This is a genomic window from uncultured Microbacterium sp. (assembly GCF_913776565.1).
Classification (GTDB): Bacteria; Actinomycetota; Actinomycetes; order Actinomycetales; family Microbacteriaceae; genus Microbacterium.
In genome coordinates this window covers 1-57671 of sequence record NZ_CAJYPF010000191.1, presented here as the reverse complement: position 1 = coordinate 57671, position 57671 = coordinate 1, and the positions used below count along the sequence as shown (strand labels likewise).

The window sequence follows — 57671 nt, the reverse complement described above, 5'->3', positions numbered from 1 at the left end:
TGGTTGAACTTCTCGACGCGGCCGGCCGAGTCCATGATGCGCTGCTTGCCCGTGTAGAACGGGTGCGAGGCCGACGAGATCTCCACGTCGATGACGGGGTACTCCACGCCGTCGAGCTCGATCGTCTTGTCGCTCGAGACGGTCGAACGGGTGAGGAAGGTGTCGCCCGAACCGAGGTCGCGGAACACGACGGCCTTGTACGTGGGGTGAATGTCAGTCTGCATGGAAGGTCCTTTGAGAAGTGGTGCCCTGGATTCTGCCAGGACGTCAAAGTCTGCGGCGCCGGAGGCACCAACGGGAGATTCTACCAGGCCCGTCGCCCGTCCCGCACGGGACGACATCCCCCGTCCGGATGTCCGCGTCGGACCGTGTCGACCCGGACGGCCGAGCGGTCCCGCGTCAGACCGCGCGGGCCGCGTACCGTCCCGCTTCGCGCGTGAGGGTGATCTCGAGCCCGAACGTCGTCGAGAGGTTCTCCGCTGTGAGGGCGTCGTCGAGGGGACCGGATGCCACGACCTCGCCGTCGCGCAGCAGCAGAACGTGCGTGAACCCCACGGGGATCTCTTCGACGTGGTGCGTCACCATCACCATCGCCGGCGTCGTGGGAGCCTGCGCGTAGCCCGACAGCAGCGCGAGCAGTTCTTCTCGCGCACCGAGGTCGAGGCTCGCCGTCGGCTCGTCGAGGAGCAGCAGCTCCGGGTCGGTCATCACCGCGCGGGCGATCTGGACGCGCTTCTGCTCGCCGTCGCTGAGCGTTCCGAACGTCCGGTCGGCGAGGTGGTCGAGCTTCCACTCGGCCAGCACGCGCAGCGCGCGACGCTCGTCGATGTCGTCGTAGTCCTCGCGCCAGCGCCCGACGACCGAGAACGCGGCGGTCAGCACGACATCCAGCACCGTCTCTTCGGGCGGCACGCGACGCGCCATCGCCGACGACGCGAACCCGATCCGCGGACGCAGCTCGAACACGTCGGTGCGTCCCAGGCGCTCACCGAGGATCGTCACCGCGCCCGAGGTCGGGTGCAGCAGCGTGTCCGCCAGCTGCAGCACCGTGGTCTTGCCGGCGCCGTTGGGGCCGAGCACGACCCACCGCTGGTCGTCGCTCACGGTCCAGTCCACGTGGGACACGATGTCCCGAGCGTTCCGGCGGACGACGACGTCGGAGAATTCGAGCACCTGGGGCATGCCCCCAGCCTAACGGCCGCGTGCTCGCTCGCCCGTCAGCCGGGGCCCGCGTCGCGCGGGGCCGCACGCGCCCGCATGTCCCCCGCGACCTCCAGGACCGTCCCCGCTTTCCACGCCGGGCCGGGCGGATCGCACCGACGTTCCCGCGACCACGGCGGGCCGGACGAGCCGCGCCTACCTCCCCGCGACCTCCGCGTACAGCGCGGCCGTCTGCTCGGCGATCGCCGCCCAGCTGAAGTCGTCGACCGCGCGCTGGCGTCCGGCCTCGCCGTACGCGCGGGCGCGGTCGGCATCCGTCACCACCTCGGTGAGCACGCGGGCCAGGTCGTCGACGAACCGGTCGGGATCCACGGGCGTTCCGGTGCCGTCCTGCACCTGTTCGATCGGGACGAGTCGGCCCGTCACGCCATCGACGACGACCTCGGGGATGCCACCGGTCGCGGTGCCGACGACGGCGGCGCCGCACGCCATGGCCTCGAGGTTGACGATGCCCAGCGGCTCGTACACCGACGGGCAGACGAAGGTCGTCGCGGCGGTCAGGATCGTGCACAGCTCCTCGCGCGGGAGGAGCCGTTCGATCCACACGACGCCGTCGCGCGTGGCCTGCAGACCGCGGACGAGCTCCTGCACCTCCGCCATGATCTGCGGGGTGTCCGGGGCACCGGCGCACAGCACGAGTTGCACCTCGGGCGGCAGCTGCTCCGCCGCGCGCAGCAGGTACGGCAGACCCTTCTGCCGCGTGATCCGCCCGACGAAGACGACCGACGGCCGCCCCGGGTCGATCCCGACCGAGGCGAGGAAGTCGTCGTCGACCACGGGATGCCACGACTGGGTGTCGATGCCGTTGTAGATCACGCGCACCGCGTCGGGGTCGAGCGACGGGTAGCTGCGCAGGATGTCCTGCCGCATGCCCTCGCTCACCGCGACGACCGCGGCGGCCCCCTCGTAGGCGGTCTTCTCGATGAAGCTCGACACCGCGTACCCGCCGCCGAGCTGCTCGGCCTTCCACGGACGCAGCGGCTCGAGGCTGTGGGCCGTGACGATGTGCGGGATGCCGTGCAGCAGCGACGCGAGATGCCCGGCGAAGTTCGCGTACCAGGTGTGCGAGTGCACGACGTCGGCGCCGGCCACGTCCGAGACGATCTCGAGGTCGGTACCGAGCGTCTGGATCGCCCCGTTCGCCCCGGCGAGCTCGGCCGGGACCCCGTAGGACGTCGTGTCGGGCGCATCGCGGTCGGCGCCGAACGCGCGCACCTGGACCTCGGTGCCGGCGGCGCGCAGCGCCGCGACCAGCTCGGTGGCGTGGACTCCGGCTCCCCCGTAGATCTCCGGCGGGTACTCCTTGGTCACGATGTCGACGCGCATGAGACGAACCGTAGTACAGCGCGAGGCGCGCCGTGGAGTTGTTCCCGCATCCGTTCGCGACCCCTAGTGTTGTGCCATGCCTGCAGCGCCGAAGGTCTTCGGAATCATCCTCGCCGGCGGCGAGGGAAAGCGACTCATGCCCCTGACGGCGGACCGCGCCAAACCCGCCGTCCCCTTCGGCGGCCAGTACCGCCTGATCGACTTCGCGATCTCGAATCTCATCAATTCGGGCCTGCGACAGCTCGTCGTGCTCACCCAGTACAAGTCGCACAGCCTCGACCGCCACATCTCTCAGACGTGGCGCATGTCGCCCATGCTCGGCTCCTACGTGGCATCCGTCCCCGCTCAGCAGCGCCTCGGCAAGCGGTGGTTCTCCGGGTCGGCGGACGCGATCCTGCAGTCGATGAACCTCATCCGCGACGAGAAGCCCGACATCGTCGTCGTCATCGGCGCCGACCACGTGTACCGCATGGACTTCAAGCAGATGCTCGACGCGCACATCGCCTCGGACGCACGGGCGACGATCGCCGGCATCCGTCAGCCGATCGCGCTCGCGAACCAGTTCGGCGTGATCGACACCGATCCCGACGACCCGACGAAGATCCGCGAATTCCTCGAGAAGCCGCAGAATCCCGCGGGCCTCGCCGACTCGCCGCACGAGGTGCTCGCCTCGATGGGCAACTACATCTTCGACGCCGACGCCCTGGTCGACGCCGTGACCCACGACGGCGAACTGCCGACCTCGGCGCACGACATGGGCGGCGACATCGTCCCCTACTTCGTCAACCGCGGCGAGGCGGCCGTCTACGACTTCCAGCGCAACGACGTCCCCGGTTCGACACCGCGCGACCGCTCCTACTGGCGCGACGTCGGCACGATCGAGTCGTTCTACGACGCGCACATGGATCTGATCTCGACGCTGCCGATCTTCAACCTCTACAACGACGACTGGCCGATCTTCTCGCAGACGTTCAACGCCCCTCCGGCGAAGTTCGTGCGCGACTCGGTCGGCCGCATCGGCAACGCGATCGACTCGATCGTGTCGCTCGGTTCGGTGCTGTCCGGGACGCACCTCGAGCGCAGCGTCGTCGGCCCGTGGGCCCTCGCCGGAGGGGGTTCGACCATCACCGACTCCGTCCTCTTCGACAGCGTGCAGGTCGGTGCGGGTGCGCGCATCCACCGCGCGATCCTCGACAAGAACGTCGTCCTCGAGCCGGGTGCGACCATCGGCGTCGACCGCGAGCGCGACATTGCGCGCGGCTTCACGGTGACCGAGACGGGCATCACCGTCGTCGGCAAGGACGTGCACGTCCACGCCTAGAACACGACGAGGGCTCCGGATGCCGCGAGCCCCGCGTACCCGACGGGGCGGTGACCGTGATGGTCGCCGCCCCGTCGGCATCCGGGGCCGAGGTCAGACGCCCACGCGCGCGAACGCGTCGCGGGAGATCCCCTTCTCGAGGACGACCTTCGACCACTCGCGCGCGCTGTGCAGGCTGTGATCGCGGTAGTTTCCGCAGCTGAAGGCGTCCACGCCGGGCACGTCGTCCCAGGACACGTCCTCGGCGATCGCGCGCAGCGAGTCGGTGATCGCGTCGACCAGGGCGGCGACCTCGGGCTCGCCCCACATGATGACGTGGAAGCCGGTGCGGCAGCCGAACGGCGAGATGTCGATCAGGCCGTCGATGCGGTCGCGCACGAGGCTCGCGAGCAGGTGTTCGATCGTGTGCAGGCCCGCCGTGGGGATCTCGCCCTCGTTGGGCTGGACCAGACGCAGGTCGAAGTTCGAGATGACGTCGCCGCGCGGGCCCGACTCGGTGCCGATGAGGCGCACGTACGGCGCGAGGACGGCGGTGTGATCGAGGGTGAAGCTTTCGACGTCGGCCATGGGTGAGTCCTTTTCTCGGGAGACGGCGGTACTCCGAAAGCCTACGGCGAGGCACCGACACGGGGTCCGCGGGTGACGTCGTGAGACGGGTGTCACCGCCCGGCGGGAGCGGCCGTGCGACGAGTGTCGCGCGACCGGATGATCCGCCGCGGGCGGTGCACTCGGGACCGGGCATCCGGCCCTTCTCGCCGCACCCGCTAGGGTCGAGGCCGTGCCCGCTCGCTTCCTCGTCGTCCTCGACGCCGATTCGACCCTGATCCGCAACGAGGTCATCGAACTCCTCGCCGACGAAGCCGGACGCGGCGCCGAGGTCGCCGCCGCGACCGAGGCCGCGATGCGCGGCGAGGTCGACTTCGCCACCAGCCTGCGCTCGCGCGTCGACGCGCTCGCCGGCGTCCCCGTCGAGGCGTTCGACCGTGCGATCGCGAGGATCGAACCCACCCCGGGCGTCCGCGACCTCATCGCCGCCGTCCACGAACGCGGCGGCCTCGTCGGCGTCGTCTCGGGCGGGTTCCACGAAGTGCTCGACGTCATCGCCCCCGACCTCGGCGTGGACGTCTGGCGCGCGAATCGTCTCTCGGTCGCGGACGGCGCCCTGACGGGCACCGTCGACGGCGAGATCGTGGATGCCAGGGCCAAAGCCGACACGCTGCGGCGATGGGCCGACGACAACGGCGTCCCCCTGTCGCGCACCTTCGCCATCGGCGACGGAGCCAACGACCTCGAGATGATGGCGGTGGCCGGGCTCGGGCTCGCGTTCAACGCCAAGCCGGCCGTGCGCGGGCGCGCCGATCTCGTGATCGGCGATGTCGACCTGGCCCAGGTCATCGCTCTGCTGCCGCGCTGAGCGGACGTCGGGTCCGGCCCGGTACGCGTCGAGGCGGTTCCTCGCTGCTGCGGCAGGCGTCGTCGTCGCGCGCGGGTCGGCCGCTGGTACCGAGACCTCGAGTGACGTCCGCGGTGGGCGTGGGCGGGTCGTGGCGGGTGGAATCCGCCCGGGGCTCGCGGGAAACCTGGCCGATGTCGGAGGGGCGTTCTACGCTCCCGACATGGACGTCATCCTCGTACCCGGTCTCTGGCTCGACGCGTCGTCGTGGGACGCGGTCCTGCCCGCCCTCACCGCCGCCGGGCATCACCCGCACCCTCTGACCCTCCCGGGGCCCGCCGTCGGCGACCTCGTCATCGACGACTGGGTCGACGCGGTCGTCGTCGAGATCGATCGGATCGACGCGCCGGTCGTCCTCGTGGGGCACTCCGGCGGGGGCAACGTCGTGTGGGGTGCCGCCGACCGACGCCCCGGCCGGGTCTCCCGCGTGGTGCTGGTCGACACCGCCGTCCCCCCGCCCGGGGCGATGATCTCGGAGTTCCCCGTCGAAGACGGCGTCGTCCCCTTCCCGGGATGGGACTTCTTCGACCACGACGACGTGTCCGACCTCGACGACGACACGCGCCGGCGCACCGCCGCGCGCGTGGTCGACGTGCCGGGGCGCGTCCCCACCTCGGCGCTGACCCTCGCCGATGAGCGGCGATACGGCATCCCGGTGACGATCCTGTCGGGACGCCTCGACGCCGACGGCTTCACGCGGATGCTCGCCGTGTGGCCGCCCTTCGCGCGCGAGGTCGAGCGACTGCGCGACGTGCGGGTCGTGCACCTGGACTCGGGTCACTGGCCGCAGTTCTCACAGCCCGAACGCTTCGCCGAGCGGTTGGTCGCGGCGGTCGGCGAGGCAGGCGGGTGAGCGAGGGCCCGGGGTGCGGGCACCCGCGTGATCGTGAGATCCAGGGACCGCGGAGTGAGCCGGGACTCCCTCCGGTTCGCGGAGAGCGCCGGGGATCGCAGCCCGGGCCGGGGCTGTCACGAGGACACGGAGGGCGTCGCCGCCCGCGGGTGCGCGTGCTGTCCGGGGTCAGTGCCCCATGCCCAGGCCGCCGTCGACCGGGATGACCGCACCCGAGATGTAGGCCGCGTCGTCCCCCGCCAGCCACGTGACGACGCCCGCGACCTCGTCGGCCGAGGCGAAGCGCCCGGCCGGGATGTTCTTCTTGTACTCGGCCTGGGTGTCGGCGGGCAGTTCCGCCGTCATGTCGGTCTCGATGAAGCCCGGAGCGACGACGTTCGCCGTGATCCCGCGGCCGCCCAGCTCGCGCGTGAGCGACCGGGCGAATCCGACGAGGGCGCTCTTCGACGCCGCGTAGTTGATCTGGCCCGCCGAGCCGTAGAGCCCCACGACGCTGGAGATGAGGATGACGCGGCCCCAGCGCGCCTTGAGCATTCCCTTCGACGCGCGCTTGACCACCCGGAACGCCCCGCCGAGGTTGGTGTTCACGACGCTGTCGAAGTCGTCCTCGCTCATCCGCAGCAGCAGGGTGTCCTTCGTGACGCCGGCGTTCGCGACGACCACCGCGATCGGGCCGAGCTCGGCCTCGACCTGCGAGAAGGCGGCGTCGACGGTGGCGGCGTCGGTGACGTCGGCGCGGACCGTGAGCGTGCCCTCGGGACCCTCGCCGGAACGCGCGGTGACGGCGACCTTCCATCCCTCGGCCACGAAACGCTCGGCGATGGCGCGACCGATCCCCCGGTTTCCTCCGGTGACGACGACGACGCGGTCCTGGGACATGGTGAGACTCCTGTGCGGGCGGGGACGGAACCGCCCCAGCCTACCGACGGCGCGGCGACGAGACCGCGAAACCGCACGCGACGGGGTTTGACACAGGCCGAGCGGCGCTGGAACGCTGGAAGAATCCGCGACGAAAGGGATACCGTGAGCGACGACCGCACGACCGACCCGAACCAGCCCGCGCACGACTCCGGCGCGTCGGGGACGGGGTCCGAGCCGACGGCGTCGCCCACCGGCTCCCCCGCGGTGCCGTCCGCCCCCGCGTCAGGAGATGCGGCATCCCCCTCCCCCTCGCACGGAGCGCCGTCCTCCGACGCGCCGCCGTACGACGCACCGTCGTCCGGCGCGCCGACGTACGGAGCACCGTCGCCCGGGGCGCCGACGTACGGATCCGCCGCGCCCACCTCGGGCTCCGCGGACTCGACCTCCGGAACCCCCGCCTACGGTGCCGACGCCCACGGAGCCCCCGCCTACGCAGCCCCCGGCTATGGAGCCCCCGCCTACGGCGCCGCGTCCTACGGTGCGGCCGCGCCCACCGCCTACGGCCAGGGCGACGCCGCCTACGCGTCCGGCGGTTACGGCTACGCGATGCCCGCGCGCACGAACACCCTCGCGATCGTGTCGCTGATCGCCTCGATCGTCGGCGTGTTCGTCCTGCCGGTCATCGGTCAGATCGTGGGCATCGTCACCGGGCACATGTCGCTCTCGCAGATCAAGGCGCGCGCGGAGAAGGGTCGCGGCCTCGCGATCGCCGGCCTCATCGTGGGCTACGTCACCCTGGTCCTCGGAGTACTGCTGCTGATCTTCTTCATCATCCTCATCCAGGCGGCGATCGGCGAGACCAGCTCCGGCTACGGCGTCTGACGCGAGCGGCACCGTCGAGTCGGGTTCCTCTCGGGCGGCTCCGCGCGAGCGGCCCCCATCGAATCGGGGACCCGAACACCCCCCGGGGCACTCGCCGGGGACCGGCACGCGCGGCCCGTCCCGCCCCGCGCCGACGCGGCCGCCCGAGACTCGTTCTCACGACGTCGAGAAGTCGTTGCGCCACCCGACCCTGCGCTCACGCTGCGGGCGTACCCTGAAACCACTGTGAAGACAAACCGCGCCCAGTCTGCGACGTCGCTCCCGAAAGCACCCCGGGAGGACGCCGACAACCGTTTCGCCAAGTACATGGTGATGATGGGGATTCGCATCGCGTGCTTCATCGCCATGGCCGTCGTGCAGCCGTACGGCTGGTACACCTTCGTCTTCGCCGCCGGTGCGATCTTCCTGCCCTACCTCGCGGTGATCGTCGCCAATGTCGGGCAGGACGCCGCCGAGACCACCGCGATCAACCCCGAGCGCGCGATCGAAGCGCCCCGCCCGGCGCAGACGGTCGCGGCATCCGACGAGCCCCTGGTCATCCGCATCGCCGAGACCCCGCGCCTGGACGTCCCGCGCGATCCGCGTCCGTGACCGACGACACCCCCGCCGACTGTTCGCGGGCCGGATGCCGTGATGCCGCCGTCTGGAGGATCACCTGGCGCAACCCGCGCATCCACGCCGCCGATCGCCGCAAGGTCTGGGTCGCCTGCGACGAGCACGTGGGGTATCTACGGGAGTTCCTGCGCGCGCGGGACTTCCCCGTCGAGGTCGGAGCTCTGACGGGCGGGCGCGCGTGAGAGCGACGGGTGGGACACCCGCCGGGAGCGACGTACCCTTGAGAGCGTGGCCCGGGAAGACGACGTGAACGTGCGCGATGCGCGGCCCGCCGCCCCTGTCCGCTCCGCACCCCGTCGCGAGATGCCCACCGCAGGCCGCTGGGCGATCTACGTCGGCGTCGCGATCCTGTTCGCCATCGCGTGCGGGTTCCTGTCGCACTGGCAGTTCTCACGCAACGCCGAACGCAGCGAGCAGCTGCAGCTCGTCGCCGACAACTACGACGCGGCCCCCGTGGCCCTGGGCGACCTGCTCGCCCCGGGCGCCGAGCTCGCCCCCCAGGACGAGTGGCGCCCCGTGCGCATGGAAGGCAGCTACCTGGCCGACGAGCAACTGCTCGTCCGCAACCGTGCGCACGGGGGGACCGCTGCCTACGAGCAGCTCGTGCCGTTCCGGCTCGACGACGGCAGGGTCCTCCTCGTCGATCGCGGATGGCTCCCGCCGGGCAATCAGCAGGCCGCTCCCGACGACATCCCCGCTCCCCCCTCCGGCGACGTCGTCGTCGAGGTGCGTCTGCGCCCGGGCGAGGCGGCCCCCTCGTCGGGTCGCAGCGCCGAGCCCGGGCAGGTGCCGACCATCAACCTGGGCCTGGTCGCCGAGCAGACGGGTCCGATCGAGCCCGGCGCGTACGGGCTGATCATGTCCGAGACGCCGGCGCCGGCATCCGCGCCCTTCACCGTCGACCCGCCCAGCGACGATCCGGGTCCCTACCTGTCGTACGCGGTGCAGTGGATCCTGTTCGCCGTGATGGGCTTCGGCTTCATCGGGTACGTGATCGTCAACGAGCGCAAGCTCCGCCGCGAGGACGCGGAAGACGACGACGACCTCGACATCGTTCCGGTTCCGGCCCCCGCGGAGACGGTGGACACCGGCCGGCGTCGCGTCGATCCGGTCGCCCTGCACCGCACCCGCAAGCGCCCCCGCGATCGCGACGCCGACGATGAGGACGCACTGCTCGACGCGCACTGACCGGGGCTGTGAGAGACGCCGGGGTCGGGATCTCGTTCCCGCGCGGGGCGGCGATGCGGGTGCCCCACGTGGGCGGCCGGGTCTCGGCTGCGCGTTCACCTCGCGAGCACGTGCAGCGTCACGCTCGGCGACAGCTGCGACTGCTCGAGCCGCGAGGGACTCCAGTTGTTCATCTTGGCCGGGTCGGCCCGGCCGATCGACACCCACCGGTCACCGTCGATCTGCGCCGTGGCGTCCCGATCGCCGCAGTCGACGCTCGCGACGCCGCTGCCGCGTTCCGAACCGTAGACCACGGCCAGGCAGAGCTCGCCCTCCTCGCGGCGTCCGAGGTACACCGAGGCGTCGTCGATGGTCGCGATGAAGCGGACGGATGCCGCCTCCAGACCGATCCACGTGCGCCCGTCCGACAGGATGGACGACGACAGGTCCTCCTCGGTCTGCGCGAATCCTTCTTCCGGCAGCGGCTCGCCGCCACTGCCCGCGTCCGTGGCGCGGCCCACGGCGAGACCCGCGACGAACGCCCCGGCGACGATCACCGCGGCCGCCCCGACCAGCCCGGGGCGGAGACGTCGCCGTCGGGACGCGGGCGTCGGCAGGGGCGAGGCGGCATCCGGTGCCGACCGCGATTCCGGCTGCTCACCGGACGCGGGCGTCGGCGCAGGTGGCCCGGCATCCGGTGCCGACCGCGATTCCCGCTGCTCACCGGACGCGGACGTCGGCGCAGGTGCCCCGCGCGATTCCCGCTGCACATCGGACGCCGGCGTCGGCGCAGGTGCCCCGGCATCCGGTCCGAACCGCTCATCGGACGCGCGGCGGCCGACCTCCCGTTCGGGGGCGGGGACGACGCGCCCCGAGGCCCGATCCTCGAGCGTCCGCAGCCGGCGCACCGTCACGTCGTCGACGGGCAACCCCCCGGCGCCGTAGACCCGCGCCTGCAGCGACGCCAGTTCCGCGCGCTCCACCTCCGTCAGCGCGGGGCGGTCTCGACGATCCATCATCCGATGAGGATGCCACGGACCCCGCGTCGGGCACGGGGCGACGCGAACGATCGGCGACACGGGAGCGTCGAGACGCAGCCCACCCTCGCCCGCGACCCCGCGCGAACACGCCGGCGTGACCAGGTCGGAGTGATGAGGCCGACGCGATCAGGTCGGCAGGACAGGGCCGGCGTGACCAGCCCGGGGCGATCAGGCCGGCGTGATCAGGCCAGGGTGATCAGGTCGGCGTAGTCGCGGCCCCAGATGTCCTCGACACCGTCGGGGAGGATCAGCACGCGCTCGGGGTTGAGCGCCTCGACGGCGCCCTCGTCGTGCGACACCAGCACCACGGCGCCCTCGTAGTGCGCGAGGGCGCCGAGGATCTCCTCGCGCGAGGCGGGGTCGAGGTTGTTCGTCGGCTCGTCGAGCAGCAGCATGTTCGCCGACGACACCACCAGAGTCGCGAGCGACAGACGCGTCTTCTCGCCACCCGAGAGCACCCCGGCGGGCTTGAGCACGTCGTCGCCGACGAACAGGAACGAACCGAGCACCTTGCGCGCCTCGGTGGCCGTGATGTGCGGCGCCGACGACATCATGTTCTCGAGGACCGACCGGTTCACGTCGAGGTTCTCGTGCTCCTGCGCGTAGTAGCCGATCTTGAGGCCGTGACCGGGCTCGAGCTGACCGGTGTCGGGCTGGTCGACGCCCGCGAGGATGCGCAGCAGCGTCGTCTTGCCGGCACCGTTGAGGCCCAGGATGACGACGCGCGACCCGCGGTCGATCGCCAGGTCGACGTCGGTAAAGATCTCGAGCGACCCGTACGACTTCGACAGACCGGATGCCATGAGCGGCGTTTTGCCGCACGGCGCGGGCTTCGGGAACCGGAGCTTGGCGACGCGCTCGTCCTGACGCACGTCGTCGAGGCCCGACAGCATCTTCTCGGCGCGCGCGACCATCTGGTGCGCGGCGGCGGCCTTCGACGCCTTGGCGCCGAAGCGCGCGGCCTGCAGCTGCAGCGCCGTGGCTTTCTTCTCGACGTTGGCGCGCTCCTTCTTGCGACGCTCCTCGTCGGCCACCCGCTGGCGCAGGTAGTTCTTCCAGTTCATGTTGTAGACGTCGATGACCTGGCGATTGGCATCCAGGTAGAAGACCCGGTTCACCGTCTCACCGACGAGCTCGACGTCGTGCGAGATCACGATGAGGCCGCCCTTGTACCCCTTCAGGAACTCGCGCAGCCACACCACGCTGTCGGCATCGAGGTGGTTGGTCGGCTCGTCGAGGATCATCGTCTGCGCGTCCGAGAAGAGGATGCGCGCGAGTTCGATGCGGCGACGCTGACCACCGGAGAGGGTCTTGAGGGGCTGATCGAGGATGCGATCGGGCAGCGAGAGGTTGTGGGCGATGGATGCCGCCTCGGCCTCGGCCGCATAACCACCCGCCGCTTCGAACTGCTCGGTGAGGCGGGCGTACTTCTTCATGGCCTTGGCCGCGACCGCGGCGTCGTCGTCGCCCATCGCCATCGACGCCTCGTGCATGCCGAGGGCGAGGGAGCCCAGACCGCGGGCGTCGAGGATGCGTGTGCGCGCGAGCATCTCGGGGTCGCCGGAACGCGGGTCCTGGGGCAGATAGCCCAGTTCGCCGGAACGGTCGACCCCGCCGTTCGAGGGCAGCAGATCACCGGCGAGCACCTTGGTGAGAGTGGTCTTGCCGGCGCCGTTGCGCCCGACGAGACCGATCTTGTCGCCGTCGGAGACGCGGAATGCCACGTCGGACATGAGCACGCGGGCACCCACGCGGATCTCGAGGTCGTGCACGGCGAGCACAGCGAACGTCCGTTCAGTCGGGGAAGGGTGGGAGGCCGAAGACTGGCCAGCCACCCAGTATAAGCCGCACCCCTGCGAGCCCGCCGACAGCCCGCGGCGGTCCCCTCACGCCGACGACACCGACCGATCCGATCCGACACCGGGATGCCGCGGGCGAACACCACGAACGACCCGACCTCCGGGTGTCTCGGCGTCGAGACGAACCGGCGGGCTCGAGGCGTCCGGGTTTGCGTTCTCACCCGTCGACCCACCTAAACTAAGCCTATCCTTACCTAACACGCAGGAGGCTCTTCGTGTCCCGATACCGCGCTCTGACGGCCCTCGCCGTCGGCTCCGCCCTCGTCCTGACCGGCTGCGCCGGCACCTCGGCCGCCCCCGGCGACCAGGAGGCCGCGTCCGGCGACGCCGGTTTCCCGGTCACGATCGAGCACGCCCTGGGCGAGACCACCATCCCCGCCGCGCCGAAGCGCGTCGTCACCGTCAGCTGGGGCAACCAGGAGGCCGCTCTCGCCCTCGGCGTCGTCCCCGTCGCGATGCCCAAGGTCACCTGGGGCGACGAGGACGGCGACGGCATGCTGCCCTGGGTCAAGGACAAGCTCGACGAGCTCGGCGCCGAGACCCCCGTGCTGATGGACGAGACCAACGGCTTCGACTACGAGGCCATCGCCGACGCGAAGCCCGACGTCATCCTCGGCGCCTACTCGGGCATGACGCAGGAGCAGTACGACACCCTCAGCAAGATCGCGCCCGTCGTGGCCTACCCCGAGATCGCCTGGGGCACCACGTGGCAGCAGATGACGCTGACGGATGCCAAGGCCCTCGGTCTCGAAGAACAGGCCGAGGCCCTGATCGCCGACCTCGAGAAGCACGTCACCGACACCGCCGCGCAGTACACCGCCCTCGCCGGCAAGAAGTCGCTCTTCACCTACATCGACCCGACCGACCTCAGCACCGTCGGTTACTACTCCACCAAGGACCCCCGCGCGACCTACCTGAACGAGCTGGGTCTCACGCCCTCGTCGGCGGTCGAGACCTCGAGCGCCTCGGGCGACACGTTCTGGTTCACCGAGAGCACCGAGAACATCGAGAACTTCTCGGACGTGCAGGTCCTCACCGGCTACGGCACCGACTCCACCCTGGCGCAGCTGCAGGCCGACCCGCTGTGGTCCCGCATCCCGGCGATCGCGAACGGCGCGGTGGCATTCCTGCCCGACAACACCACGATGGCCGCTGCCGGCAACCCCAGCCCGCTGTCGATCGGCACGACCTGGGGCGACGAGTACATCGCCCTGGTGGGAGCAGCCGCCGAGAAGGCCGCGTCCTGATGAACGCCCTCGACGCGTCGGCGCGATGACCGCTCTCGCTCCGGCATCCACCGTCCCCGGCGACGCCCGCGTGCGCCGCTGGGGACGGCGGCGCGTCGTCGGCGTGACGATCCTCGTCGCGCTGCTCGTCGTCGCAGCGGTGCTGTCGGTCACCTTCGGCGCGCGCGACGTCACGGCCGCCGATGTCTGGGCGGGCCTCACCGGCTCCACGGACTCCGCCTCTGCCGCCGCCGTCGCCAAGCGCATCCCGCGCACGGTCCTCGCGATCCTCGTCGGAGCCGCTCTCGCCGTCTCCGGCGCCGTGCTGCAGGGGGCGACGCGCAATCCGCTCGCCGATCCGCAGATCCTCGGGATCAACGGGGGCGCGGGACTGGCGATCGTCACCGGCATCGCGTTCTTCGGCCTCGGCTCGCCCTCCACCTACATCTGGGTCGGCATGGCCGGCGCCGGCGCGGCGGCCGTCCTCGTCTACGCGATCGGTTCGCTGGGTCGGGGCGGAGCGACCCCTCTCCGCCTCGCTCTGGCCGGGGCGGTCACCGCGGTGGCGTTCAGTTCTCTCACCAGCGCCATCCTGCTGCCCCGCACCGACGTCATGAACGTCTTCCGCTTCTGGCAGATCGGCGGCGTGGGCGGCGCCACCCCCGAGACCGTCGGACAGGTGCTGCCCTTCCTGATCGTCGGCCTGGTCGTCTGCCTCGCCAGCGCCCCCGCCCTGAACACCCTCGCGCTCGGCGACGAGCTCGCGGCGGGCCTCGGCGCCCGCGTGCGCACGGCGCGGCTGATCGCCACGGCCGGCGCCGTCGTCCTGTGCGGCGCCGCGACCGCCGTCGCGGGGCCCATCGGCTTCGTCGGGCTCGTCGTCCCGCACATGCTGCGCCTGATCGTCGGCGTCGACCATCGCTGGCTGCTGCCCGTCTCGGCCCTGGGCGGAGCGGTCCTGCTCACCCTCGCCGACGTCGTCGGACGCGTGATCGCCCGCCCCGAGGAGATCGAGGTCGGCATCGTCACCGCCCTCATCGGGGCCCCCTTCTTCATCGCGCTCGTGCGCCGACAGAGGATGCGTGCGCTGTGATCACATCCCCGACCCGACCCGCCCTCCTGCCGTCCGCCGCGCCCGACACCCTGGCGTCCGTCGTCGCGGGCCGGCGCCGCCGCCGCCGCCGCTGGGTCGCCGTGACCGGCACGCTCGCGGCCCTGGTGGCGCTGGCTCTCGTGCTGAGCCTCATGCTCGGACAGACCTTCTACTCCCCCGCCGAGGTGTGGGGCGTCCTCACCGGTCAGCGCGTCGCGGGGGCCTCGTTCACCGTCGGGGAGCTCCGCCTGCCCCGCGCGGTGACCGCCCTGCTCACCGGCCTGTGCTTCGGCATGGGCGGGGTGGTGTTCCAGACGATGCTGCGCAACGCCCTCGCCAGCCCCGACGTGATCGGCATCAACACCGGTGCGAGTGCGGCCGCCGTGATCGGCATCGTCGTCCTCGGCTGGGGCGAGACCGCGGTGTCGTTCCTGGCGATGGCCGCGGCCCTCGCCGCCGCCCTGGCGATCTACCTGCTGTCGTACCGCGACGGCAGCTCGGGCGCGCGTCTCATCCTCGTGGGCATCGGGGTCGCCGCGATGTGCCAGGCGGTGGTGTCCTACGTCGTCGCGCGCGCCGCGCAGTACGACCTGCCCGCCGCGATGCGCTGGATCACCGGCAACCTCAACGACGCCACCTGGGACCGCGCCCTGCCCGTGCTGTTCGCGGTGGTCGTGCTGGGTCCGGTGCTGCTCGCGCTGTCGGGCCGCCTCGAGATCCTGCGCATGGGCGACGACACCGCCGCCGCCATCGGCCTGCCCGTCGAGCGCAGCCGTCTGCTGCTGATCGTGGCGGCCGTCGGACTGCTAGCGTTCGGCACCGCCGCGGCGGGGCCGATCGCCTTCGTGTCGTTCCTCGCCGGGCCCATCGCCGTCCGCCTGCTGGGTCCCGTCGGCTCGCCCGTCCTGCCCGCGGGACTGATGGGGGCGCTGCTCGTCCTCGTCGCCGACTTCGCCGCGCAGTACGCGTTCGGCACGCGCCTTCCGGTCGGTGTGATCACCGGCGTACTCGGCGCGCCCTACCTCATCTTCCTGCTCGTCCGCAGCAGCCGATCCGAAGGAACGTCGCTATGACCGCCCGCGACACCGCGCTCCACCCGACCGCTCGTACCGAAAGGACCACGCGATGACCTCCGAGCGCACCCTGAGCGCCGAGGGCGTCACCCTCGCCTACGGTGACCGCACGATCGTCGACACGCTCGATCTCTCGCTGCCCCCGGGCCGGGTCACGGCCATCGTCGGGGCCAACGCGTGCGGCAAGTCGACGCTGCTGAAGGCCATGGCGCGTCTGCTCCCGCCGACGGCGGGCCAGGTCCTGCTCGACGGCAAGGCCATCCACCGGATGCCGACCAAGCAGGTCGCGCGCGTCCTCGGCCTGCTGCCCCAGTCGCCGGTCGCCCCCGACGGCATCGCCGTGTCCGACCTCGTCAGCCGTGGCCGGCACCCCCACCAGGGCGCCCTCTCGCGGTGGACGCGGACCGACGACGATGCCGTCGCGCGCGCGCTGGACGCCACCGACACCGCGCACCTCGCCGATCGCCACGTCGATCAGCTCAGCGGCGGCCAGCGTCAGCGCGTCTGGATCGCGATGGCTCTGGCCCAGGAGACCGACGTGCTGCTGCTGGACGAGCCGACGACGTTCCTCGACATCAGCCACCAGATCGACGTGCTCGATCTGCTCACCGACCTCAACCGCGACCGCGGCACGACGGTGGCCATGGTGCTGCACGACCTGAATCTCGCGGCGCGCTACGCCGACCATCTCGTGGCGATGGCCCAGGGGCGCATCGTCGCCGCGGGAACGCCCGACGACGTGCTCACCGAGAAGACGGTCGGGGAGGTCTTCGGCCTGCGCAGCCGTGTCGTGCCCGACCCGCTCACCGGCCGCCCGATGATCGTGCCGATCGGGCGCCACCACACCGTCGTGGATGAGACGATCAGCGCGGGCTGATGACGCGCGATCGAGCGCCCTCCCAACTGGCGTCGACGTGACGCGCGCCGCCCGCTGATCGTGCCCGATCGAGCACTCCAGCACGAGGGAGAGCCTGCAGCCGAGCGAGAACGCCCCGCACGGCTCGGCCGCGCGGGGCGTTCGACGACGTTCCGGGCCGGACGCACCCCTGCGCCCGGACCGTCGTCACGCCGTGCGCTCGACCTGCCCCTCGCGCCAGTACCCCATGAAGGCGACGCGCTTGCGGTCCACTCCGCAGCCCTGCACCAGCAGGCGCCGCAGGGTCTTGACCGTCTGCGACTCCCCCGCGATCCACGCGTAGAACTCGCCCTCGCCGTCGTCGGGGCTGTCCCACAGGAGGTCGACGTCGAGGTCGATGTCCTCGAGCTCCTGGGGCCGCGGTGCCGCGGCGCGCGAGAGGACGGCGCCGGATGCCGCGGTCCACGCCTCGACGGCCTCGATCAGCGCCTCACCGTGCGGCCGCGTCCCGCGGGGCACCCAGGTGATCGGCAGGGCGCCGGGAGCCAGCGGCAGGGCATCGTCGATCGTCGGCACCTCGACGAAGGCGTCGACGACGAATCCGGCGCCCAGCCCCTCGAGGATCGCTCCGATCGCGGGAGCCGCGGTCTCGTCGCCCGCCAGCAGCAGGCGCTGAGCCGTACCGGGGTGGAAGTCGATGCCCTGGGCGGACTCGAGGCTGCGGGCGTCCGGACCCACGATCAGGATGCCGTCCCCCGGCGCGGCGCTCTCGGCCCAGCTGCCCGCGGGGCCGGCGTCATGGTGCAGCGCGAAGTCGATGTCGAGCTCGAGCGCGTCGGGGTCGATGCGACGCACGGTGTAGGTGCGGAACGGCAGGCGCTCGTCGTCCGGCAGGTCGCGCCACCGCGTGTACCACTCGCCGTTGTCGATCGCGTCGGGGTCGTGCTGGCCGATGTCGCACAGGCGGCCGTCGGCCCCGGGGAGGACGAGCTTCACGCGCTGGTCACGGCGATCGGTACCGAACACCTCGAAGTCCGGGCTCGTGAAGGTCACGCGGGCGAAATGCGGAGACAGGCGACGTGCCTCCTTCACCACGGCGACGTACGGGCGGTAGGCGGGACGCGTGGCTGTCTTCACCCGCTAAGGATATCCTTACCTATCCTCGGATGCCACACTCCCGCCGCCCACAAGGCCCACCGTCGAGCTACCCGCGGGACTCCCCCGCGAACCGGCCGATCCGCTCGATCGCCTCACGCAGCACCTCGGGGGCGCACCCCATGTTGATGCGCACGTGGCCGACGCCCTCGGTGCCGAACAGCGGGCCGTGGTGCAGAGCCACCTTCGCCTCGCGGCGGATCAGCGGGGCGGGGTTGTCACCCCACCCGTACGCCGAGACGTCCACCCACGCCAGGAAGCCGGCATCCGGAAGCCGATAACGGGCCCGCGGCAGGTGCTCCGCCAGCAGCTCGGCGAGCAAGCGGCGGTTCTCGTCGAGCGCGGCGAGCAGCGCCTCCAACCACTCGTCGCTCTCGGCCGCGAAGGCCGCACGGTTGGCGATCACGCCGAACAGCCCGGCCCGCCACTCGACCTCCCACGGCAGTCCCCGCACGACGGTCGCCGTCTCTTCGGCGCCCGTCACGATCACCGCGCACTTGAGGCCCGCGAGGTTGTAGGCCTTGCTCGCGCTCGTGACGGCGTATCCGACGGCGGCGGCCTCGGGAGCGGCATCCAGGAACGGCGTGAACACCGCCGGAGCGTGCGCGAGGGGCGCGTGGATCTCATCGCTCACGACGCTCGCGCCGTAGTGCGCGGCGAGGCGAGCGAGCGCGGCGAGACTCTCGCGCGAGTGCACCGTGCCGGTGGGGTTGTGCGGGTTGCACAGCAGCACCGCGCGCGCCCCCGCGGCCAGGGCGCTCTCGATGCCCGCGAGGTCGAGGCTCCAGCGGTCGCCGTCGTCGACGAGCGGCACGCGCTCGACGACCGCTCCCGCCTCTTCGACGGTGTCGTAGAACGGAGGGTAGACGGGCGGGGTCACCACGACCCGGTCCCCCGGTCGCGTCACGGCGCGCAGCACCTCGACGACGCCCATCATGACGTCACCCGTCCACCGGATGCGAGAGGGATCGATCGTCCACCCCCAGCGGCGTTCGGCGTAGGCGGCGAAGTCGAGGTCGATCCCCGGACGCGGCGGCGTGTACCCCGTGTCGCCGATCTCGACGGCGCGGTGCAGGGCGGCCGTGATGGCGGGGGCGAGCGGGAAGTCGGTCTCGGCCACGAACATCGGGATGACATCGTCGGCGTACGAGCGCCACTTCGTGCTCGAGCGCTGACGCAGAAGGTCCAGGGGCAGGGCCCGCAGAGGGATGACGCTCACCCTCCGAGGCTACCGGCCGTCCCCGCCGGGCCCCGGGGGATGCTGACACATCCCGTCACGCGCTCTCACCGGCGGAAGGTGCCCATCCCGTGCTCGTCGAAGTACTCCAGCACCAGGGTCCCGTCGGCCGAGAACGTCGCCTGCGACACGGTGCCCTCCGTGGCGTTCTCGCCGGTCGGGGTGAAGGTGAACACGTCGCCGTCCCAGGGCGAGAGCGCCCATCGGCCGGTCGGGCCGAGCGCGAGCTGCAGGGCGCCGCCCTCGACGCTCACGGTCGCCTCACCGAAGTACTCGTTGCGGTACACGCCGGCGTAGGTGTCGAGAGCGGCCGGGGGCGCGGCATCCACGGGTCGCTCTTCTCCGGCGAGCTCGCCCATCGGCTGCGCCATCTGAGCGAAGACGCCCATGTACAGCGCGAGCCAGTCCTGGCGCTGCACCCCGTACTGGGCGATGTCGGCGAAACGTCCCGCGATGCCCTCGGCGACGCCGTTCGCCTCCCCGTCCGACAGTACGACGATCCCGAGGTCGGCCGCGGGGAGCATCTTCACCGTCGTGCCGGTTCCGAGGCGGAAGGCCCCGGAGTGATTGACGTCGACGAGACCGCCCGCCGTCGTGGTGACGTTGAAGCCGTACCCGTAGAAACCCGCCCGCTGGTCCATCGTCGACTGCGCGGGGTCGCGCCCCGTCATGATCTGCGGAGTGACCGCGGGCAGCAGCGCCTCGCGGCTGACGAACGCGTCGTCGCCGGCTCCGGCGGCGAGCACCATCGCCATCCACCGCGCCATGTCGGTGGCGCTGGAGCTGACCCCGCCCGCCGGCGACTGCGCGTCGGGCTCGCGCTGCTCGGGGCTCACGACCCACGTCCCGTTCCGTCGCTGATGCCCCATCGCGCGGTTGTCTCGGGCCGCGAGGTCGGCGTACCGCGACGAGGTGTCGTCCATGCCGAGGGGGCCGTAGATGAGCCGCTCCGACAGGTCGGCCCAGTCCTCGCCCGCCGCCGCGGCGACCGATTCGGCCGCGGCCGTGATGTCGAAGTTGCCATAGGCGTACGACGACCGGAAGCCCGACAGCGGCACCGCGCGCAGACGCTGCAGCACCGCCGCGCGTTCGTAGCCGATCTCCTCGAGCTCATCGCCGGCGTGCTCGTACAGGCCCGAGCGGTGCGCGTACAGATCGGCGATCGTGAGATTCCCGCTCACCCATGGGTCCGACAGCGCGAACGCCGGCAGATTCCTCTGCACCGGGGTGTCCCACGTGACCACCCCTTCGTCGATCGCGCGCGCGACCACCGTCGCGCCGATCGATTTCGAGACGGATGCCATCGCGAACACCGTGTTCTCGTCCACCGGATCGCCCGTGTCGAGATTGCGCACCCCGTATCCGCGTGCGAAGACGGTCTCACCGCCGTGCACCACGGCGACAGCGACCCCGGGTGTGCCGGTGGCGTTCAGGGCGGCCTGCACCGAGGCGTCGATGTCGGCGATCGCGGCGTCGATCGTGGCATCCGTCACCGCCGCCAGGGCGTCCACGCGGGGGTCGGCCGCGACGGGGGCGGGAGTCGTATCGGCCGTCGGGACGGCATCGGGCGTGCACCCGGATGCCAGCGGCGCGACGAGAAGCAGAGGGATCAGGCCCGCGGCGATTCGGGGAGCGCGCGTACTCATGCGCGCAGTGTGCCACCACGGTCGACCGTCGGCAACGGCGAGAAAACGAGCGTTGCCGATTCGCAACGCGCCGGCATCCGAGACACCCGCGCACACGACGAACGCCCACCCCCGAGGGGATGGGCGTTCGTGTGAGGCTGTCAGATCGCGAAGCCGAGCGCGCGCATCATGTCGCGGCCGTCGTCGGTGATCCGTTCCGGACCCCACGGCGGCATCCACACCCAGTTGATGCGGAAGCGGTCCACGACGTTGTCGAGAGCCTGAGCGGTCTGCTCTTCGAGCACGTCGGTCAGCGGGCAGCCGGCCGAAGTGAGGGTCATGTGGATGACGAGCGCGTCGTTCTCGTCGTCCCAGGCGAGGTCGTAGATGAGGCCGAGGTCCACGACGTTGATCCCCAGTTCGGGGTCCATGACGTCTTTCAGCGCCTCGGTGACCTCGTCGTACTTCTCGGGAGCGAGGGTTGCGGTCATGTAACGATCTTACGCGTCGATCGGCGTACCGGCCTCGAGGAAGCGGTCGTAACCCTCTTCTTCGAGTCGGTCGGCGAGCTCGGGTCCGCCCTCTTCGACGATCCGACCCTTGACGACGACGTGGACGAAGTCGGGGCGGATGTAGCGCAGGATGCGGGTGTAGTGCGTGATGAGCAGCACGCCGAGATCGGTCTGCTCCTTGGCGCGGTTCACGCCCTCGGACACGATCTTGAGCGCGTCGACGTCGAGGCCCGAGTCGGTCTCGTCGAGCACGGCGATCTTCGGCTTGAGCAGCTCGAGCTGGAGGATCTCGTGACGCTTCTTCTCGCCGCCCGAGAAGCCCTCGTTGACGTTGCGCGACGCGAACTTGGCGTCCATGCGCAGATTCTCCATGGCGCCCTTGACGTCCTTGGTCCACGAGCGGATCGCGGGAGCCTCGCCGTCGATGGCCGTCTTGGCCGTGCGCAGGAAGTTGGTGACCGTGACGCCGGGGATCTCGACCGGGTACTGCATCGCGAGGAACAGACCGGCGCGGGCGCGCTCGTCCACACTCATCTCGAGCACGTCCTCACCGTCGAGCGTGATGGAACCGCTCGTGACGGTGTACTTCGGGTGGCCGGCGATCGTGTAGGCCAGGGTCGACTTGCCGGAGCCGTTGGGGCCCATGATGGCGTGGGTCTCACCGGTACGCATGGTGAGGGTCACACCGTTGAGGATCGGGGTCGTACCGTTCTCCGTCTCGACCGTCACGTGGAGGTCGCGGATCTCGAGGACAGACATGGGGTTCCTTACTTGAGAAGTCTTCGGGTCGTCGGCGCGGCTCAGGCCGTCGCCTTGGTGACGGTGGGATCGATGAGCACGTCGCCGGAGTCGATTACGACCTCGTACACGGGCACCGGCTCGTAGGCCGGGAGGTTCAGCGGTCGACCGGTCGTCAGCGAGAACGCCGAGCCGTGCGCCCAGCACTCCAGCGTCTCGCCCTCGACGAAGCCGTCCGAGAGCGAGATGTCGCCGTGCGTGCAGACGTCGCCGATGGCGTGGACATCGCCGTTGCCGTCGAGCACGACGGCGATCGCGACGCCGTCGATCTCGACGCGTCGGGCCTCGTCCTGCACCAGTTCGTCGAGAGCGCACACGCGCGTGGCGCTCACGCGGCAGCCCCCTCGGCCAGTTCGCGCTCGATGGCCTCGATGAGCTCTGTCTCGAGCTCCGGGATGCCGATGCGCTGCACGATCTCGCTCAGGAAGCCGAGCACGACCAGACGGCGCGCCTCGTCCTCGGCGATACCGCGGGCCTGCAGGTAGAACAGCTGCTCGTCGTCGAATCGACCCGTGGCGCTGGCGTGGCCGGCGCCCTGGATGTCGCCCGTCTCGATCTCGAGGTTCGGGATCGAGTCGGCGCGGGCGCCGTCCGTGAGCACCAGGTTGCGGTTGGCCTCATACGAGTCGGTGCCGGTGGCATCCGGTCCGATGAGGACGTCGCCGATCCAGACGCTCCGCGCACTCTCGCCCTGCAGCGCGCCCTTGTAGAGCACGTCGCCGACGGTGTGCGGCCCCTTGTGGTGCAGGTAGACCTGCGACTCGAGGTGCTGGCCGGCATCCGAGAACGACAGCCCGTACAGGCGCCCCTCGGCGCCCGCGCCGGACAGCTCGACCGAGGGGTTCACGCGCACGACGCCGCCGCCGAAGCTCACCACGACGTGGGTGAGCTTGGCGTCGCGGTCGACGCGGGCCTGGTGCGACGAGGCGTGGATCGCGTCGTCGTCCCACTTCTGCACCGACACGACCGTCAGGTCGGCTCCGTCGCGCACGATGATCTCGACGTTCTGCGCGTGCTGCGCCGAACCCTCGTGACGCAGCACCACGGTGCCGCGCGAGTGCTGCTGCGCCTCGATCACCACGTGCGCGTGGGCCAGACCGCCCGTGCCGGTCAAGCGCACCACGATCGGCTCGTCGAGCTCGACGTTCGCGGGGATCCGCAGCAGCGGCGCCTCGGTCTCGTGCGTCCAGGCGAGGGCCGCCGGCAGGTCTTCGGGGCGGAAGTGCTCGCCGCGCGGCGCCTCACCGGCGGCGAGGCGCAGCTGCTCGACGCCCGCGGGGGCGTCGACGTCGACCGTCATGATGCCGGTCGGACCGGCCTGGTCGACGAAGAGCGGCGCGAGGCGGTCGATGGGGCTGAGCTTCCAGTTCACCTCACGGCCCGTGGGTGTGCCGAAATCGGCCGGGTCGAAGGAGGTCGCGCGCTCCGAGCGCGTCTGCACCGGGACGAGGGATGCCACGAGGGCGGCCGGGTCGATATGACCTTCGGCGGCTGCGGGTGATTCGGTCGCAGTCGTCATTTAGCCTACGGATCCTTCCATGCCCATTTCGATGAGCTTGTTGAGTTCGAGCGCGTACTCCATGGGCAGCTCGCGGGCGATCGGCTCGATGAACCCGCGCACGATCATGGCCATGGCCTCGTCCTCGGGAAGACCCCGGGACTGCAGGTAGAAGAGCTGCTCCTCGCTGACCTTGGAGACCGTGGCCTCGTGACCGAGCTGCACGTCGTCGACGCGGATGTCGATCGCGGGGTAGGTGTCGCTGCGCGAGATGGTGTCGACCAGCAGGGCGTCGCAGCGCACGGTGTTCGCGGAGTGGTGGGCATTGGCATCCACGCGCACTTCTCCGCGGTAACCGGCGCGACCGCCGCCGCGGGCGATCGACTTCGACACGATCGACGACTGCGTGTGCGGCGCCATGTGGATCATCTTGGCGCCGGCGTCCTGGTGCTGACCGGGACCGGCGAAGGCCACCGACAGGGTCTCGCCCTTGGCGTGCTCGCCCATCAGGTAGATGGAGGGGTACTTCATCGTCACCTTGGAGCCGATGTTGCCATCGACCCACTCCATGGTGGCGCCCTCGTGGGCGACCGCGCGCTTGGTGACGAGGTTGTAGACGTTGTTCGACCAGTTCTGGATCGTCGTGTAGCGCACGCGGGCGTTCTTCTTCACGATGATCTCGACGACGGCGGAGTGCAGCGAGTCGCTCTTGTAGATCGGCGCCGTGCAGCCCTCGATGTAGTGGACGTAGCTGTCCTCGTCGGCGATGATCAGCGTCCGCTCGAACTGCCCCATGTTCTCGGTGTTGATGCGGAAGTACGCCTGCAGCGGGATCTCGACGTGCACGCCCTTGGGGACGTAGACGAACGATCCGCCCGACCACACCGCGGTGTTCAGCGCGGCGAACTTGTTGTCACCGGCGGGGATGACCGTGCCGAAGTACTCCTCGAAGAACTCGGGGTGCTCGCGCAGAGCCGTGTCGGTGTCCATGAAGATGACACCCTGCTGCTCCAGGTCCTCACGGATCTGGTGGTAGACCACCTCGGACTCGTACTGCGCAGCCACGCCTGCGACCAGGCGCTGACGCTCGGCCTCGGGGATGCCGAGCTTCTCGTAGGTGTTGCGGATCTCTTCCGGAAGGTCTTCCCAGGTCTGGGCCTGCTTCTCGGTCGAGCGCACGAAGTACTTGATGTTGTCGAAATCGATCTCCGACAGGTCGGCGCCCCACGTCGGCATCGGCTTCTTGCCGAAGAGCTGGTACCCCTTCAGACGGGTCTTCAGCATCCACTCCGGCTCGTTCTTCAGCGAGGAGATGCCGCGGACGACGTCCTCGTTGATGCCGCGCTGCGCGATGGCGCCCGCCGCGTCGGTGTCGTGCCAGCCGAACTCGTATTGCCCCAGGCTTTCGAGCTCTGGTCGGTCGATGAGGACATCGGACATGGTGATCACTCTCCTTCTCGGGCCACAACGGTGTCATCCGCCCCGACATTCCGGACTCCGGTCGAAGTCCCAGGTTCGTCGCTGGTGGGCCCGCTCGAAGGCGCTGGCTGCGCGCCTAGACTGTCTGTCGTGCGGATCGCGTGAGCGCTGCACACGGACCCTTCGATTCTACAGGCAACACCCGCTCCCGGCATGGCAGGCCCGCTCCCCCGAACGCCGGGAACGCCCCGACGCCAGGAAGCCGTACCCATGCCCTCCGCCCCGTCCCCCACCGCTTCGTCCCGCGTCCCCGGCGCGCTTCGTCGGATCGTCGAGTGGTTGCCCACCGACGTCGACCGCCGGGTGCGCGTCTTCGCGTGGTTGTCGTTCGTGGCCGAGGTGCTCATCATCGGCACCGGCGGCGCGGTGCGCCTGACCGGTTCCGGCCTCGGGTGCCCCACCTGGCCGCGCTGCACGCCCGACTCGCTCGTGAACACCCCCGAGATGGGCATCCACGGGATCATCGAGTTCGGCAACCGCACGCTGACGGGTCTCGTCGGCATCCTGGCCCTCGCCGTCGTCGTGCTGGTGTGGCGCATGCGGCGCGAGCGTCGCGTGCTGTTCGTCCTGGCGCTCGTCGTCCTCGGCGGCATCGTGGCCCAGGCGCTCGTGGGCGGCGTCACCGTGCTGACGGGCCTCAACCCCTTCATCGTCGGCTTCCACTACGTCGCGTCGGTCTCGCTGGTGGCGGTCTGCGCGGCCTTCCTCGTGCGCATGTACCAGCCCGCCGGCGCCCGCCGGCTCGCCGTCCCGCGCTGGTTCGCGGGGCTGGTGCACGCCACCACCGCGGTGCTCGCCCTGACGATCGTGTTCGGTGTGCTCACCACGGGCGCCGGCCCGCACTCCGGCGACGAGGCCTCGGTGCGCAACGGCTTCGACGCCCAGGTGCTCGAGCACGTGCACGCCTGGCCGGGATACGCCCTCTTCGCCCTGACGCTCGCGGTCGTCGTGATCGCCTGGCGTCGCGGTCTCCCGGTCCGCCGCTGGGCGACGGCCCTGCTCGCGGTCGAGCTGGTGCAGATCGCCGTCGGGCTCTACCAGGCGCGCAACGGCCTGCCCGAGCTCGCCGTCGGCACGCACATGGTCCTGGCCGCTCTCGCCGCCGCGACCATGACCGTCGTCGTGCTGCGCTGCAAGCAGCCGACCACCGTCGAGGAATCGTCACCGGAGCGCGAGCGGATCGCCGCACGAGGCTGAACCCGGCGCGCTGCGCGCGGCGGAGCCCGGCGCGCTGCGCCGGTCGTGGAGCGCCCGGACGCCCTTATACGCTCATAGGGCATTCATCGGCGACCCCTAGGCGGCATCGAAACGGGTACGTCAGGCTGGAACTCGTCGGGTGCCTTCGCGCCCGGAAACGTCCCGCCGTCCCCCACGGTGGGGCCCCGTCCGGCTCCGCGCCGGAAGATGAAGGAGTGATTCCATGCAGACCCGTCCCCGCCTGGTGACCAGCATCCCGTTCTGGGTTCTCGTCGTCGCCTCCGTGGCCGCCATCGCCGGAGGACTCGCGATCGTGCTGAACGGCATCGACGCGATGGAGCAGGTGCTCAACGACCCCAACGCCACCGTCGTGCAGGTGTACGTCGGCCAGTCGTGGGTCGTCGTCGGTGCCGCCGTCCTGGGTGCCGGCGCGATCGGCATCGCCCTCGTGCTCGCCCTCGCCGCCGCGACCGCGCTCGTGCGCCGTCCCGATGTCGCTGTCGAGACGATCGACTGGAACAGCGACGACGAGACCGCCCCCGAGGCCTTCGGCGCCGCCCCGTACACCGCGACGTCGACGACCGCCGCCACCTCCGCGGCCCCCCTCGCGGTGGAGGATGCCGATGTCGAGGTGCCCTCGACGGCCCCCGCTCCCCCGCAGGCCGCTGCCGCTGCGAGCCACGACGAGCCCCGTCTCGACACCGGGGACGACGTCACGCGTCGCTGACCCCGCGTCGACGAAAGCGCCCGCTTCCCCATCGGGGGGCGGGCGCTTTCGCGTGCCCGGCTGCCGCCTTTCGTAGCGCCCGTATCGCCGCCCTCTCGGTGCGCTCCATCGGCGCCGAAACGTCACGAGACGCGCTCGCGCGCGCGGCGTTTGCCGGTGCCGAAAGATCGCGAAACACCCCCGCGCGCGCCATTCAGCACCGATGAAACCCCTCCCGCGCGCGCTCACCCCTTCATCGGCGCCAAAACGTCACGAAGCACCTCCGCGCGCGCCATTCGGCGCCGATGAGACCCCGCGCCCGCGTGGCGTGTGGGCGCGGCGCCGCGGCGGCATCCCGGAACCGCGGGCAGAGACACGATGACGCCCACCTCCCCGAGGTGGGCGTCATCGAGAACGATCAGAACGGCAGCAGCGGATCGACGGCGATCGCGACGAAGAGCAGCGTCAGGTAGGTGATCGAGGCGTGGAAGACGCGCATCGGCCGCGGCTCGCCTCCGCGCACGGCGCGCGAGTACAGGCGGTGCGACTCGTAGATGAACCAGCCGCCGAAGACGAGGGCCGACACGGTGTAGACGAGGCCCATGGGTGCAACGGGAATCAGCAGCAGTGAGCAGGCCACGGTCGCCCAGGCGTAGAGGATGACCTGCAGGCCCACCTGCGATCCGCTGCGGGTCGCGCCGAGCATCGGCACGTCGACGCCGTCGTACTGCGCGGCGTACTTCATCGACAGGGGCCAGTAATGCGGCGGGGTCCACAGGAAGACCAGGGCGAACAGGATGAACGGCGCCCACGACAGCGAGCCCGTCACCGCCGACCAGCCGATCAGCACCGGGAAGCATCCCGCGATCCCGCCCCACACGATGTTCTGCTCGGTGCGGCGCTTGAGGATCATCGTGTAGATGACGACGTAGAAGAAGATTGCGGCCGCCGACAGCGCTGCGGCGAGCGGGTTGGTGAACGCCCACAGCCACACGGTCGACACCACGGCGAGGGTCCACGCGAAGGTCAGAGCGCCGCGCGGCGACACCTCGCCCGTGACGAGCGGACGGTTCTCGGTGCGCTGCATGTGCGCGTCGATGTCGCGGTCCAGGTACATGTTGAACGCGGCCGCCGAGCCGGCGCTCAGCGAACCGCCGATCACCGTGGCGAAGATCAGCCAGAGGTTCGGCAGACCGCCCTGCGCGAGGATCATGACCGGAACGGTGGTCACCAGCAGCAGCTCGAGGACGCGGGGCTTCGTCAGAGCGACGTAGGCCCGAAGGGTGCGTCCGACGGAGCGGCGATCGGTCGTCGCAATGACGTGCGACGTCGTCGAGATGTCCATCGTCCCCCGGGGTAGCGCGTATATATCCCTCCGATTCTATGCCATCCCCACCACACCCCCGGCCGCCTGTCGACCCCCGTCACGAACGGCAACGGCGTCGGTCGATCTCGCTATGCTGGCGAAGAACGCGCGCCCCGCGCCGACACCCCACCCCCCTCCCACTCCTACGGTGGCGAGCGCGGACGTCGGATCGTGAACCGGGCGCAGGATCGAGAAAGGCACCGTGTTGTCGGACTTCGAATGGGACGAGATCGATCGGCGCGCGGTGGACACCGCACGCATCCTGGCGGCTGACGCCGTCGAGAAGGTGGGCAACGGCCACCCCGGAACCGCCATGTCGCTGGCCCCCGCCGCGTACCTGCTGTACCAGCGGGTACTCCGCCACGACCCGGCCGACACGCACTGGCCCGGCCGCGACCGCTTCATCCTCTCGGTCGGCCACTCCTCGCTCACGCAGTACGTGCAGCTGTACCTCGGCGGCTTCGGCCTCGAGAAGAAGGACCTCGAGGCGCTGCGCACCTGGGACTCGCTGACCCCCGGCCACCCCGAGTACGGACACACCGCCGGCGTCGAGATCACCACCGGCCCCCTCGGCCAAGGGCTCGCCTCGGCCGTGGGCTTCGCCTACGCGGCCCGCTACGAGCGCGGCCTGTTCGACGCCGAGACCCCCGCCGGCGAGAGCCCCTTCGACCACTACGTCTACGTCATCGCCGGTGACGGCGACCTGCAAGAGGGTGTCACCAGCGAGGCCTCCTCTCTCGCCGGCCACCAGGAGCTCGGCAACCTCATCGCGATCTACGACTCCAACCAGATCTCGATCGAGGACGACACCAACGTCGCCTTCACCGAGGACGTCCAGAAGCGCTACGAGGCATACGGCTGGCACGTGCAGACGGTCGACTGGAAGAAGACCGGCGAATACGTCGAGGACGTCGCCGCTCTCCACGCCGCGCTCGAGGCCGCGCAGGGCGAGACGGCCAAGCCCTCGCTGATCATCCTCAAGACGATCATCGGCTGGCCCTCGCCCGGCAAGCAGAACTCCGGCAAGATCCACGGCTCCGCCCTCGGCGCCGATGAGCTCAAGGCCACGAAGGAGGTTCTCGGCTTCGACCCCGAGGAGCACTTCGCCGTCGCCGACGACGTCATCGCCCACACGCGCAAGCTCGTCGAGCGCGGCGAGGCCGCCAAGGCCGACTGGCAGCAGAAGTTCGACGCGTGGGCCGCCGCCCACCCCGAGCGCAAGCAGCTGTGGGACCGCCTGCAGGCCCGCGAGCTCCCCGCCGACATCGCCGACGCCCTCCCCGCCTTCGAGGCCGGGAAGGACGTCTCGACCCGCGCCGCGTCCGGCACGGTCATCAACGCCCTGGCCGCCGAGCTCCCCGAGCTCTGGGGCGGTTCGGCCGACCTCGCCGAGTCCAACCTCACCACGATCAAGGATGCCAAGAGCTTCATCCCCGCCTCGTGGTCGACGCACGAGTGGTCCGGTGACCCCTACGGCCGCGTCCTGCATTTCGGCATCCGCGAGCACGCCATGGGAGCGATCCTCAACGGAATCGTGCTGCACGGACCGACCCGTCCGTTCGGCGGGACGTTCCTCATCTTCAGCGACTACATGCGCCCCCCGGTGCGCCTGGCCGCGCTCATGAACATCCCGACGATCTTCGTCTGGACGCACGACTCGGTCGCCCTCGGCGAGGACGGCCCGACGCACCAGCCCATCGAGCAGCTGGCGACGCTGCGCGCGATCCCCAACTTCGCGCTCGTGCGCCCCGCTGATGCGAACGAGACGTCCGTGGTGTGGCTCGAGATGCTGCGGCGTACGGCCGGTCCCGCCGGTATCGCCCTGACGCGTCAGAACATCCCCGTCTTCGCCCGCGGCGAGGGTGCGGCATCCGGTGACGAGTTCGCGTCGGCCGAGGGCGCCGTCAAGGGCGCCTACGTCCTGGCCGAGGCCAAGAACGGCGAGCCCGACGTCATCCTCATCGCGACCGGCTCCGAGGTGCAGCTGGCTGTCGAGGCGCGCGAGACGCTGGCCGCCGAGGGCGTCCACGCCCGCGTCGTGTCGGCCCCGTCGCTGGAGTGGTTCGCCGAGCAGGACGAGGCGTACCGCGAGTCGGTTCTGCCGTCGTCGGTGAAGGCGCGCGTGTCGGTCGAGGCCGGTTCGGCCCTCAGCTGGCACGGCATCGTCGGCGACGCCGGTCGCTCGGTCGCGATCGAGCACTTCGGTGCATCGGCCGACTACAAGACCCTGTTCCAGAAGTTCGGCATCACGGCCGAGGCCGTCGTCGAAGCCGCCCGCGACTCGCTCGCCGCGGCGAAGAAGTAATCCGAGGAGAACAACGACATGAGCACTCCCACCGCAGACCTCGCCGCTCAGGGCGTCAGCATCTGGCTCGACGACCTGTCGCGTCAGCGCATCCAGTCCGGCAACCTCGCCGAGCTCATCGAGTCCCGCAACGTCTCGGGCGTCACGACCAACCCGACCATCTTCGCCGGCGCCCTGTCCAAGGGCGAGGCGTACGAGGGCCAGGTGAAGGAGCTCGCCGCGGCGGGCGCCGACGTCGACGAGGCGATCGTCTCGATCACCACCGATGACGTGCGCGACGCATGCGACATCTTCCTGCCCGTGTTCGAGGCCACGAACGGCGTCGACGGACGCGTGTCGATCGAGGTCTCGCCCGACCTCGCGCACGACACCGAGGGCACCGTCGCGCAGGCCAAGGACCTCTCGGCCCGCGTGGACCGCAAGAACGTCCTCATCAAGATCCCCGCGACCAAGGCGGGCCTGCCCGCCATCACCGAGGTCATCGGCGCGGGCATCTCGGTGAACGTCACGCTGATCTTCAGCCTCGAGCGTTACGAAGAGGTCATCGACGCCTACCTCGCCGGCGTCGAGAAGGCGCACGCCGCCGGTCACGACATCTCGACCCTGCAGTCGGTCGCCTCGTTCTTCGTGTCGCGCGTCGACACCGAGATCGACAAGCGTCTCGCCGCGATCGGCACCGACGAGGCCGCCGCTCTCAAGGGCAAGGCCGGCATCGCCAACGCGCGACTGGCCTACGAGCTCTACGAGAAGAAGTTCTCCGAGGACCGCGCGAAGAAGCTCCTGGATGCCGGCGCCACGGTGCAGCGTCCCCTGTGGGCCTCGACGGGCGTCAAGGACCCGGCGCTGCCCGACACGCTCTACGTGACCGAGCTCGTCGCCCCCGGCACCGTGAACACGATGCCCGAGAAGACGCTCGAGGCGACCTTCGACCACGGCGAGATCACCGGCGACACCGTCACCGGCGCGTACGCCGAGGCGCACGAGGTCTTCGACCGTCTCGCGGCCGCGGGTGTCGACGTGGCGGACGCCACGCAGACGCTCGAGGACGAGGGCGTCGAGAAGTTCATCGCCTCGTGGCACGAGCTGCAGGACACCGTGAAGACCGCTCTGCAGGCCGGAAGCGCCCAGGCCGCGAAGTGAGCTTCGCCGTCAAGGCCACGGGCCACGCCGCATCGATCGTCGACGCGGAGCTGCCGGCGCTGACCGGTTCGCTCATCGCGTCGGGGATCACCGCCGGTGACGCGAGCCTGTGGGGCTCCGCCGCCGAGGACGAGGCGTCCCGTCGGCTCGGGTGGGTGCGGGCGGTCTCCGTCTCGCGCCCGCTCGTGCCCGAGATCACCGCCCTGCGCGACGAGCTCGTCGCGCAGGGCGTGACCCGCGTCGTCCTCGCGGGCATGGGCGGCTCCTCGCTCGCGCCCGAGGTCATCGCACAGTCCGCGGGCGTCCCCCTGGTCATCCTGGACTCCACCTCTCCCGCCCAGGTGCTCGCCGCGATCGACGGCGACGTCGAGTCGGGCGGGCTCGACCGGACCGTCCTGGTCGTCTCGAGCAAGTCCGGGTCGACGATCGAGACCGATTCGGCCCGTCGGGCGTTCGAGGCCGCCTTCCGCGACCTCGGCATCGACCCCGCGTCGCGGATCGTCGTCGTCACCGACCCCGACTCGCCCCTCGCGCGCGAGGCCGAGACCGCCGGGTACCGCGTGTTCCTCGCCGACCCCGAGGTGGGCGGGCGCTACTCGGCGCTCACCGCGTTCGGGCTCGTGCCCGCGGGCCTCGCCGGAGTCGACATCGACGATCTGCTCGACGAAGCGGATGCCACTCTGCTCGAGGTCGCGATCGACGCCCCTGAGAATCCCGCCCTCGTCCTGGCCGCCGCGATCGCCGGAGGCGGCGCGCACCGCCGGGACAAGCTCGGTCTGGTCGCGGACGGCACCTACCTGACGGGGCTGCCGGACTGGATCGAGCAGCTCGTCGCCGAGTCCACCGGCAAGGAGGGCACCGGCATCCTGCCCGTCGTCCTCCTGCCCGTCTCGCCCGAGCTCGAGACGCGGCCCGTCGACCTGCAGGTCGTCCGCTTCGTCGACGACGCCAGCGCGTTCCACCTGTTCGAGCGCCACACCAACGAGGTGCTGGTGAGCGGGTCGCTGGGTGCGCAGTTCGTCGTCTGGGAGTACGCCACCGCGATCGCGGGACGTCTGCTCGGGATCAACCCGTTCGACCAGCCCGACGTCGAATCCGCCAAGCAGGCGGCGCGCGGTCTGTTGGATGCGCAGCCCGCGCCGACCGCCCCCGCGCTGGTCCTCGACGGCGTCGAGGTGCGCGTGTCCGATCCCGCGCTGGCGGCGGGGGGCACCCTCGCGAGCGTCCTCGACGCCCTGTGGGAGCGTGTGCCCGCGGACGGATACGTCGGCATCCAGGCCTACGTGGACCGCGGCGAGCTCGCTCAGCTCTCCGGTCTGCGAGAGATGGTGGCCGCCGACTCCGGTCGACCCACCACGTTCGGGTGGGGACCGCGGTTCCTGCACTCGACCGGGCAGTACCACAAGGGAGGGCCCGCGACCGGCGTGTTCCTCCAGATCCTCGAACGCACCGACGTCGATCTCGAGATCCCGGGTCGACCGTTCACGTTCGGACAACTCATCCAGGCACAGGCCGCGGGAGACGCGAGCGTGCTGGCGGAGGGCCACGGCCGCCCCGTCGTCACGCTGACGCTGACCGACCCGCAGGTCGAGGTGCTCTCACTCTTCGAGGCGGCACAGTAAGCATGGTCGTAGAGATCACACCGGGTCACAACCCCTTGCGCGACCCCGAGGATCGCCGTCTGAGCCGGATCGCGGGGCCCAGCGCCCTCGTCATCTTCGGCGTCACCGGCGACCTCTCCCGAAAGAAGCTCATGCCGGCGGTCTACGACCTGGCCAATCGCGGGCTGCTCCCCCCGGGCTTCGCCCTGGTCGGCTTCGCCCGCCGCGACTGGGAGGATCAGGACTTCGCCGAGGTCGTCTACGAGTCGGTCAAGAAGTACGCCCGCACCGAGTTCCGTGAGGAGACGTGGAAGGAACTGCTCGAGGGCATCCGCTTCGTCCAGGGCGAGTTCGACGACCCCGAGGCGTTCCGCCGCCTCCGCGACACCGTCGACAAGCTCGACACCGAGCGCGGCACGATGGGCAACCACGCCTACTACCTGTCGATCCCGCCCAAGGCGTTCCCGGTGGTCACGGCCCAGCTCAAGGAGTCGGGTCTGGTCGGCGACCAGGCCGACGGCGTCAACGGGTGGCGCCGTGTGGTCATCGAGAAGCCCTTCGGTCACGACCTCGCCTCGGCGCGCGAGCTCAACGAGTCCGTCGAGAGCGCGTTCCCGGCGGACTCGATCTTCCGTATCGACCACTACCTCGGCAAGGAGACGGTGCAGAACATCCTCGCGCTGCGCTTCGCCAACGAGCTGTACGAGCCGATCTGGAACCGCAACTACGTCGACCACGTGCAGATCACCATGGCCGAGGACATCGGCGTCGGCGGTCGCGCGGGGTACTACGACGGCATCGGAGCGGCGCGCGACGTCATCCAGAACCACCTGCTGCAGCTGCTCGCGCTGACGGCGATGGAGGAGCCCATCAGCTTCAACGCCTCCGACCTGCGCGCCGAGAAGGAGAAGGTGCTCGCCGCCGTGCGCGTGCCCGACAACCTCGCCGAGGCGACGGCGCGCGGACAGTACGCCGGTGGCTGGCAGGGCGGCGAGAAGGTGCTCGGCTTCCTCGAGGAAGACGGCATGAATCCCGAGTCGGTCACCGAGACGTTCGCGGCGATCAAGCTCGAGATCAACACGCGACGCTGGTCGGGCGTGCCCTTCTACGTGCGCAGCGGCAAGCGTCTCGGACGCCGTGTGACCGAGGTCGCCGTGGTGTTCAAGCGCGCGCCGCAGCAGCTCTTCTCGCGGAGCCAGACGCAGGAGCTGGGTCAGAACGCGCTCGTCATCCGGGTGCAGCCCGATGAGGGCGTGACCATCCGCTTCGGCTCCAAGGTGCCCGGAGACGGTACGCAGGTGCGCGATGTGACGATGGACTTCGGCTACGGACACGCGTTCACCGAAGCCAGCCCCGAGGCCTACGAGCGTCTGATCCTCGACGTGCTGCTGGGCGACCCGCCGCTGTTCCCGCGGCACGAGGAGGTCGAGCTCAGCTGGAAGATCCTCGACCCCATCGAGGAGTACTGGGCCGCGCAGGGCGGCCCGCTCGAACAGTATTCGCCCGGGTCGTGGGGGCCGGCATCCGCCGATGAGCTCCTCGCCCGCGACGGCCGCACCTGGAGGCGCCCGTGATCATCGATCTGCCCGACACCACCGTCAGCGCGATCTCGAAGAAGCTCGTCAGCGTCCGCGAGGAGGGCGGCGCCGTCGCCCTGGGCCGCGTGCTGACGCTCATCATCGTCACCCATCACGGCGCCGAAGAAGAGGTCATCGAGGCCGCCAACGACGCCTCGCGCGAGCACCCGATGCGCGTGATCGCCGTACTGCTGGGCGACAGCGACGAGGAGCCCCGGCTCGACGCGCAGATCCGCGTGGGCGGGGACGCCGGCGCGAGCGAGGTCGTCGTCCTGCGTGCGCACGGCGCCGCGGGCTCGAATGCCGAGAGCCTGGTCACCGGCCTGCTGCTGCCCGACGCCCCCGTCGTCGCGTGGTGGCCGGCCGAGGCCCCCGCCGACCCCTCGCGTTCCGAGATCGGCCGCATCGCGCAGCGTCGCATCACTGACGCATCGTCGCAGCCGGATCCCGCCGCCTGGGTGGCACAGCTCGGCGAGCACTACGCCCCCGGCGACACCGACTTCGCGTGGACCCGGGTGACCCGCTGGCGTGAGCAGCTCGCCGCGGTGCTGGATCAGCCTCCGTTCGAGCCGGTCACCGCGATCGAGGTGCGCGGCGCGTCCGACTCCCCGTCGACGGCGCTCCTGGCCGCGTGGCTGGGCATGAAGCTCGACGCCCCCGTCGATTACGCCTACCTGCCCGCCGCCGAGTGGGCGAGCGGTATCAAGTCGGTGCGACTGACCCGTCCCAGCGGCGACACGCTGCTGGAGCGTCCCGAGGCCGGCGTGGCCGTGCTGACGCAGCCGGGTCAGCCCACGCACGATCTCGCCTTCCCGCGCCGGACGCTCCGCGAATGCCTGGCGGAGGAACTGCGCCGACTCGACCCCGACCTGCTCTACGGACGCGTCATCACCGAGGGCCACGACCTGCTGCTCGCGGCGAGCGAGAAGAGCGGTTCATGACCGAGAACGGCGCCGTCAAGCAGGTCATCATCAAGCCGGATGCCGACACCCTCGCCGCGTACGTCGCGACGCGCTTCATGAACCGCATCGTCAAGCGTGTGGCCGAGGGCAAGCGCATGCACGTCTGCCTCACGGGCGGGACGATGGGCGGCGCCGTCCTGCGCACGGCGGCCCGCGACGAGCGGGTGGCCGACATCGACTGGTCGCTGGTGCACTTCTGGTTCGGCGACGAGCGCTTCGTGCCGCGCGACAGCGACGACCGCAACGACAAGCAGGCGCGCGAGGCGTTCCTCGACCACCTCGACATCCCCGCCGAGAACATCCACACCGTCGCCTCGAGCGAGGACGGGATCGACCTGGATGCCGCCGCCACCGCCTACGCGGACGAGCTCGCGCAGTTCGCCCCGTCGGACCGCGGCGACTCCGGGCCGTGGCCGTCGTTCGACATCTGCTTCCTGGGCGTCGGACCCGACGCGCATATCGCGTCGCTCTTCCCCGATCGTCCCGAGATCTCGGTGACCGATCGCGCGGTCGTGGCCGTGCGCGAGTCGCCGAAGCCGCCGAGCGAGCGCGTCTCGCTGACCCGCCCGGTGATCAATTCCTCGAAGCGCGTGTGGATGGTGATCGCCGGCGCCGACAAGGCGGCCGCCCTCGGTCTCGCCCTCGCGGGAGCGAGCTACCAGAGCGTCCCCGCGGCGGGTGCGAAGGGACGCCGGCGGACGGCGTTCTTCGTCGACGAGGTCGCCGCCGATCAGGTGCCGCCGCAGCTCATCGACCGCGAGTACTGAGCGCGAGTGAACGCGGGGAGGACCGGATGCCGTCGGCATCCGGTCCTTCGCATTTTCACAGGAGGCAGACCCTTGTCATCCTCGAAGGCGCCGCTTAGATTCGTGACGGGGGGGCATCCGGGTCCGTACCGACGGTCATCCGTCGAGTCGGCCGACGCAGTTGGGAGCGTTCGGATGCCGTTTATCGGTCGCAAGCGGGAGATGCGACGCGTCGAGGGCGCGATCGGCGCACGGGCGGGGTCGATATGCCTGCTCGTCGGCGAGCCCGGGATCGGCAAGACCGCGCTGGCCCGCGAGATCGCCCGCGTCTGGGACGCCGCCGTCGTCGTCGCGAGCCCGAACGAGCGGATGTGGCCGTACTCCGGGATCTCCGCGGTCTCGGCGGCCCTGGGAGGTGGTCGCGGATCGGCGATCGACAGCGTGCTGGCCCGCGGTCGCGACTGGCCGGAGCACCTGCTCGCCGAGGAGCTCAGCCGCACGCTGCATCTGGTTCGCGACGAGCCCGCCGTCGTGGTCATCGACGATCTCGACGAGATGGACAGCGCCAGCATCACGGTGCTCTCCTTCGTCTTCGGTCGGCTGCGCGGAACCGGATTGAGCGTCGTCGCCACGGTGCGATGCCTGGACGGACGCCACGATTTCGCCGGAATGGCGCACACCCGCATCGACCGCCTCTCGTTCGAGGACTCCGTCGACCTGGCCCGGGCTCATCTCGGACCGGGCACGGCTCAGGCCGTGCTGTTCATGGTCGCGAAGTACACCGGCGGCGACCCCCGGGTGATCTCCCGTGTGCGGCTGACTCCCGCCGAAGCCGCCGGCGACGCCGCTCTGCCGGTCCCCCTCCGCCTGGTCGACGACGACGACGGCGGCCGGCGGCGGCGCGCGTCGAGACCGACGCGGGACGATCGGACGAACGCGGTGCTGGACCTGCTCTCGGTGGGCCCGGTCTACGGCTACGATCGGCTGCGCCGAACCGCCGCTGATCACGGGGTCGAGGTCGATGCCCTGATCGACGCCGGTCTCGTCGCGGTCCACGGGGAGCTGGCCCGATTCGCCGACCCGGCCCTGCGCCTGCGGCACCACGCCGCTCTCGGGGCGGACGAGCGCCGACGCCTGCACGCCCGCGCGGCCGCGGATCACGAGGGTGTGTTCCCCGCGACGCACCGGTGGCACCTCAGCTTCGTCGACCCGGACGGTGACCGCGCGGAGCTCCTCTGGGCGGCGGCCGACCTCGCCCGCGCCGGAGAAACCGCCGCCGCCGTCGAATTCGCCGAGCGCGCGCTGGGCGGCGACGTCGACGAGGGTGATCGTGCGCGCCACCTCGTCGAACTGGGCGAGGCCCTCGTGCTCCACAATCGCTCGGCCCTCGGGCGACACTACCTGCGGCGGACCGGCCCCCTGATCGATCCCGAGCTGCGCGCACGTAGCGCGCTCGCGCAGGTCCGCGCCACCGCGATCGTGGACCACGTCGTCGACGACGACCTCGTCGCGGCGGTGGTGGACGGCATCCCACCCCGCGCCGCCGAGAGTCTGCTCTGCGAGTGCGCACGGCTGCACCTGGAGCGCACCGAGATCGTCGAGGCCCTCGCGTGCATCCGCGCGGTGGTCGAACGCGACATCGTCGGAGCCGAGACGCGGCAGCTGGCGCTGATCCTCGGGGAGCTGGGGCTCGATCTCGTCTTGCCCGCGACCATCGACACGGGGGTGGCCGCCCCCGTGCCGGCATCCGATGCGCCCATCGGACAGGCCCTCCTGGCCCTGGGTGTCCAGGTGCTGCGCGAGGAATACCCCGCGGTGCGTCATCAGGTCACCGCCCTCCTCGAACGTCTGCCTCGGCTCGCCCCGATGTGGCGGCAGCAGGTCCAGTGCGTCCTCGTCATCAACGAGATCCGCGGCGGCGATCCCGCCGCGGCGCGCGAGGCGATGGCCGCGTGGCAGCGGGAATGGGGGCCGGGGCGCACGCCCGACGCCGCGACCGTGCTGCTCATGGCGGCCGGCGCGGCCCTCGACCCCCTTAACGACACGGCGACCGCCCTGGTGCGCAGCGGCCGCGACCTGGCCCGCCGTGAGGGGACCTCGGCTCTGCTGCCGTGGTTCGCGGTGATCGAGGGGGGCATCGCCCTCGCGGAGGAACGATACGACGATGCCGTGACGGCGCTGCGCACCGCGCGTGAACTCGCCCCCGGTGAGGACCCGTCCCTGCTGCGCGCCGGAGCCGATCTCGTCGAGGCGCTGTGGCTGAGCGGACGTCACGCCGAGGCGCGCGTCGAGCTCGCGCGCCTCGAGGCCGCCGCGATCCGCACCCCCCGTCGATGGACGACGCTCGCGGTCGCCCGATCACGCGCCGTGTGCCGGTGCCAGGACGAGGGCGCGGAGGCCTTCCGCGAGGCACTCGACGTCCTGCGCATCGACGACGCCCCCGCGGAACGTCGTCGTCTGGCCGCCGCGCGCGAGCGGTGCCTGCCCGGCCTCGACGGTGCACGTCCGCCCCGCGCGCTCCCCTCCGCGCGGACGTCCCGGGTGCTGTCCGTTCAGGAGCAGGAGGTCGTCGAACTGGTCGGTCGCGGGCTACGCAACCGCGAGATCGCGGCGACCCTGTTCGTCTCGCTCCGCACGGTCGAGCTGCGCCTGACCGGGATCTATCGCAAGCTCGGCGTCAGCAGCCGGGTGCACCTGATCGCCCTGCTGCACGGCTCCTCGGCCGCATCGTGAGGGACGGGAGGGATGCCGGGCCCTCGGCATCCCTCCCCCTCATCCCGCCGACAGCGCGGCGCGCCGGGCGGGGCTGCGCCACCGACCGTCGGAGGGCCGTCCGAGCGCGGCGGCCAGCGCCCGCAGGCACAGCACGGCGTCCCAGACGCGCAGCACCGGGAACAGCAGCATCCAGATCCGTGGACGCTGCCGCGACACGGCGCAGACGAACGCCGTCATGAGGGCGTCCACGATCACGAACGACATCGCCACGGGACCGGCGGGGAGCGCGAGCGCCACCGATGCGGCGACGGCGGCCGCGTCGGGCGGCAGCACGAGCGCGCCCAGGGCCGCGACGCCCGCGATCAGCAGCAGGGGCAGCACGGCGGCGAGCGCGACGCTGGACACGACGGTCTCGACGGCGAACACGCCCACCGAGGCCCAGAACAGTCCGGGGCGCAGACCGTGCCGGCGCACGGTCTGCCAGAAGCCGAGGCTCCACCGCCGCATCTGGGCCGAGTAGTCGCGCAGGATCGCCGGGTCCTGGGTCTCGGCGATGGCGCACTCGGGGTGGAAGGCGATGCGCCCCAGACGCTTGGCGTGCACCTCGAACGTCATGTTGAAGTCCTCGATGGACAGCCCGGGGGCGTCGATGTCGACGCGGTCGAGGATGTCCGTGCGGTACAGGCTCGCGAAGCCCGGCACGATGGCGACGGCGTCGGCGCCGCGTGCGGCCTGACCGAACTTGTGCAGGTACTGCGTGCACACGTACGTCCGCTCGCGGTACGCGGTGAGCAGACGCCCCACCGGCGTGTTCGGCGCATCGGTGGCGGTGGTGGCGCGACCGGCGACGGCGACGACATCTGCGTCGGTGAACAGCGGCAGGGCGGTGCGCAGGTAGTCGGGGCGGGGGCGGGAGTCGGCGTCGAGGAGCATCAGCAGGGGGAAACGGTCGGGGATGCCGAAGTGCCCGAGTCCCGCCCGGATGGCGCCGGCCTTGCCGCGGTTGGGGCGGAGGTCCCACGCGGTGGCGCCCGCCTCGCGCGCACGTCCGACGGTGTCATCGGTCGAGCCGTCCGAGACGACGAAGACGTTCGCCACCGGGACCAGGGCTCGTGCGGCGCGCACCGCGTCGGCGATGACCAGTTGCTCGTTATGGGCGGCGATGAGCACGGCCACCTCGTCGGCGCGGTAGAACATCGACGGCACCAGCAGGGCATCGCCCGGCCGGCGCTCGGCCACAAGCCGGAAGACGGCGGCCGTCCCCCACACGAGGGTCGAGACGCCGACGGTGGCGATCGCGACGAGCACGACCCACAGGGTGGTCACCGTCGTCGCTCCGGGCGGCACGCACCCGAACCCGGCCGAGGGGCGGCTTCGCCGGAGACGGTACGGATACCGGGAGCCCGGCGGACGATGGGGTGCCCGCACCGGGCGGTACGGGTCGGATCGACGGTGGGCGTCATGGCATCCCCTGTTCGCGGCGCGGGTCTCGGCACGACGCTACGTCGTCGATCCCGTCGCCGCACCGCTCCGGGACCGCAGGTGCGGTTGCGGTTCCCCGCATCGCGACATGCGGTGCGCGGCACCCCGCATGATCCGCCCGGGCTCCTTGACCGCTCCCGCCGCCCCGGCCCAGGGTGGGCGACGAACCGACTCCGACACCCCGATCGAGCGGTTCGCGAACGCAGCACCCGACCGTTCGAGGGGGCGCATTCCCCCGCGCCCCCTCGGACCTCTGCCCTGGAGGATGAAGATGTCCACTCTCGATGTGCGAGCCGTCCCGCTGACGGCGTCGCCGGCCCCGACGCCCGCCGAGCCGCAGGCGCCGACATTCGATTTCGATGTCGCGATCGTCGGGCTCGGGTACGTGGGGCTGCCGACCGCGCTCGCCTATCACGCGAGCGGCTCCCGCGTCCTGGCGCTGGACGTCTCACCGCGTCGGCTGCGGACGATCGCCGCACGCGGCGCCGACCTCATCGACTCCGACCGCGAGCGCCTCGACGCCGCCCTGCGCGCGCCCGCCGGCTTCCGGCTCACCAGCGACACGGCGGAGCTCTCCCGCGCCGCGGCGATCGTCGTGTGCGTTCCGACCCCCGTCGACCACCAGCAGGTGCCCGACCTCGCTCCCCTCCGGGCGGCCTGCGCCACCGTCGTCGCCGCCGTCCGGCCGGGGCAGCTCGTCATGCTGACCTCCACCACGTACGTCGGCTGCACGCACGACCTGGTCGAGCAGCCCCTGCGCGAGCGCGGCTTCGTCATCGGACGCGACGTGTTCGTCACGTTCAGCGCCGAGCGCATCGACCCGGGCAACATCGGGTTCGCTCAAGAGGTCGTCCCCCGCGTGGTCGGGGGTGCCACCCCGCAGTGCGAGGAGCAGGGTGCCCGCCTGCTCGCCCGCTACGCCGCGCGAGTGCACCGCGTGTCGAGCCTGGCCACCGCCGAGATGACCAAGCTCCTCGAGAACACCTTCCGCGCGGTGAACATCGCGCTGGCCAACGAATTCGCCGACATCTGCGGGGCGCTCGACGTGCCGGTCACCGAGGTCATCGAGGCGGCCAGCACCAAGCCCTACGGGTTCATGGCGTTCTATCCCGGCCCGGGTGTCGGGGGGCACTGCATCCCGTGCGATCCGCACTACCTGCTGTGGCAGCTCAAGGCCCTGCACGTGGATGCGGGGGTCATCACCGAAGCCATGACCCGCATCGCCGCCCGTCCGCGGCGGGTCGTCGAACGCATCCGCGACGTCCTCGGGCGCGCGGGCAAGGGCACCCTCGGGGCGCGCATCCTCGTCGTGGGCGTGACCTACAAGCCCGATGTGGCGGACCTGCGCGAATCCCCCGCCCTCGAGATCATCGACCACCTCATCGACGTGGGGGCGGAGGTGCAGTACGTCGACAGCCACGCTCCCCACATCCACCTCGACTCCGGCCGCGAGCGCGACTCGCTCGCCGACCCGGCCGCGTTCCACCCCGACGTGGTGCTCGTGCACACCCGGCACCACGACGACGACCTGGCGTGGCTCGAGGGCGATGCGCTCGTCGTCGACGGCACCTACCGCAGCAGCGACATCGCCGGGCGGGTGCTCCTGTGAGCGGCATCCCCGTCTTCCCCGGCGGAGCCGGCCTCAGGACCCTCGTCACCGGCGGCGCCGGATTCGTCGGGAGCCACCTCGTCGAGCTGCTGCTCGCCCAGGGCGACGAGGTCGTCGTCCTCGACGACCTGTCCACCGGCTCGGCCCGCAACCTCGCCGGCGTCGCCGACCACCCCCGCCTCGAGATGATCCACGGGTCGATCCTGAACCCCCAGACGGTGTCGCAGGCGATGCGTTCGTGCGACCGGGTGTTCCACCTCGCCGCGGCGGTGGGCGTCAAGCTCATCGTCGAGCAGCCGCTGCGGGGCCTGCGCATCAACATCCACGGCACCGAGAACGTGCTGACGGCCGCGATCGAGCAGCAGGCCTCGGTGCTGTTGGTGTCGACCAGCGAGGTGTACGGCAAGAACACCGCCGATCGCCTGCGCGAGGACTCCGACCGCGTCCTCGGCGACCCGCTGCTGTCGCGGTGGACGTACGCGGGGGCGAAGGGCATCGACGAGGCCTTCGCCAAGGCGTACTGCGATCAAGAGGGACTGGACGTCGCGATCGTGCGTCTGTTCAACACCGTCGGCCCGCGTCAGACGGGGCGGTACGGGATGGTGCTGCCCAATCTGGTCGGCCAGGCCCTGCGGGGCCAACCGCTCACCGTCTTCGGCGACGGCCTGCAGACCCGCTGCTTCTCGGCCGTCGAGGACGTCGTGCCCGCAATGGTGCGGATCGAGCGCGATCCGCGGGCACGCGGCCAGGCTTACAACCTGGGCGGCGCGAGGGAGATCTCGATCCTCGACCTCGCCCGAGAGATCATCGCCACCCTCGACAGCGCGAGCGAGATCCAGCTCGTGCCCTACGAGCAGGCCTACGCCGCGGGATTCGAGGACATGCGCCGACGGGTCCCCGACAACACCAAGGCCCACGATCTCGTGGGCTACGAACCCACCACGCCGTTGGGCACCACCATCCTGCGCGTCGCGGCCGATCTGCTCTCGCGAGAGCGATTGGGCTCGGATGCCATGCCCCTGGCCGGGGCCGGAACGTTCCGCGGGATCGTCTGATGTGCGGCATCACGGCCTTCCGCGGGACGACCGCCGCAGCCACGCGAGCGCGCACGGCGCTGGAGCGGCTGGAGTACCGCGGGTACGACTCCGCCGGGATCGCCGCGCGGCGTCCGGACGGCACGACGCTGCACGAGCGGACGGTCCGCGGCGTCGCCGCCCTCGCTGCGGCGGTCGGACCCGCCGAGACGGATGCCACCACCGCGGCGGTCGGACACACCCGGTGGGCCACGCACGGGGCCGTGACCGCCCAGAACGCGCACCCGATCGAGGACTGCGGGGGCCGCGTGTTCGTGGTGCACAACGGCATCGTCGAGAACGCGGAGGCACTGCGGACCGAGCTGCGCGCCGCGGGGCATCGCTTCGCGACCGAGGTCGACAGCGAGGTGATCGCGCATCTGATCGAACAGGCGCTGCGGCCGGGCGTCGACCTGGGCGACGCGCTCGTCGCCGCCCGGGATCGACTCGAAGGGTCCTGGGCCGTGGTGGTGCTCGACGCGAGGTCGGGCGAGATCGCGGGGACCGCGCACGCCTCTCCGTTGATCTGCGCCGAGACGGGGGACGGCGTGTACCTGGCGAGCGACGTGGGAGCGGTCGTGGGGGAGGTCGCGGCGTTCCGCGTGCTCGAGGACGACGACGTCGTCGAGGTGGGAGGGGCGGGGCCTCGATGGCATCGCCACGACCACAGCACCCGTCCGCGGGGCCTCTGGCCCGTCCCTCGAACCGCGCTGCTCGGCAGCACCGGACGGCACGACGATCACATGGGAAACGAGATCGACGAGCAGCCGGCGGTCGCCCGTCGGGTGGTCGACGCGCTGTCCCCGGGCATCGCGGACGGGCGCCTGTGGAAGGGCCTGGGGCTTCCACCGCTGGACGGCGTCGATCGCGTCTGCGTGGTCGGGTGCGGGACGTCCCTGCACGCCGGCCAGGCGATCGCCGGGGTCTTCGAGCGGCTCGCGGCCCTGCCCACCCGCGCCCTGGTCGCCAGCGAGGCCGTCCACGATCTCTGGGAGCCGCGGACGCTCGTCATCGCGATCAGCCAGTCGGGGGAGACCGCCGATGTCCTGCGCGCCCTGGACCGTCTTCCCGCCCGGCGCGGTCCCGTCCTGGCGTTGACCAACAGCACCTCCTCGTCCCTCGCGCGGCGCTCCGACGCGGTGATCGACTGCCTCGCCGGGCCCGAGGTCGGCGTCGCCGCCACGAAGACCTTCGTCGCTCAGGTGCTGACGGGCGTGTGCGTCGCCCTGTCGGGTGTCTGCGCCTCGGGACGCGCCGACGCGGCCCGCTTCGACGCCGACCTGCGCGCCCTCGTGGCGGCGCCCGAGGCACTGCGCGCGGCGGTCGAGGAGTGGCGGGAGCCGTCGGCGGCCCTCGCCGCCGAGTTCGCCACGGCATCCGGCTTCCTCTTCCTCGGGCGCGGCTCCGGGCTGGTCTACGCCGCCGAGGGCGCCCTCAAGCTGAAGGAGCTGTCCTATCGCTGGGCCGAGCATCAGCCCGCCGGAGAGCTCAAGCACGGTCCGCTCGCTCTGGTGGATGCCGGCACCCCGGTGTTCGTCGTCGACAACGGCGACCCGCGGCTGGACGTCGACATCGCCGAGGTCACCGCCCGCGGCGGTCGTATCGTGCGGATCGGCGAACGCGTCCTCACCGTCGGCGGTTCCGCGGTGCACCTCCCCCGGTCCGGACCCTCGTGGGGCCCCCTGGACGGCGTCGTCCCCCTGCAGATGTTCGCGCGCGAGCTCGCCCTGCGCCTGGGGCGCAACGTCGACAAGCCGCGCAACCTGGCGAAGTCGGTGACGGTCTCGTGACCGGGCAGCGGCATCCCGCCCCCTCCCCTGCGCCGCGTCCGCACGCCGCGCGAAGAACTCGGAAGGAAGACCCCATGCCCCGACCTCCGATCGCCCCGACGTCGCGGTGGAGAAGAGTGCTGACGGCACTCGTCGCCATCGCGGCGGTGACCACCGGAGCCCTGGCCGCCACCCCCGCCCCCGCGCAGGCGGCCACCCGCACCATCGTCAGCCTCACCTTCGACGACGCCAACGCCGATCAGCTGAGCGCCCTGCCCGCGCTGAAGACCAACGGCATGAGGGCGACCTTCTACGTGCCCTCGGGGTTCATCGACGCGGCGGGCCATATGAGCCGCGCGGATCTGACGACGCTCAAGAACGCCGGACACGAGATCGGCGGACATACGGTCACCCATCCCGACCTGGCCGCGGTCAGCGTCGACGAGGCGAAGCGTCAGATCTGCACCGACCGCAAGACCCTCACCTCCTGGGGGTTCTCGTTGCGCAGCTTCGCCTACCCGTTCGCGTCCAGCACCCCCGACGTCGAGAAGGCCGCGGCCGCGTGCGGCTACAACAGTGCGCGCGGTCTGGGTGACATCCGCAGCCGCTTCGGCTGTCCCGACTGCGCGTACGCCGAGTCGACCCGACCCGCCGATCCGTATTACCTCAAGGCCCTCGACCAGGTCGACGCCACGTGGACCCTCGACGATCTGAAGGCGGGCGTGACCAACGCCGAGAAGAACGGCGGAGGGTGGGTGCAGTTCACCTTCCACGACGTGTGCGACAACGCCTGCAGCGACCTGGCGGTCACACCCGCGGTCTTCTCGCAGTTCACCGCCTGGTTGAAGACCCGGGCGTCGGCGGGCACGGTCGTCAAGACCGTGGGAGAGGTGATCGGCGGCGCCGTCAAACCCGTCGTCGACGGACCGACCGTGCCCGCGGTGACCGGATCCGCCAACGGCGTGGTGAACCCGAGCCTGGAGCAGGGCGCTCCCGACTGCTGGATGCGCGGCGGCTACGGGTCGAACTCGCCCGCCTTCTCGACCGGCTCCCCCGCCCACACCGGTGTCATCGCGAGCGCGATCACGATGTCGAACTACGTCGACGGCGACGCCAAGCTGCTGCCGCAGTTCGACCTCGGCCAGTGCGCCCCCACCGTCAGCCCCGGCAGGACCTACACGCTGCGGGAGTGGTACCAGTCCAGCGGGGTGACGCAGTTCGCGGTCTACCTGCGCTCGAGCACCGGCGCGTGGTCGTACTGGACGTCGAGCCCCTGGTTCGCCGCCGCGGCCGACTGGACGCAGGCCGACTGGACGACTCCCGCGATCCCGGCCGGATACACGGGCATCAGCTTCGCGCTCACGATCTTCGGCAACGGCACCCTGCGTACCGACGACCTGCAGCTCTACGACAGCGCCGGAGCGCCCGCCCTGCCCGCCGCGAGCACGACCTCGCCCACTCTCGCCCCGTCGGCGGTGACGGCGCCGCAGGGACCGGTCGAGGTGGCCAACCCCACCGAGAGCGTCGTCGCCGGATGACGACGCGGCGTACGGCGGCGGCGATCACCCTCGCGGTGGTCGTCGCCGCCGGCGTGAGCGCCTGCACTCCTGTCCCGCCCGACCGTCCCGACACCGGGTATCCCTGGCATACCGGGATCATCGCGACCACCTTCTGGGTCGGCGAGGTGTTCGACGCCTCCGCGTCCGACGGCAGCCAGCGGATCTCGACCTACGACTCCGATTGGCTGGGCTCGTACGGCGGCTGCGACGGCATCCACGTCGGCGAGGAGTGCCGCACCGAGACGCGCACCGCTGCCGACGACTGGTTCCCGACGGCCATGACCCCCCGGCAGAACCCGTTCTACCTCGATCTCCCCTTCGACGACGTCAACGACGACGAGGGGTTCGCCACGCGTGGCCAGGTGGTTCCGTGGGCCTCTGACCCCGCCTACGCGCCCCTCGTCGACGACCCCTCGGCGAGCCTGATGAAGAACCGCTGGGTCGTTCTGCGCAAGGACGGGCGCATCTGCTACGGGCAGATCCAGGATGCCGGCCCCGGCGAGTATCGCGACGCGGCCTACGTCTTCGGCTCCGACGATCGCCGGCCGGCCAACACCCGCTACAACGGTGCGGGCCTCGACGTCTCCCCCGCGCTCAACGGCTGCCTCGGCTTCGCCGACCTCAACGGCGACGGCGACCGCGTGGACTGGGCGTTCGTCGACGACGCGGACGTCCCGGCCGGTCCCTGGACCAGGATCGTCACCGACTCCCCCGTCCGCTGACCCCGCTCCCGCCGGTCCTCCCCCCCTCGCCAGGGGAAAAGGACAGGGCCGGATGCCATGGCATCCGGCCCCGTCGTCCTCAGCTCCGATGGGAGCCGAGCGGGATCACTGTCCGCGACGCTCGCGCAGCTGCTGCAGGGCGTCGTCGAGGAGCGAGGCGGCCTCGTCGTCGCTGCGGCGCTCTTTCACGTAGGCGAGGTGCGTCTTGTACGGCTCGGCCTTGGCGAGAGCCGGCGGGTTGGCCTTGTCGCGCCCGGCCGGGAGGCCGGAGTGCGGGGAGTCGATCGTCTCGGGGATCTCGTCGTCGGGGATCCCGGCGGCGAAATAGCGCACGGTCTCGTTGCCGAGGGCGTCCCAGTACGACACGGCCACGCGGTCCGCGTGGAAGCCGTGATCCTGCTCGCCCATGGGGCCCGCGCCCACGCGCGAGCCACGGATGGCATTGCCGCCAGTGGCCATGTCAGATCTCCGCGAATTTGGTCAGCAGACCGAGGCCGACGATGGTGACGAACCACACCAGAGCCAGCACGATCGTGAATCGGTTGAGGTTGCGCTCGGCCAGACCCGACGAGCCCAGGGCGGAGCTCATACCGCCGCCGAACATGTCGGACAGACCGCCGCCGCGACCCTTGTGAAGCAGGATGAGCAGGGTCAGCAGGAGGCTGGTGATGCCCAGGAGCACCTGCAGGACGAACTCGAGAATCTGCACTGTCGAAGCCTTTCACAGCGATCGGGTCGACCGCACAAGCGTCAAGTATACGGGGAGGCGTCTCGGACGCACGGATGCCCGCGGCGCCGTGCCGCGGGCATCCGTGAGGGCGTCAGACGCCGATGTGCTTCTGGAAGCGGATGATCGCCGCGAACTCATCCACGACGAGACTCGCACCGCCCACCAGCGCACCGTCGACATCGGGCTCGCGCATGAAGCCGGCGATGTTGCCCGACTTCACCGAACCGCCGTAGAGCACGCGCGTGCGCGCCGCCGCGTCCGCGCCGAGCTTGTCGGCGACGACCGCGCGCAGCTTCGCGCAGACCTCCTGGGCCTGGTCGGGCGTCGCCGCCTGACCCGAGCCGATCGCCCAGACCGGCTCGTACGCCACGACGATGTCGGCGTCGGCCGACACGCCTTCGAGAGCGACCTCGAGCTGACCCACGGGAACGGCGCTGGCGCCGAACTTCTCGAGGTCCTCCGAGGTCTCGCCGACGCAGATGACGGGCACGAGACCGTGGCGCAGGGCCGCCTGCGTCTTGGCCGCGATGACCTCGTCGGTCTCGTGGTGGAACTGCCGACGCTCCGAGTGACCGATGATCACGTAGCGCGCGTCCAGTTTCGCGAGGAACTGCCCCGAGATCTCGCCGGTGTAGGCGCCCGAGTCATGCGCCGACAGGTCCTGACCGCCCAGGGCGAAGTCGATCTTGTCGGCGTCGAGGAGCGTCTGCACGGTGCGCAGGTCGGTGTACGGCGGGAAGACCGCGACCTCGACACTGCCGTTGTCGTGCTTGGCCTCTTTCAGCGTCCAGTGCAGCTTCTGGACGAACGCGACCGCCTGAAGGTGGTCGAGGTTCATCTTCCAGTTGCCCGCGATGAGGGGGGTTCTGTTCACTGTTGCCATCCGAGGACCTCCAGTCCGGGGAGCTTCTTGCCTTCGAGGAACTCCAGGCTGGCGCCGCCGCCGGTGGAGATGTGACCGAACTGGTCGTCGGCGAAGCCGAGCTGACGCACCGCGGCCGCGGAGTCGCCGCCGCCGACGACGCTGAGGCCGTCGACCTCGGTGAGCGCCTGGGCGACGGTCTTCGTGCCGGCTTCGAACGCCTTCATCTCGAACACACCCATCGGGCCGTTCCAGAAGACGGTGCGCGAGCCGCGGATCGCGTCGGCGAACAGCTCCGCCGTGCGCGGCCCGATGTCGAGACCGAGGCCGGAGGCGCCGAAGGCGGTGTCCTCGAGGGCGTCGGCGGCCGCCACCACGTGCTCGGCGTCCGCCGAGAACGAGGCCGCGACGACCGCATCGACCGGGAGGACGATCTCGACGCCGCGCTCCTTCGCCGTGGCGAGGTAGCCCTTCACGGTGTCGATCTGATCCTTCTCGAGCAGGCTCGAGCCGACCTGGTGACCCTCGGCGACGAGGAAGGTGAACATCATGCCGCCGCCGACGAGGAGCTTGTCCACGCGCGGGAGCAGGTGCTCGATGACGCCCAGCTTGTCGCTGACCTTCGAGCCGCCGAGGACGACTGTGTACGGACGCTCGGGGTTTTCCGTCAGGCGATCGAGGACCTCGAGCTCCTTCTGGATGAGAAGGCCCGCGGCCGAGGGCACGAGCTGGGCGAGGTCGTAGACGCTCGCCTGCTTGCGGTGCACGACGCCGAAACCGTCCGAGACGAGGGCGTCGCCCAGATCGGCGAGCTCCCGCGCGAAGGCCTGGCGCTCGGCCTCGTCCTTCGAGGTCTCCCCCGCGTTGAATCGCAGGTTCTCGATCACGGCGATCTCGCCGTCCTCGAGGGAGGACACGGCATCCCGAGCCGACTCGCCCACCGTGTCGCGCGCGAACGCGACAGGCTGGCCGAGCAGCTCGGACAGGCGCTGCGCGACCGGCTCGAGCGAGTACTTCGGGTCGGGCGCGCCGTCGGGGCGGCCCAGGTGCGAGCACACGACCACACGCGCGCCGGCGTTGATCAGTGCGTTGAGGGTCGGAAGCGACGCGCGCACGCGGCCATCGTCCGTGATGACGCCGTCCTTGAGGGGGACGTTCAGATCACAACGGACGATGACGCGCGTGCCGGCGAGCGACCCCAGCGAATCGAGGGTGCGCAGAGCCATGGAGTGTCAGAGACGCTCGGCGACGTACTCGGTCAGGTCGACGAGACGGTTCGAGTAGCCCCACTCGTTGTCGTACCACGACGACACCTTGACGAGGTTGCCGCTGACGTTGGTCAGCTCCGCGTCGAAGATCGAGGAGTGCGGGTTGCCCTGGATGTCGCTCGAGACGATCGGGTCCTCGGTGTACTGCAGGATGCCGTTGAGGCGACCCTCGGCAGCGGCCTTCTTGTAGACCTCGTTGACCTGGTCGACGGTCAGGCCCTCGGTGGGCGTGACGATCGTGAGGTCGACGATCGAGCCGGTGGGAACCGGAACGCGGTACGACGAGCCGCTGAGCTTGCCGTTGAGCTCGGGCAGCACCAGGCCGATGGCCTTGGCGGCACCGGTCGAGGCGGGGACGATGTTGATCGCCGCGCCGCGCGCACGACGGAGGTCGCTGTGCGGGCCGTCCTGCAGGTTCTGGTCGGCGGTGTAGGCGTGGGCGGTCATCATGAAGCCGCGCTCGATGCCGAAGGCGTCTTCGAAGACCTTCGCCAGCGGGGCGAGGCAGTTCGTGGTGCACGAGGCGTTCGAGATGATGACGTCGGTCTCGGGGTTGTACGTCTCTTCGTTCACGCCCATGACGATGGTCGCGTCGTCACCGGTCGCGGGAGCGGAGATGAGCACCTTCTTGGCGCCGCCGGCGACGTGCTTCTTGGCGTCCTCGGCCTTGGTGAAGCGGCCGGTCGACTCGATGACGATGTCGACGCCGAGCTCGCCCCAGGGGAGGTTGGCCGGGTCGCGCTCTTCGAAGACCTTGATGGTCTTGTCGCCGACGGTGATGGAGTCTTCGGTGTACGACACGTCCTCGGACAGCACGCCGCCCACGGAGTCGTACTTCAGCAGGTGCGCGAGGGTCTTGTTGTCGGTGAGGTCGTTCACCGCCACGATTTCGAGGTCGGCACCCTGCGCGAGAGCCGCGCGGAGGTAGTTGCGTCCGATACGGCCGAAGCCGTTGATTCCGATCTTGACGGTCACGGAATATCTCCTGAATCAGTTGTGCGCGAGAGGCGCGTGATTGCGGTATTCGCTGGCGGACAACGGCGTCCCGGTGGGGTGTCCCACCGGGACGCCGCACCGTTTACGACAGTACCAGCAGACCCGCGGTCTTCTCACGGGCGGCGGCGAAGCGCTCCTGAGCGTCGGCCCAGTTGGCGATGTTCCAGAAGGCCTTCACGTAGTCGGCGCGCACGTTCTTGTAGTCGAGGTAGTAGGCGTGCTCCCAGACGTCGAGGAGCAGCAGCGGAACGGTGCCCGCGACGATCTGGCCCTGCTGGTCGAAGAACTGCTGGATGACGAGGTTCTCGCCGATCGAATCCCAGAACAGACCGGCCCAGCCCGAGCCCTGCACGCCGAGGGCGGCCGCGGTGAACTGCGCACGGAAAGCGTCGAACGAGCCGAACTGGTCGTCGATCGCCGACTCGAGGTCGCCGGTGGGCTTGTCTCCGCCGTTGGGCGAGAGGTTCGTCCAGAAGATCGAGTGGTTGGTGTGACCGCCGAGGTTGAACGCGAGGTCCTTCTGCAGGCGGTTGATGTTGGCGAAATCGCCCTTCTCGCGCGCTTCGGCGAGCAGGTCGAGGGTCGTGTTCGCCCCGTTGACGTACGTCTGGTGGTGCTTGCTGTGGTGCAGCTCCATGATGGTCGCGCTGATGTGCGGCTCCAGCGCGGAGTAGTCGTAGGGCAGTTCGGGCAGCGTGTACTTCGCCATGTTCTCTACTTCCGAATCGGGCGCTGCCCGGACCTCTGCGCCGGAATGACATGCCGAGGCTCGAGCAGCAAGGGTGACGAGTTCATCCTATTGAGGACCAACGCGGCACCCCCGGGGTTGCTTCCCTGGATGACGGAAGGTAGCGGCCCGGGCGCGTCGCACGCTCCCCGGCCCGGGGTGGAGGGACGCGGTGCGGGGTGGTCGCACATCCCCGGCGCGGGACGCCGGGACCCGGCATCCGCGATCCGAGAGGACTCAGTCGTCGGCGCCCACGGGAACGGCCGCCTCGGTGCCCGGGATGCCCTCGGCCTCGGCCTTCTTGTCGGCCATGGCGAGCAGGCGCCGGATACGGCCGGCGACCGCGTCCTTCGTCAGCGGCGGATCGGCGTGGTGCCCGAGCTCGTCGAGGCTCGCGTCGCGGTGGGCCAGTCGCAATTCGCCGGCCTGCTGCAGGTGATCGGGCACCTCGTCGCCGAGGATCTCGAGCGCGCGCTCGACACGCGCGCACGCGGCGACCGCGGCCTGCGCGGAGCGGCGCAGGTTGGCGTCGTCGAAGTTGACCAGACGGTTCACTCCGGCGCGCACCTCCCGACGCTGGCGCATCTGGTCCCACTCGCCGGCGGTGCGGCGCGCACCCATCTCGTACAGCGCTCCGCGGATCGCCTCGCCGTCGCGCACGACCACACGGGGGACGCCGCGCACCTCGCGGGCCTTGGCGGGGATGCCGATGCGGTGACCGGCGCCCACGAGAGCCATGGCCGCCTCGGACGAGGGGCACGAGATCTCGAGAGCCGCCGAACGACCCGGGTCGCTGAGCGTGCCGCTGGCCAGGAAGGCCCCGCGCCAGATCGCGCTGAGGTCGGGACGCGAACCCGTCGTGAGCTTGTTGGGCAGACCGCGCACGGGACGACGGCGCTGATCGAGCAGACCGGTCTGACGCGCCAGGGTCTCCCCCGCCTCGATGACGCGGACCGCGAAGTGGCCGCCCGTGCGTCCGCCGGAGCCCTGGACGTGGTGCAGCTCGGGACGCACACCGTACAGCTCCATCAGGTCACGCGCGACGCGGCGGGCGAGGATGTCGGAGTCCAACTCGGCCTCGACGGCGACGCGGTTGGCGATGGAGTGCAGACCGCCGGAGAAGCGCAGAAGGGCCGTGAGTTCGGCGACGCGCGCCGTGGGGCGCGGGTCGCGAACGGTGATGAGTTCGGCCTTCACATCGGCGGTCAGGGGCACGGTTCTCCTCGGGTGGGGGCGGCGGGGACGACGTTACAGCCTACTCGCGACCGAGGTCGCGGTGAGCCACGCGCACGGCCACACCCGGAACATCGGCCAGACGTGCAGCGAGCTCGCGCGTCATCACGACCGACCTGTGCTTGCCCCCCGTGCACCCCACGGCCACCACGGAATGCCGCTTGTTCTCGCGCTGGTAGCCCTCGAGCACGGGCCGGAGCGCGGCCGAATACGCGTCGAGGAACTCGGCCGCCCCCTGCTGCTCCAGCACGTATTCCCGGACTCGGGAGTCCTCCCCGGTCAGCGCGCGGAGGTCCTCGCTCCAGAACGGGTTCGGCAGGAACCGCATGTCGGCCACGAGGTCGACGTCGGGCGGCAGTCCGTACTTGAAGCCGAAGCTCATCAGCGTCACCGTGTGCCGCGCCGCACCCTCCTCGCCGAAGAGGGCGACCGTGCGCAGCGACAGCTGGTGGACGTTGAGCGCCGAGGTGTCGATGACGACGTCCGCCGCCTCGCGCATCGGCGCGAGGCGGTCGCGTTCGCGTCGGATGCCGTCCAGGATCGTCCCCTCGCCCTGAAGGGGGTGCGGACGCCGCACCGCCTCGAAGCGGCGGACCAGCACCGCGTCCGAGGCGTCGAGGAACACCGTCCGCACCTGGCGGCCGGCCTGCAACGAGCGCATCGCCTCGGGCAGATCGGCGAACAGCGTCCGTCCGCGCACGTCCACGACGACCGCGACCCGGGGAACCGCTCCCCCGGCGAGCTCGGTGAGCTCGAGCAGCGGCCGGAGCATCTGCGGAGGCAGGTTGTCGACGACGTACCAGTCGAGGTCCTCGAGGGCGTTGGCGACCGTCGATCGTCCGGCCCCCGACATGCCCGTGACGATCAGCACCTCACCTGGCTCGTCTCGTGCCGGCTCCATGGCGATCAGCTCCCGTCGTCCGTTCCAGCCTACCGAGCCAGGTGGGTGTGGATGGCCTCGGCGAGGGTCGGTCCGATGCCGGGCAGGACGGTGATCTCGTCCGGGCTCGCGTTCTTCAATGCGGACACCGACCCGAAGTGCCGCAGCAGCGCCTTGATGCGTGCGTCCCCCAGGCCCGGCACCTCGGCCAGGACGCTGGTGATGTCGCGCTTGCGGCGCTTGCGCTGGTGCACGATCGCGAAACGGTGGGCCTCGTCGCGCAGACGCTGCAGCAGGTAGAGCGCCTCGGAGGTGCGCGGCAGGATGACGGGGTACTCCTCGCCCGGCAGCCACACCTCCTCGAGACGCTTGGCGATGCCGCAGAGCGCGATCTCTTCGTGGCCCGCGTCCGCGAGCGCCCGCGCAGCCGCGGCGACCTGCGGCTGACCGCCGTCGACGACGAGCAGCTGCGGACGGTAGGCGAAGCGCGGACGCTTGCGGGCCGTGACGACCTCGCCGTCGGCGGTGGCCTCGTCGGAGTCGGGGTCGGCGACGATCGCACCGTTCACCGTCTCGGGCTCGATCTTGTCGGGCCGGTCGAGGTACGCCAGGCGCCGGGTGAGCACCTGGTACATCGAATCGGTGTCGTCGGTGGTCTCGGCCACGCCGAAGGATCGGTACTGGTCTTTGCGCGGCAGTCCGTCCTCGAAGACGACCATGGATGCCACGACGTTGGTGCCCGACAGGTGCGAGACGTCGTAGCACTCGATGCGCAGGGGCGCCTCGGTCATCCCGAGCGCCTCCTGCAGGTCGGTGAGCGCCTGGGAGCGGGCCACGTAATCACTCGTGCGCCGCGTCTTGTGCAGCATCAGCGCCTGCTGCGCGTTCAGGGTCGCCGTCTTGAGCAGGTCGGCCTTGCGTCCGCGCTGGGCCACCTGCAGGGTCACCGGGCGGCCCCGCCGCTCACGCAGCCAGGCCTCGAGCTGATCGGCGTCGTCGGGCAGCTCGGGAACCAGCACCTGCCGGGGGATGTCGGTGGCATCCGCGTCCCCGTAGGTGCGCTGCAGGACCTGGTCGACCAGCTCGGCTCCCGAGATGTCGATCTCTTTCTCGATGGTCGTCGCCCGCACGCCGCGCACTCGGCCGCCGCGCACCACGAAGTGCTGGACGGTCGCGGCCAGTTCGTCCTCGGCGATGCCGAACAGGTCGGCATCCGTGTCCGAGGCCAGCACCAGCGCGCTCTTGCCGAGCACGGCGTCGATGGCCTGTAGGCGGTCGCGGTAGTGGGCGGCGGACTCGTAATCCATCGCCGCCGAGGCCTCTTTCATGCGCGCGGTGAGTTCTCGCGTGAAGCGCTGGTCACCGCCCGACATGAACGCGACGAAGTCGTTGACGACGGCGCGATGCTCCTCGATCGAGACCTTCATCGAGCACGGCCCGCCGCACCGGCCGATCTGACCGGGGAAGCACGGCCGCCCCGAGGCCATCGCCTTCTTGTATGAGGAGTCGCTGCACGTGCGGATGGGGAAGACCTTGATCATCAGGTCGATCGTGTCGTGCACGGCCCACACCTTGGGGTACGGACCGAAGTACTTGGCGCCACGGATCTTGGGGTTCCGGGTCACGATGACGCGCGGCGCCTCGTCGGCCAGGGTGATCGCCATGAACGGGTACGACTTGTCGTCTCGGTAGCGCACGTTGAAGGGCGGATCGAACTCCTTGATCCACATGTACTCGAGCTGCAGAGAGTCGACGTCGCTGGGGACGACGGTCCATTCCACGCTGGAGGCCGTCGTCACCATGCGCCGCGTGCGCTCGTGCAGCGAATGCAGGGGCGCGAAGTAGTTCGACAGGCGCGCACGGAGGTTCTTCGCCTTGCCGACGTAGAGCACGCGTCCCTCGGCATCCCGGAACCGGTAGACCCCCGGGTTGGTGGGGATCTCGCCGGCCTTGGGGCGGTACGGCAGCTGCGACATCCGTTCTCGGGATGCCACGGCTCAGCCCGCCGCGCCCACGAGCTCCCGCTCGGCGCTGCCGGCGTCCGAGGCGGTGTTGCGCTGCGCGCCCGTGCGACCGGTCTCGAGGAGTTCGGCGAGGAAGGCGCCCGTGTGGCTCTCCGCCACCTTCGCCACCTGCTCCGGCGTGCCGGTGGCGACGATCGTGCCGCCGCCGGCACCGCCCTCGGGGCCCAGATCGATGACCCAGTCCGAGCTCTTGATCACGTCGAGGTTGTGCTCGATGACGATGACCGTGTTGCCCTTGTCGACCAGGCCGTTGAGCACCTTGAGCAGGAGCGACACGTCTTCGAAGTGCAGCCCCGTGGTCGGCTCGTCGAGCACGTAGATCGAGCGTCCGTTGCTGCGCCGCTGGAGCTCGGTGGCGAGCTTGACGCGCTGCGCCTCGCCGCCCGAGAGCGTCGTGGCCGACTGCCCCAGGCGTACGTAGCCCAGGCCCACGTCGACGAGCGTGCGCAGATAGCGGTGGATCGCCTGGATGGGCTCGAAGAAGTCCGCGGCCTCCGAGATCGGCATCTCGAGCACCTCGGCGATGTTCTTGCCCTTGTAGTGCACCGACAGTGTGTCGCGGTTGTAGCGCTTGCCGTGGCAGACCTCGCAGTCCACGTACACGTCGGGGAGGAAGTTCATCTCGATCTTCAGCGTGCCGTCGCCCGAGCACGCCTCGCAGCGGCCGCCCTTGACGTTGAAGCTGAAGCGGCCGGCCTGATAGCCGCGGACCTTGGCCTCGGGCGTCTCGGCGAAGAGGCTGCGGATGCGGTCGAACACGCCGGTGTACGTCGCCGGGTTGGAGCGCGGGGTGCGTCCGATCGGCGCCTGGTCGACGTGCACGACCTTGTCGAGGTTGTCGAGACCCGTGACGCGCGTGTGCTTGCCGGGGACGCGGCGCGCTCCGTTCAGCTTCGAGGCGAGGACTTCGTACAGGATGCCGTTCACCAGCGTCGACTTGCCCGAGCCGCTGACGCCGGTCACCGAGGTGAGCACGCCGAGCGGGAAGTCGACGGTGACGTTCTGCAGGTTGTTCTCGCGGGCACCGACGACCGTGACCTGTCGTTTCTTGTCGATCTTGCGACGCTTCTCGGGCGCCTCGATCGCGCGCCGGCCCGAGAGGTACGCGCCGGTGAGCGACGCCTCGTCGTCGAGCAGCTGGGCCAGGGGCCCGGAGTGCACGACGTTCCCGCCGTCGACGCCCGCGCGGGGTCCGATGTCGACGACCCAGTCGGCCGCGTGGATGGTCTCTTCGTCGTGCTCGACGACGATGAGCGTGTTGCCCAGGTCGCG

General features: G+C 70.8%; 51 protein-coding genes and 1 pseudogene (1 of these 52 running past the window's edge). 25 read left to right on the top strand and 27 right to left on the bottom strand.

The annotated features are described in order from the left end of the window. The 3 genes from QZ433_RS10850 to glgA form a co-directional block, all read right to left on the bottom strand. Positions 1-224: the 5' portion of a type B 50S ribosomal protein L31 gene (locus QZ433_RS10850; protein WP_055837630.1), read on the bottom strand. 28 nt of this gene lie to the left of the window's left edge; 224 of the gene's 252 nt are visible here — the first part of the coding sequence; it begins with the start codon at positions 222-224; its stop codon lies beyond the left edge, outside the window. Positions 225-399: 175 nt separating this feature from the next. After that, positions 400-1182: an ABC transporter ATP-binding protein gene (locus QZ433_RS10845; RefSeq protein WP_295783166.1), complete on the bottom strand. Its 783-nt coding sequence runs from the start codon at positions 1180-1182 to the stop codon at positions 400-402. 174 nt (positions 1183-1356) lie between these two features. Beyond that, a complete protein-coding gene (gene glgA, locus QZ433_RS10840; protein WP_295783164.1) occupies positions 1357-2547 on the bottom strand; it encodes a glycogen synthase in 1191 nt (396 codons plus the stop codon). Between the two features lie 76 nt (positions 2548-2623). Between glgA and glgC the strand changes: the two genes are divergently transcribed. Continuing rightward, entirely contained in the window at positions 2624-3868 is a 1245-nt protein-coding gene (gene glgC, locus QZ433_RS10835; protein ID WP_108317430.1) for a glucose-1-phosphate adenylyltransferase, read from the top strand. Positions 3869-3961: 93 nt separating this feature from the next. On the opposite strand, the gene QZ433_RS10830 is transcribed toward glgC, so the two are convergent. Further along, on the bottom strand, positions 3962-4435 hold the full coding sequence (locus QZ433_RS10830) for an S-ribosylhomocysteine lyase (protein ID WP_295783160.1): 474 nt from the start codon (positions 4433-4435) through the stop codon (positions 3962-3964). Positions 4436-4646: 211 nt separating this feature from the next. Between QZ433_RS10830 and serB the strand changes: the two genes are divergently transcribed. Further along, the gene (gene serB / locus QZ433_RS10825) at positions 4647-5282 is read left to right on the top strand and encodes a phosphoserine phosphatase SerB (RefSeq protein WP_295783157.1); all 636 of its coding nucleotides are present in this window, start codon (positions 4647-4649) and stop codon (positions 5280-5282) included. 202 nt (positions 5283-5484) lie between these two features. After that, positions 5485-6174, top strand: a complete 690-nt coding sequence (locus QZ433_RS10820; RefSeq protein WP_295783154.1) for an alpha/beta hydrolase — start codon at positions 5485-5487, stop codon at positions 6172-6174. 168 nt (positions 6175-6342) lie between these two features. On the opposite strand, the gene fabG is transcribed toward QZ433_RS10820, so the two are convergent. Continuing rightward, positions 6343-7053: a 3-oxoacyl-ACP reductase FabG gene (gene fabG / locus QZ433_RS10815; RefSeq protein ID WP_116537401.1), complete on the bottom strand. Its 711-nt coding sequence runs from the start codon at positions 7051-7053 to the stop codon at positions 6343-6345. A gap of 144 nt (positions 7054-7197) precedes the next feature. Here fabG and QZ433_RS10810 point away from each other — a divergent pair, with 144 nt between their 5' ends. The 4 genes from QZ433_RS10810 (at position 7198) to QZ433_RS10795 (ending at position 9720) form a co-directional block, all read left to right on the top strand. Next, on the top strand, positions 7198-7917 hold the full coding sequence (locus QZ433_RS10810) for a DUF4190 domain-containing protein (protein ID WP_295783151.1): 720 nt from the start codon (positions 7198-7200) through the stop codon (positions 7915-7917). A gap of 225 nt (positions 7918-8142) precedes the next feature. Then, positions 8143-8508 carry a DUF3099 domain-containing protein gene (locus QZ433_RS10805; RefSeq protein ID WP_295783149.1) on the top strand — a complete coding sequence of 122 codons (366 nt, stop codon included), beginning with the start codon at positions 8143-8145 and terminating at the stop codon, positions 8506-8508. Beyond that, the gene (locus tag QZ433_RS10800; RefSeq protein WP_295783148.1) at positions 8505-8714 is read left to right on the top strand and encodes a hypothetical protein; all 210 of its coding nucleotides are present in this window, start codon (positions 8505-8507) and stop codon (positions 8712-8714) included. Before QZ433_RS10805 ends, QZ433_RS10800 begins: the two co-directional genes overlap by 4 nt. A 121-nt stretch (positions 8715-8835) precedes the next feature. Continuing rightward, positions 8836-9720, top strand: coding sequence for an SURF1 family protein (locus tag QZ433_RS10795; RefSeq protein ID WP_295783146.1), 885 nt, complete (start codon positions 8836-8838; stop codon positions 9718-9720). Between the two features lie 95 nt (positions 9721-9815). Here the strand turns inward: QZ433_RS10795 and QZ433_RS10790 are convergent, their stop codons facing one another. Together QZ433_RS10790 and QZ433_RS10785 are read right to left on the bottom strand one after the other, a co-directional pair. Beyond that, positions 9816-10718 carry a hypothetical protein gene (locus QZ433_RS10790; protein WP_295783142.1) on the bottom strand — a complete coding sequence of 301 codons (903 nt, stop codon included), beginning with the start codon at positions 10716-10718 and terminating at the stop codon, positions 9816-9818. Between the two features lie 203 nt (positions 10719-10921). Then, the gene (locus tag QZ433_RS10785) at positions 10922-12520 is read right to left on the bottom strand and encodes an ABC-F family ATP-binding cassette domain-containing protein (RefSeq protein WP_136585782.1); all 1599 of its coding nucleotides are present in this window, start codon (positions 12518-12520) and stop codon (positions 10922-10924) included. A gap of 293 nt (positions 12521-12813) precedes the next feature. Between QZ433_RS10785 and QZ433_RS10780 the strand changes: the two genes are divergently transcribed. The 4 genes from QZ433_RS10780 to QZ433_RS10765 are packed head-to-tail and all read left to right on the top strand — an operon-like array spanning position 12814 to position 16867. Beyond that, a complete protein-coding gene (locus QZ433_RS10780; protein WP_295783138.1) occupies positions 12814-13845 on the top strand; it encodes an iron-siderophore ABC transporter substrate-binding protein in 1032 nt (343 codons plus the stop codon). A 25-nt stretch (positions 13846-13870) separates the two neighbouring features. Beyond that, on the top strand, positions 13871-14917 hold the full coding sequence (locus QZ433_RS10775; protein ID WP_295783135.1) for an iron ABC transporter permease: 1047 nt from the start codon (positions 13871-13873) through the stop codon (positions 14915-14917). Then, the gene (locus tag QZ433_RS10770; RefSeq protein WP_295783177.1) at positions 14917-15990 is read left to right on the top strand and encodes an iron chelate uptake ABC transporter family permease subunit; all 1074 of its coding nucleotides are present in this window, start codon (positions 14917-14919) and stop codon (positions 15988-15990) included. Before QZ433_RS10775 ends, QZ433_RS10770 begins: the two co-directional genes overlap by 1 nt. A gap of 52 nt (positions 15991-16042) precedes the next feature. Continuing rightward, the gene (locus tag QZ433_RS10765; protein ID WP_295783133.1) at positions 16043-16867 is read left to right on the top strand and encodes an ABC transporter ATP-binding protein; all 825 of its coding nucleotides are present in this window, start codon (positions 16043-16045) and stop codon (positions 16865-16867) included. A 186-nt stretch (positions 16868-17053) separates the two neighbouring features. On the opposite strand, the gene QZ433_RS10760 is transcribed toward QZ433_RS10765, so the two are convergent. The 8 genes from QZ433_RS10760 to sufB form a co-directional block, all read right to left on the bottom strand. Further along, complete coding sequence (locus QZ433_RS10760; protein WP_295783129.1) at positions 17054-17983, bottom strand: siderophore-interacting protein; 930 nt, start codon at positions 17981-17983, stop codon at positions 17054-17056. 67 nt (positions 17984-18050) lie between these two features. After that, positions 18051-19220, bottom strand: coding sequence for an aminotransferase class I/II-fold pyridoxal phosphate-dependent enzyme (locus tag QZ433_RS10755; RefSeq protein ID WP_295783126.1), 1170 nt, complete (start codon positions 19218-19220; stop codon positions 18051-18053). 65 nt (positions 19221-19285) lie between these two features. Next, positions 19286-20884, bottom strand: coding sequence for a serine hydrolase (locus QZ433_RS10750; RefSeq protein WP_295783123.1), 1599 nt, complete (start codon positions 20882-20884; stop codon positions 19286-19288). Between the two features lie 140 nt (positions 20885-21024). Further along, positions 21025-21354, bottom strand: a complete 330-nt coding sequence (locus QZ433_RS10745; RefSeq protein WP_013586729.1) for a metal-sulfur cluster assembly factor — start codon at positions 21352-21354, stop codon at positions 21025-21027. A 9-nt stretch (positions 21355-21363) separates the two neighbouring features. Next, positions 21364-22134 carry a Fe-S cluster assembly ATPase SufC gene (gene sufC / locus QZ433_RS10740; RefSeq protein WP_058625386.1) on the bottom strand — a complete coding sequence of 257 codons (771 nt, stop codon included), beginning with the start codon at positions 22132-22134 and terminating at the stop codon, positions 21364-21366. Between the two features lie 41 nt (positions 22135-22175). Then, positions 22176-22505, bottom strand: coding sequence for a non-heme iron oxygenase ferredoxin subunit (locus QZ433_RS10735; RefSeq protein ID WP_295783113.1), 330 nt, complete (start codon positions 22503-22505; stop codon positions 22176-22178). Continuing rightward, on the bottom strand, positions 22502-23692 hold the full coding sequence (gene sufD / locus QZ433_RS10730) for a Fe-S cluster assembly protein SufD (RefSeq protein WP_295783110.1): 1191 nt from the start codon (positions 23690-23692) through the stop codon (positions 22502-22504). Before sufD ends, QZ433_RS10735 begins: the two co-directional genes overlap by 4 nt. Beyond that, positions 23693-25111, bottom strand: coding sequence for a Fe-S cluster assembly protein SufB (gene sufB / locus QZ433_RS10725; protein WP_295783108.1), 1419 nt, complete (start codon positions 25109-25111; stop codon positions 23693-23695). 249 nt (positions 25112-25360) lie between these two features. Here sufB and QZ433_RS10720 point away from each other — a divergent pair, with 249 nt between their 5' ends. Both QZ433_RS10720 and QZ433_RS10715 read left to right on the top strand, forming a co-directional pair. Continuing rightward, positions 25361-26347: a COX15/CtaA family protein gene (locus QZ433_RS10720; protein WP_295783106.1), complete on the top strand. Its 987-nt coding sequence runs from the start codon at positions 25361-25363 to the stop codon at positions 26345-26347. Between the two features lie 223 nt (positions 26348-26570). Continuing rightward, entirely contained in the window at positions 26571-27074 is a 504-nt protein-coding gene (locus QZ433_RS10715; RefSeq protein WP_295783104.1) for a dinucleotide-utilizing enzyme, read from the top strand. A gap of 397 nt (positions 27075-27471) precedes the next feature. Here the strand turns inward: QZ433_RS10715 and QZ433_RS10710 are convergent, their stop codons facing one another. Next, positions 27472-28398, bottom strand: a complete 927-nt coding sequence (locus QZ433_RS10710; RefSeq protein WP_108318081.1) for a heme o synthase — start codon at positions 28396-28398, stop codon at positions 27472-27474. A 226-nt stretch (positions 28399-28624) separates the two neighbouring features. Between QZ433_RS10710 and tkt the strand changes: the two genes are divergently transcribed. From tkt to QZ433_RS10675, 7 genes are all read left to right on the top strand, one after another. Continuing rightward, positions 28625-30724, top strand: a complete 2100-nt coding sequence (gene tkt, locus QZ433_RS10705; protein ID WP_295783175.1) for a transketolase — start codon at positions 28625-28627, stop codon at positions 30722-30724. Between the two features lie 18 nt (positions 30725-30742). Then, positions 30743-31864 carry a transaldolase gene (gene tal, locus QZ433_RS10700; protein ID WP_295783100.1) on the top strand — a complete coding sequence of 374 codons (1122 nt, stop codon included), beginning with the start codon at positions 30743-30745 and terminating at the stop codon, positions 31862-31864. Beyond that, positions 31861-33486 (top strand): glucose-6-phosphate isomerase, encoded by a 1626-nt coding sequence (locus QZ433_RS10695; protein WP_295783098.1) that lies wholly within the window; start codon positions 31861-31863, stop codon positions 33484-33486. Before tal ends, QZ433_RS10695 begins: the two co-directional genes overlap by 4 nt. Before the next feature lie 2 nt (positions 33487-33488). Then, the gene (gene zwf, locus QZ433_RS10690) at positions 33489-35039 is read left to right on the top strand and encodes a glucose-6-phosphate dehydrogenase (RefSeq protein WP_295783095.1); all 1551 of its coding nucleotides are present in this window, start codon (positions 33489-33491) and stop codon (positions 35037-35039) included. Continuing rightward, complete coding sequence (locus QZ433_RS10685) at positions 35036-35983, top strand: glucose-6-phosphate dehydrogenase assembly protein OpcA (RefSeq protein ID WP_295783092.1); 948 nt, start codon at positions 35036-35038, stop codon at positions 35981-35983. Before zwf ends, QZ433_RS10685 begins: the two co-directional genes overlap by 4 nt. Then, complete coding sequence (gene pgl / locus QZ433_RS10680) at positions 35980-36771, top strand: 6-phosphogluconolactonase (RefSeq protein WP_295783089.1); 792 nt, start codon at positions 35980-35982, stop codon at positions 36769-36771. Before QZ433_RS10685 ends, pgl begins: the two co-directional genes overlap by 4 nt. Before the next feature lie 174 nt (positions 36772-36945). Continuing rightward, on the top strand, positions 36946-39483 hold the full coding sequence (locus tag QZ433_RS10675; RefSeq protein ID WP_295783086.1) for a LuxR family transcriptional regulator: 2538 nt from the start codon (positions 36946-36948) through the stop codon (positions 39481-39483). A 39-nt stretch (positions 39484-39522) separates the two neighbouring features. On the opposite strand, the gene QZ433_RS10670 is transcribed toward QZ433_RS10675, so the two are convergent. Then, on the bottom strand, positions 39523-40791 hold the full coding sequence (locus tag QZ433_RS10670; RefSeq protein WP_295783083.1) for a glycosyltransferase family 2 protein: 1269 nt from the start codon (positions 40789-40791) through the stop codon (positions 39523-39525). 427 nt (positions 40792-41218) lie between these two features. On the opposite strand from QZ433_RS10670, the gene QZ433_RS10665 reads away from it, so the two are divergent. The 5 genes from QZ433_RS10665 to QZ433_RS10645 all read left to right on the top strand — a co-directional run bounded on the left by QZ433_RS10665 (position 41219) and on the right by QZ433_RS10645 (position 47679). After that, a complete protein-coding gene (locus QZ433_RS10665; protein ID WP_295783080.1) occupies positions 41219-42556 on the top strand; it encodes a nucleotide sugar dehydrogenase in 1338 nt (445 codons plus the stop codon). Then, positions 42553-43611 carry a GDP-mannose 4,6-dehydratase gene (locus QZ433_RS10660; RefSeq protein ID WP_295783078.1) on the top strand — a complete coding sequence of 353 codons (1059 nt, stop codon included), beginning with the start codon at positions 42553-42555 and terminating at the stop codon, positions 43609-43611. The genes QZ433_RS10665 and QZ433_RS10660 overlap by 4 nt, the downstream gene beginning before the upstream one ends. Continuing rightward, positions 43611-45419, top strand: a complete 1809-nt coding sequence (gene glmS, locus QZ433_RS10655) for a glutamine--fructose-6-phosphate transaminase (isomerizing) (protein WP_295783076.1) — start codon at positions 43611-43613, stop codon at positions 45417-45419. Before QZ433_RS10660 ends, glmS begins: the two co-directional genes overlap by 1 nt. 74 nt (positions 45420-45493) lie before the next feature. Continuing rightward, positions 45494-46936 carry a polysaccharide deacetylase family protein gene (locus QZ433_RS10650; protein ID WP_295783074.1) on the top strand — a complete coding sequence of 481 codons (1443 nt, stop codon included), beginning with the start codon at positions 45494-45496 and terminating at the stop codon, positions 46934-46936. Continuing rightward, on the top strand, positions 46933-47679 hold the full coding sequence (locus QZ433_RS10645) for a hypothetical protein (protein WP_295783072.1): 747 nt from the start codon (positions 46933-46935) through the stop codon (positions 47677-47679). The genes QZ433_RS10650 and QZ433_RS10645 overlap by 4 nt, the downstream gene beginning before the upstream one ends. Positions 47680-47784: 105 nt before the next feature. On the opposite strand, the gene QZ433_RS10640 is transcribed toward QZ433_RS10645, so the two are convergent. From QZ433_RS10640 to QZ433_RS10595, 10 genes and pseudogenes are all read right to left on the bottom strand, one after another. After that, entirely contained in the window at positions 47785-48138 is a 354-nt protein-coding gene (locus tag QZ433_RS10640) for an RNA polymerase-binding protein RbpA (protein ID WP_295783069.1), read from the bottom strand. A 1-nt stretch (position 48139) separates the two neighbouring features. Next, positions 48140-48388 (bottom strand): preprotein translocase subunit SecG, encoded by a 249-nt coding sequence (secG, locus tag QZ433_RS10635; RefSeq protein ID WP_056232190.1) that lies wholly within the window; start codon positions 48386-48388, stop codon positions 48140-48142. A 112-nt stretch (positions 48389-48500) separates the two neighbouring features. Continuing rightward, positions 48501-49292, bottom strand: coding sequence for a triose-phosphate isomerase (tpiA, locus tag QZ433_RS10630; RefSeq protein ID WP_295783060.1), 792 nt, complete (start codon positions 49290-49292; stop codon positions 48501-48503). After that, positions 49280-50497 (bottom strand): phosphoglycerate kinase, encoded by a 1218-nt coding sequence (locus QZ433_RS10625; RefSeq protein WP_295783057.1) that lies wholly within the window; start codon positions 50495-50497, stop codon positions 49280-49282. Before QZ433_RS10625 ends, tpiA begins: the two co-directional genes overlap by 13 nt. A gap of 6 nt (positions 50498-50503) precedes the next feature. Beyond that, on the bottom strand, positions 50504-51514 hold the full coding sequence (gap, locus tag QZ433_RS10620) for a type I glyceraldehyde-3-phosphate dehydrogenase (protein WP_136585807.1): 1011 nt from the start codon (positions 51512-51514) through the stop codon (positions 50504-50506). 103 nt (positions 51515-51617) lie between these two features. Further along, on the bottom strand, positions 51618-52244 hold the full coding sequence (locus QZ433_RS10615) for a superoxide dismutase (RefSeq protein ID WP_076675340.1): 627 nt from the start codon (positions 52242-52244) through the stop codon (positions 51618-51620). 255 nt (positions 52245-52499) lie between these two features. Further along, positions 52500-53477: a DNA-binding protein WhiA gene (whiA, locus tag QZ433_RS10610; protein WP_136585808.1), complete on the bottom strand. Its 978-nt coding sequence runs from the start codon at positions 53475-53477 to the stop codon at positions 52500-52502. A 40-nt stretch (positions 53478-53517) separates the two neighbouring features. Further along, on the bottom strand, positions 53518-54396 hold the full coding sequence (gene rapZ / locus QZ433_RS10605; protein ID WP_295783051.1) for an RNase adapter RapZ: 879 nt from the start codon (positions 54394-54396) through the stop codon (positions 53518-53520). A gap of 29 nt (positions 54397-54425) precedes the next feature. Next, complete coding sequence (uvrC, locus tag QZ433_RS10600) at positions 54426-56351, bottom strand: excinuclease ABC subunit UvrC (RefSeq protein WP_295783049.1); 1926 nt, start codon at positions 56349-56351, stop codon at positions 54426-54428. Positions 56352-56372: 21 nt separating this feature from the next. Continuing rightward, positions 56373-57671: pseudogene (locus tag QZ433_RS10595) on the bottom strand (ATP-binding cassette domain-containing protein); the annotation flags it as partial.

Bases quoted from the DNA above. Each gene is read 5' to 3' on its own strand.
- QZ433_RS10845 (WP_295783166.1), bottom strand. From the start codon at position 1,182: ATGCCCCAGGTGCTCGAATTCTCCGACGTCGTCGTCCGCCGGAACGCT.
- glgA (WP_295783164.1), bottom strand. From the start codon at position 2,547: ATGCGCGTCGACATCGTGACCAAGGAGTACCCGCCGGAGATCTACGGG.
- glgC (WP_108317430.1), top strand. From the start codon at position 2,624: ATGCCTGCAGCGCCGAAGGTCTTCGGAATCATCCTCGCCGGCGGCGAG.
- QZ433_RS10830 (WP_295783160.1), bottom strand. From the start codon at position 4,435: ATGGCCGACGTCGAAAGCTTCACCCTCGATCACACCGCCGTCCTCGCG.
- QZ433_RS10820 (WP_295783154.1), top strand. From the start codon at position 5,485: ATGGACGTCATCCTCGTACCCGGTCTCTGGCTCGACGCGTCGTCGTGG.
- fabG (WP_116537401.1), bottom strand. From the start codon at position 7,053: ATGTCCCAGGACCGCGTCGTCGTCGTCACCGGAGGAAACCGGGGGATC.
- QZ433_RS10795 (WP_295783146.1), top strand. From the start codon at position 8,836: ATGCCCACCGCAGGCCGCTGGGCGATCTACGTCGGCGTCGCGATCCTG.
- QZ433_RS10790 (WP_295783142.1), bottom strand. From the start codon at position 10,718: ATGATGGATCGTCGAGACCGCCCCGCGCTGACGGAGGTGGAGCGCGCG.
- QZ433_RS10775 (WP_295783135.1), top strand. From the start codon at position 13,871: ATGACCGCTCTCGCTCCGGCATCCACCGTCCCCGGCGACGCCCGCGTG.
- QZ433_RS10765 (WP_295783133.1), top strand. From the start codon at position 16,043: ATGACCTCCGAGCGCACCCTGAGCGCCGAGGGCGTCACCCTCGCCTAC.
- QZ433_RS10750 (WP_295783123.1), bottom strand. From the start codon at position 20,884: ATGAGTACGCGCGCTCCCCGAATCGCCGCGGGCCTGATCCCTCTGCTT.
- QZ433_RS10745 (WP_013586729.1), bottom strand. From the start codon at position 21,354: ATGACCGCAACCCTCGCTCCCGAGAAGTACGACGAGGTCACCGAGGCG.
- sufC (WP_058625386.1), bottom strand. From the start codon at position 22,134: ATGTCTGTCCTCGAGATCCGCGACCTCCACGTGACGGTCGAGACGGAG.
- sufD (WP_295783110.1), bottom strand. From the start codon at position 23,692: ATGACGACTGCGACCGAATCACCCGCAGCCGCCGAAGGTCATATCGAC.
- sufB (WP_295783108.1), bottom strand. From the start codon at position 25,111: ATGTCCGATGTCCTCATCGACCGACCAGAGCTCGAAAGCCTGGGGCAA.
- QZ433_RS10720 (WP_295783106.1), top strand. From the start codon at position 25,361: ATGCCCTCCGCCCCGTCCCCCACCGCTTCGTCCCGCGTCCCCGGCGCG.
- QZ433_RS10715 (WP_295783104.1), top strand. From the start codon at position 26,571: ATGCAGACCCGTCCCCGCCTGGTGACCAGCATCCCGTTCTGGGTTCTC.
- QZ433_RS10710 (WP_108318081.1), bottom strand. From the start codon at position 28,398: ATGGACATCTCGACGACGTCGCACGTCATTGCGACGACCGATCGCCGC.
- tal (WP_295783100.1), top strand. From the start codon at position 30,743: ATGAGCACTCCCACCGCAGACCTCGCCGCTCAGGGCGTCAGCATCTGG.
- zwf (WP_295783095.1), top strand. From the start codon at position 33,489: ATGGTCGTAGAGATCACACCGGGTCACAACCCCTTGCGCGACCCCGAG.
- pgl (WP_295783089.1), top strand. From the start codon at position 35,980: ATGACCGAGAACGGCGCCGTCAAGCAGGTCATCATCAAGCCGGATGCC.
- QZ433_RS10675 (WP_295783086.1), top strand. From the start codon at position 36,946: ATGCCGTTTATCGGTCGCAAGCGGGAGATGCGACGCGTCGAGGGCGCG.
- QZ433_RS10665 (WP_295783080.1), top strand. From the start codon at position 41,219: ATGTCCACTCTCGATGTGCGAGCCGTCCCGCTGACGGCGTCGCCGGCC.
- glmS (WP_295783076.1), top strand. From the start codon at position 43,611: ATGTGCGGCATCACGGCCTTCCGCGGGACGACCGCCGCAGCCACGCGA.
- QZ433_RS10650 (WP_295783074.1), top strand. From the start codon at position 45,494: ATGCCCCGACCTCCGATCGCCCCGACGTCGCGGTGGAGAAGAGTGCTG.
- QZ433_RS10645 (WP_295783072.1), top strand. From the start codon at position 46,933: ATGACGACGCGGCGTACGGCGGCGGCGATCACCCTCGCGGTGGTCGTC.
- QZ433_RS10640 (WP_295783069.1), bottom strand. From the start codon at position 48,138: ATGGCCACTGGCGGCAATGCCATCCGTGGCTCGCGCGTGGGCGCGGGC.
- tpiA (WP_295783060.1), bottom strand. From the start codon at position 49,292: ATGGCAACAGTGAACAGAACCCCCCTCATCGCGGGCAACTGGAAGATG.
- QZ433_RS10625 (WP_295783057.1), bottom strand. From the start codon at position 50,497: ATGGCTCTGCGCACCCTCGATTCGCTGGGGTCGCTCGCCGGCACGCGC.
- QZ433_RS10615 (WP_076675340.1), bottom strand. From the start codon at position 52,244: ATGGCGAAGTACACGCTGCCCGAACTGCCCTACGACTACTCCGCGCTG.
- rapZ (WP_295783051.1), bottom strand. From the start codon at position 54,396: ATGGAGCCGGCACGAGACGAGCCAGGTGAGGTGCTGATCGTCACGGGC.
- uvrC (WP_295783049.1), bottom strand. From the start codon at position 56,351: ATGTCGCAGCTGCCGTACCGCCCCAAGGCCGGCGAGATCCCCACCAAC.